Here is a 57671-nt window from a genome sequence, read left to right as displayed (position 1 = left end):
AGAAAAAGTTGTTGAATAAAGCGATAAAATATCCGAATGATTTATCGTTTGAAGAATTTTGTACCATCAACACGTTACGTGATTTTGATGAGGTATATACCGCAAAAGCTCACGGATTTAGAGATGCTTCTGATTATTACGAGAAAAGTAGTTGCTTACAGTTTCTTCCTAATATAAAAACAAAAACACTTATCATTAATGCACTTAACGATTCTTTTTTGTCGCCTGAATGTTATCCTGTAAAGGAGGCAAAACAAAATCCGAATCTGTTTTTAGAAATGCCAAAAAATGGTGGACATGTTGGTTTTATTGATAAACGCAATGTATATTACAATGAAAAACGGGCTTTAGAGTTTGTTTTTAATTCTTAAAAAAAACTTAAAAGCCGAGAGCAAGTATTCTTTTTTGTATTTTTAAAGGAATTGACTTTGGTCAAACAAACAACCTTTAACTTAATACAAATTACAATGCCTGAGTATAAATTACGCATTAACGGTACTTCCTATAGTGTGGATGTAGATAGCGATACCCCGTTACTTTGGGTATTACGAGATGAGTTGAATCTTCTTGGAACGAAATTCGGATGCGGTATTGGCCAATGTGGCGCGTGTACGGTACATTTTCAAGGTGCTGCCGTGCGAAGTTGCTTGATAGAGGTGTCTACCATTGGTATTTCTGAAATTACAACCATTGAAGGTTTGTCTGAAGATGGTGATCATCCGGTGCAAAAGGCGTGGTTAGAACACGATGTACCGCAGTGTGGCTACTGCCAAAGCGGACAAATAATGAATGCTGCTGCGCTGTTAATCGAAAATCCGAAGCCTACAGATAAAGATATTGATAATGCCATGAGCGGAAATATTTGCCGTTGTGGTACCTACGTAAGAATCAAGCAAGCCATTAAAACGGCATCTAATCAATAAAAGCAGAACTGATGACAAAAATACAAACACAATACAATCGTCGTTCATTTTTGAAAATTTCTGCGGCTGCCGGTGGTGGAATGCTTATTGGTTTTAGTTGGTTAACGGGTTGTATTTCCGAAGGGAAAAAAGATGAAACATTAGCGATTCCAAACGAATGGTTCGATATAAATGGTTACATTAAAATAGGTGACACGGGGTTAGTAACCATCTATTCTCCCAATCCTGAAATTGGTCAGAATGTAAGAACTTCAATGCCTATGATTGTTGCCGAAGAGCTCGACGTCGACTGGCAACATGTTGTTGTGGAGCAGGCACCATTAAACACGGGGTTTTATAATAATCAGATAGCCGGCGGAAGTCAGTCCATTCGCAGAGGTTGGCATCCTTTACGTATGGCGGGAGCCACGGCCAGAAGAATGTTGCTTGAGGCTACAGCTAAAGAATGGGGTGTTGAGGTAACAGTCTTAACGGTTGCGAATGGGATTATCAAGGAAATTAACGGCGACCGCACCATGAGTTACGGCGAGATTGCTTCAAAAGCTGTAGGTTTAGATGTTCCGGAAGAAGTGGAATTAAAAGATATTAAAGATTTTAAGCTTATTTCGACAAGTGTTAAAAATGTTGACGGAAAAAAGATTGTAACAGGAAAACCTTTATTCGGATTGGATTTTCAACGTGAAGGCATGCAATTGGCTATGATTCAGCATCCACCAGCCTTTGGAATGAAAGTGAAAGATTTTAATGAAGCTGACATTAAAACCATGCCGGGTATTAGTGATGCTTTTATTGTTGATATCACAATCCCTGAACCAGGGTATTTTGATGAAAAGGGGTTTTTACAATTAATAGCCATTGTTGGAAAAACGACCTGGCAACTAATGAAAGCTAAAAAAGCATTGCAAGTTAATTGGGAACAAATAAGCGAACCAGAAAGCTCCGAAATGCATTTAAAGCGTATGGAAGAAACCTTAGCTTCAGAAATGGGCGAAAGCCGAAAAGACGGCAATCCTGAGGCAGCCTTTAAGAAAGCAACTAAAGTTATAGAACGTAGCTATAGTGCGCCTTTTTTGCCGCACAATACCATGGAACCAATGAATTTCTTCGCAAACGTCACAGAAACGTCAGCCGAGCTTATTGGGCCAACGCAAACGCCTCAGGCTTTAGAAGGGTCGGTGTCTAAATTATTAGGATTACCCATTGAAGATATTACAGTAAATATGACGCGTATGGGTGGCGGTTTTGGAAGGCGTTTATATGTGAATTTCGGGGTTGAAGCAGCGGCAATTTCAAAGAAAATTGGTGGTCCTGTAAAATTAATTTACACCCGTGAAGACGATATGACTCAGGGAACCTATAAACCGGCATATTTAGCAACCTATAAAGCAGGATTAGATGAAAATAACAACTTAATTGCATTTTCAGTAAAAGGAACCGGTTTACCCGAAAGTCCGGTATTTGAAAATCGTTTTCCGGCCGGAACGGTAGAAAATTATATTGCTGAAAAAGCGAGTACAAAAACCAATATTACCACAGGTGCCTGGCGTGCACCGCGTTCGCATTTTATAGCAGGTGCCGAGCAATCATTTTTAGATGAGGTGGCCGAACTGGCTGGAAAAGATCCTATAGATTTTAGATTGGAATTGTTAGATAAGGCTATTTCCAATCCTATTGGAAAAAGAAACGATTACGATGCCAGTCGTTATGCGGGTGTTTTAAAACTGGTTAAAGAAAAATCGAATTGGGGACAGGAAACACCCGGAATTCATCGTGGTGTGGCCGCTTATTTTTGTCATAATAGTTATGTAGCCGAAGTCATTGATATTGCCATGGAAGACAATAAGCCAAAAATTAAAAAAGTCTGGTGCGCAGTAGATTGCGGTATTGTCATTAATCCTGACGCAGCAGTAAATATGATGCAAGGCGGCGTTATAGATGGCATAGGTCACGCTATGTACAGTCAGTTAACGTTTAAAGATGGTTTGCCTCAGCAATCTAATTTCAATCAATACCGGTTAATACGTCATTCGCAGGCGCCAGAAGCTATCGAGGTGTTTTTTGTAGAAAATAATATCGATCCAACAGGACTTGGAGAACCCGGTTTACCACCGGCTATAGGTGCTTTAGCTAATGCGTTGTATCAGGCGACTGGCGAACGATATTATCATCAGCCTTTTATGTCGTATAAACCTGTTATGGGGTAACATAATTAAGAAAACTATTTATGACACACGAATTTAAAACACTTGTTGAAACCGCTATAGCCTGGAAAAAGGATAATTTTAAAGTGGTATTAGCGACGGTTGTAGCTTTAGATGGCTCGTCTTACAGGCGCCCCGGTGTTCGGATGTTGTTGAATAATAGAGGCTTTTGGAAGGGGGCTGTTAGCGGCGGTTGCGTCGAGAAGGAAGTGTATCGCGAATCGGAACGTGTTTTTGAAACTGGTCAACCAAAAATGATGACTTACGACGGGCGTTATCGTTTAGGTTGCGAGGGTGTTTTGTATATTTTGTTAGAACTTTTTAATCCAGGTGAAGCCTTTATTGAAGCATTTTTCAATGGAATTAAAAATCGAAAACCTTTTAAAATTTCTTCCTATTACAAAAAGGAAGAAGGCGAGTTTCAAGGTATGGGTTCTGTGGTCGATTTAAATGCTGCGTTATTTTCAATGAATGCTGATAATTTTCCGAAAGATGAAAGAAATCAGTTAACAGTATTTAAACAGAATATGCAGCCTTGTTTCAAATTACTTATTATTGGCGCAGAACATGATGCTGTTAAATTATCGCAATACGGGTTGTTAACCGGCTGGGAAGTTACCGTGGTTGCTCGAACAAGCGAATTAAAATCGGCTGAACATTTTTCGGGCACGCGTCTTATACAACTTGTTGTTCCGGAAGATATCACGACATTAAACATCGATAATCAAACCGCAATTGTATTAATGACACACAATTTCGCTATAGATTTACGGTATCTGGTGGCTTTAAAGAATTCAAATCCAAATTATATCGGACTTCTAGGTGCAACACGACGTCGCGATGATTTGTTGTCGCAGTTAATTGATTACTGTCCCGATATTTCAGACGATTTTTTAGATGTTATTTACGGTCCGGCAGGCATAGATATCGGTTCAGAAACGCCTGAGGAAATAGCCTTGTCGATTGTTTCCGAAATATTGGCGGTAACCAGAAATAGGGAAACCTATTCACTTCGAAAAAAATCTGGAAAGATTCATTCAAAATTGAAATAAACTCATGCAAAATGCTCCAGAAATAGCATTGGTAATATTGGCTGCCGGCGCTTCAAAACGTATGGGAAATCCTAAACAATTATTGCCCTGGGGTGATTCCACATTAATAGAACACAGTATAAAAACAGCTTTAAAAGTAAATGGAAGTCCTGTTTTTGTAGTTTTAGGAGCAAATTTTGAAATTCTAAGTGAGCAAATTGAAAGCTATCCGATTGAAGTTATTTATAATTGCGATTGGAAACAAGGTTTAGGCACGTCAATTTCAAAAGCGGTTAAGCATATAACTGATTCTAATTTGAAGTTTGACGGTATTTTATTTCTTCTTGCAGATCAGCCGTTTATTACAACAGATTATTTGAAACAAATGATAGCTCATTTTAAGCCGAATAAAGCTCAGATTATTGCAACATCTTATAATGAAGGAGAAAAAGGCGTTCCTGTGTTGTTTGATGCTATTTATTTTAAAGAATTAGAAGCTTTAAATAAAGATATTGGTGCGAAACAGGTTTTAAGTACTCACGAATCGAAGGTTGAAATTTTATTTAGTGGGACTAAAAACATAGATTTGGATACACAAACCGAATATAAAGCTGCTTATAAAGCGCAATTTTTAAAATAATATGAGTTCTTCAGCAAAGGATAAAGCTAAAACACCCGAAACGTTTTCAGAATTAAAAGTGAAAACACCACCAGATAACAGTGCGGGGATACCTGCTTTAATATCTGTGGCCAGTCAGGTTTCAAAGTATATGAATTTCTCTGATGCTTTAAAGGTTTCTCGTAAACTGAATCAGAAAGGCGGGTTTGATTGTCCGGGTTGTGCCTGGCCAGATCCTGATGACGAGCGTTCTGTTCTTGGAGAGTACTGTGAAAACGGCATGAAAGCTATGGCGGAAGAAGTTCAGAATAAAACTATTGGAACTGAATTCTTCTCGCAGTATTCGGTTGATGAATTAGCGAGTTGGACAGATTTTGAAATTGGTAAGTCCGGACGTCTGGCTGAACCTATGTATCTCCCTGAAGGCGCTACACATTATCAACCAATTAGTTGGGATGAGGCTTTTGCTAAAGTTGCTGAACACTTAAATGGGTTAGAGTTTCCTGATGAAGCTGTGTTTTACACGTCGGGTAGAACTACCAATGAAGCTGCTTTTTTATATCAATTATTTGTTCGGGAGTTTGGTACAGCTAATTTACCCGATTGTTCCAATATGTGTCATGAAGCTAGTGGTAAAGCTTTGTCCGAAACTTTAGGTATCGGCAAAGGTTCAGTAACCTTAGACGATTTATACAAGGCGGAATTGGTTATGGTTGTTGGGCAAAATCCAGGGACGAACCACCCCAGAATGTTGTCTGCTTTAGAGAGGTGTAAAAAGAACGGAGGAAAAATTATTTCTATAAATCCATTAGCTGAAGCTGGTTTGGTACGATTTACTAATCCGCAAAATCCTTTGAAGCTATTAACCGGCGGAACAAAGCTAACAGATATTCATGTACCAGTAACTATAAATGGTGATGTGGCCTTTTTTAAAGCTATTTTATTGAAGTTGCTTGAAGCAGAAGAACAAACAGGGAATGTATTTGATAAAGCATTTATAGATGAATTTACATATGGTTATGATAGTTTTATTGATGATTTAAAACAATATAGTTTCGAAAATTGTTTGGAGAAATCAGGTGTTTCAAAAGAGGTTTTTGATGCTGTTTTAGATTTAATCATAAATAGAAATAAGATTATTGTGTGTTGGGCCATGGGGCTAACGCAGCATGAAAATGCGGTTGATAATATTCGGGAACTGGTTAATTTATTACTTCTAAAAGGAAGTATTGGTAAAGAAGGCGCGGGAACTTGTCCGGTTCGTGGTCACTCTAATGTGCAAGGCGATAGAACTGTAGGGATTTGGGAAGCAGCACCCCAAAAATTTTTAGATAAAATTGAAGCAAAATACGGTTTTAAGCCAACTACAAAGCATGGGTATTCGGTTATTGATGCCATTAAAGCCATGTATGAGAAAAAAGCTAAATTATTTTTTGGGCTGGGTGGTAATTTTATTTCGGCTGTACCAGATACCTTATATTCTGCAGAGGCATTGGCTAATTGTAATTTAACAGTTCATGTGAGCACTAAGTTAAACCGTTCACATCTGGTAACCGGAAGAGAGGCGTTAATCTTTCCTTGTTTAGGGCGCGCCGAAAAAGATTATCAAAAATCAGGGCTTCAAGTGCAAAGTGTCGAAAATTCCATGGGTATTGTGTCTTCTACAAAAGGCATTTTAGAACCTTGTTCTAATGCATTACTTAGTGAAGTTGCTGTGGTTTGTGGTGTTGCTCATGCCACTTTAAAAGAGAAATCTAAAATTAATTGGTTAAAGTATCAGGACGATTACAATTTAGTGCGCCAGGATATTGAAGAAGTCGTTGACGGTTTTAATGATTATAATAACAGATTAAAACAACCGTCCGGATTTTATTTGCCTAATGGGGCTCGAATCAGGCAATTTCATACTAAAACCGGAAAAGCAAATTTCTCTATTAATAAATTACCGTCCTGGAAATTAAAGGAGGAGGAGTTGGTTATGATGACGATACGTAGTCATGACCAGTTCAATACGACTATTTATGGTTTAAATGACAGATATCGTGGAGTCTTCAATGAGCGACGTATTATATTTATGAATCGGGAAGATATGAATGCTAGAAGTCTGCAAGAAAAGCAGGTTGTTAATATTCAATCCAACTTTAATGGTGTTTTGCGCGAAGCTTCTAACTTTAAGGTGATTGGATATGATATTCCTAAAGGTTGTTGTGCTACGTATTTTCCTGAAGCTAATATCTTGGTCCCTTTAGATAGTTTTGCGCATACTGCCAAAACGCCGGCATCAAAGAGTATAGTGGTTTCAGTTACGGCTATTTAGAAAACTTTATTCTTTCATTGTTGAATCCTTATTATTTTAATTAATACGTATAAAAATGTGTTTCAATTTGTGAATTTGTCAATAATTGACTGATTTTGAAATTTTCACACATTTAATTAAGTATAATTACGTAGTTTTTACTTATGTTTGTAGTGTAAAATACGTAGTTATGAAAAAAATAATTGTTGTAGGTAACGGAATGGTAGGTTATAAGTTTTGTGAAAAATTTGTAGCTGAAGTTAAAAGTCAGACTTATAAAATTACTGTTTTTGGAGAAGAGCCAAGACCAGCGTACGATAGGGTGCATTTAAGTGAGTATTTTGAAAATCAAGATGCTGAAGCTTTAGAGATGGCGCCAAGATCATGGTATGAAGAGCACGGTATAGAATTGATAACTGGTGAGCGGGTTGCAGATATCCATCGAAGCAAGAAAACCATAACTACGGCTAAGGATCGGGAGTTTGAATACGATTACTTAGTACTTGCAACGGGATCTTCTCCTTTTGTGCCACCTATTAAGGGGGTAGAAAAGAAAGGGGTTTTTGTGTATAGAACCATTGAGGATTTAGAAGGCATGTTGGCTTATGCAGCGGAGTTGAAAGCTAAAAATCCGGATGCTAAAGCTGCTGTTCTAGGTGGTGGTTTATTAGGGTTGGAAGCTGGTAAAGCGGTTTTAGATATGGGTTTAGAACCACATATTGTTGAGTTTGCTCCTAAATTAATGCCGAGACAATTAGATACTAGAAGTAGTCAGGTTTTAAAACTAAAATTAGAATCTATTGGTTTAAATATTCATTTAAGTAAAGCGACCAATCAGATTTTGGGAGGTGAGGCTATCACCGGGATGGAGTTTGGTGAAGATGACGTTTTAGATGTCGATATGTTAATCATTTCTGCTGGTATTCGTCCAAGAGACGAATTAGCAAAAACTTGTGATTTGCAAATGGGCGTTCGTGGAGGTATTGTAGTCGATAATAAAATGCAAACTTCCGATTCTAACATTTACGCTATTGGAGAAGTAGCGCTTTACAACCAGATGATTTACGGTTTAGTGGCGCCAGGATATGATATGGCTGGGGTTGCTGTGAAACAGATTTTAGGAGAATCTGATTTTGTAATGCCTGCAGATATCGATATGTCTACCAAATTGAAATTAATAGGTGTTGATGTGGCGAGTTTTGGCGAACCATTTATGCCGGCAAGTCAGGGACATTCTGTAATTTTTGAAAATAAAACTCAACATTTATATAAGCGTATTAACGTTAGCTTGGATGGGAAATCACTTCTTGGAGGGATTCTTGTAGGCGATGCTTCCGATTACAATATGTTGCATCAGATTTATCTAAACGGCATGAAAATTCCTGAAGATCCTTCGCAATTAATTTTACCTGCAAGTGAAGGCGGATCGGCTTTTGGCAGCGTTCTGGATTTACCAGATACAGCGCAAGTATGTTCATGTGAAAGCGTAAGCAAAGGAGCTATTTGTTGTTCTATTACCGAAAATGGAAGTAATAATTTAGGTGATGTGATAGCTGAAACCAAAGCGACAACAGGTTGTGGCGGTTGCAAACCTATGGTGGTCGATTTGGTAAACGAAACGCTTAAATCTTTAGGTAAAGAGGTTAAAGAGGTTATCTGTGAACACTTTAGTTTTAACCGTCAGGAGTTATACGATTTGGTGAAAGTAAATCAGGTTAAAGATTACGATGAAGCGTTGAATTTATTTGGTGACGGTGATGGTTGTGAGGTTTGCAAACCTGCATTAGCTTCTATTTTCGCTACGATTACCATGGAAACCCCAAATAAGCAATTTGCTATTCAGGATACTAATGACAGATTCCTGGCTAACATTCAACGTAATGGAACATATTCGGTGGTGCCGAGGATTGCTGGAGGAGAAATTACACCTGATAAATTGATTGTTTTAGGTGAAGTTGCTAAGAAATATGATTTATATACTAAAATTACCGGAGGTCAACGTATCGATTTATTTGGAGCGCAAATTCATGAGTTACCATTAATCTGGAAAGAATTAATTGCAGCCGGATTTGAAAGTGGTCATGCTTATGGTAAATCGTTGAGAACGGTTAAGAGTTGTGTGGGGTCTACGTGGTGTCGTTATGGTATGCACGAGAGTGTCACTTTTGCTATTGAGATAGAAAATAGATACAAAGGATTACGTAGTCCGCATAAGTTAAAAGGAGGTGTTTCCGGTTGTATTCGCGAATGTGCCGAAGCCAGAGGTAAAGATTTCGGATTGATAGCTGTAGATGGTGGTTGGAATCTTTATGTGTGCGGAAATGGAGGTGCAACACCTAAGCATGCTATTTTATTCGCCGAACAATTAGATGATGAAACAGCTATTAAATACTTAGATCGTTTCCTGATGTTTTATATTAAAACGGCTGGTCCGTTAGTAAGAACGGCCCCATGGTTAGAAAAATTAGATGGCGGTATTGAATACTTGAAAAAGGTGGTGATTGAAGATTCGTTAGGTATTGCAGACGATTTAGAACAAGAAATGAAAGGTTTGATCAATAAATATGAATGCGAATGGAAACAGGCCATCGAAGATCCGAATATTGCTAAACGTTTTAAACATTTTGTGAATTCTGATGATACCGACGATAACTTGGTTTTCGTACCAATGCGTGAACAAAAAATGCCACAAGCCTGGTAATTATTCAATCTAAAAATATTAAAAATGCAAGATATACTTAGTCAATACAATACAGTAACCGAAGCCGATGTTACAACGTGGTTTGAAGTGGGAACCGTTGCCGATTTTCCCGAGAATAGCGGAGCCTGTATAAAGTACAAAACCAAGCAGATAGCGGTTTATAATTTTGTTAGAAAAAATAAGTGGTATGCCGCACAAAATCTTTGTCCGCATAAAATGGAAATGGTGTTGTCTCTAGGAATGGTGGGAGATAAGGATGGAATCGCAAAAGTAGCCTGCCCGATGCATAAAAAGAATTTTTCGTTGGAAGACGGTTCTAATTTAAACGGTGATGATTTAAAAATTGCGACTTATCCTGTTAAAATTAAAGATGGAAATGTGTATATTGGCTTTTCAGACTAATATATACCAAACCAAATGGAACCAACAAGATTTGAAACGGCAATAGCCTTAATAGATAAAAAGAATTCAGAAGATCCTAATGTGTATCACAGTCATGGTTTAGATTTTCCAAAAGAATTGTTATACTCGCAACGCATGTCTCAAAAACTGTTACAGTTTAAGCCGAATGCATCAAGAGCCTTGCAATTGGCAGCCAGAGCGCAACATATATGCCGATGGAAAATTGCAAGAGACGAGTATCCTATGGATCGCGTAGGGTATTTAAAATGGCGAGAAACTCTAAAAAAAATGCATGCCGAATTAACTGCGGAAATTTTAAAGGAAGTAGGGTATGAAGATGAATTTATTGATCGCGTTTCGTTTTTAATTAATAAAAAATTAATCAAGAAAAATGAAGAAAGTCAGACTATTGAAGATGTCATTTGTCTGGTGTTCTTAGATTATTATTTTGAAGAATTTGCTGCTAAGCATGAAGATGAAAAGGTTATTGATATTCTTCAAAAAACATGGGTTAAAATGTCTGATGAAGGACATGAAGAAGCCTTGAAAATTAAGTTTTCAGATAAAAGTTTAGCCTTGGTAAAACAAGCGATTTCTTAAACAGTATTTAAAAATGACAAATAACGGTAATTCATTAGATCAGCGTACGTTTGATAAGTTAAGCCGTTTGTATATTATTGCCTTAAGCACCATTGCGCTTTCGGTAATTGTTAGCCAGATTCTTATTCGCAAGCATTTAAATGCCCAACAAAGTGACTCGACTGTTATTAATATTGCGGGAAGACAGCGTATGCTTAGTCAGAAGCTTACAAAGGACATTGTTGCACTTTCAGTCGAGCAGGAATTAAATGGGCGTATTCTACTTAAAGATAAAATAAAGGCGACCCTAAAACTTTGGGAAACGTCGCATTATTCACTTCAGGAAGGAAGCGAAAGTTTAGGGCTTCCAGGGAATAATAGTACTGTTATTTCAGATAAGTTTCAAAAGTTAAATCCAATATTCAATACGATAAGTCGTTCGGCTCAAACAATCATAGAAGATATTGAGAATGTCCCGCCGTTACCGAATTCGGCTTTTTCTGAAGATATTAAAAAGGTTAGACAGAATGAAGGTGAGTTTTTGTCTGTTATGGATGAAATTGTAAACCAATACGATTTAGAAGCTAATGAAAAAGTGAGCTGGTTACGTCGTTTAGAGATGTTGCTTACTATTTTAACGCTTATCATTTTACTGGCTGAATTTTTATTCATTTTCTGGCCAACAGCAAAGTCGGTTAGAGCGACTTTGGCAGAATTATTGTCGGCAGAACAACGTGCCAAGCAAATGGCTATTGATGCAGACGAACTGAGTGTAGCCAAAGAGAAATCGATGCGTGAATTACGTGCTTTAAATCACGCCATGGATGAAACTTTATTGTTTGCTCGTATTACTCAAAGTGGAAATGTGGTTCATATAGGTAAACGATTTTCACGATTGTTTAAGTTTTCAGGATTTAATGTGACTACAAGTTTTTCAGAAGTGATTTCTGTACACGAAAAAGAGCAGTTGGTTTTAGAAAGTATCATTTCAAAAAGTAAGAAAACCGGTTGGCAAGGCGAGGTTAAAGCAACTACAAAAGATCATGAAGATATCTGGTTAGAGATGGCTATCATTCCATTTAGTCCAAGCGATGATCGCCCAGAACTTTTAATTATTGCTTCCGATATTACTACCAGAAAAGCAGCACAGTTAGAAATAGAACGCCTAACTAAAGCGAGTTTTGAGGAGAAGATGGATCAGCAGAAAATCATCTCCAGTAAGATTATTGAAAATCAGGAAAAGGAACAAAATCGCATAGCAAAGGATGTTCACGATGGTATTGGACAAATGCTTACCGGATTAAAGTATAATTTGGAAAGTATTGATATTTCAGATATTGATAAGACAGCTAAAAAAATTGAGCATTTAAAGGAGTTAACCACTAATATTATTAAGGGAGTAAGAACGGCAACCTTTAATTTAACGCCACCAGAATTAACCGATCATGGTATTGTTCCAGCAATAAATAAGTTAACGCACGAGTTGGCAAAATTAACAGGGAAAAATATTGTGCTATTTAACAAAACCGACTTTAATAAGCGTCTGGATTCTCTGGTTGAAATTAATATTTACCGAATTGTTCAGGAGGCTATTAATAATGCGATTAAGTATGCCAATTCAACGCATATTTTAGTGTCGTTATCACATAGTGAAAATATACTTAGTATTGTTATAGATGACAACGGAAAGGGGTTTGATCCTTCGAAGGTTAAGAAAGTAAAAGAAGGTGATGGAGGTATGGGGATGACCTTTATGAAAGAACGTATAAAGTACATAGAAGGGCGCTTTTTTATTCATTCTGAAATAGATAAAGGCACGCGGGTAACTTTAAATATTCCTATTAAAGAGTAAGTATTTTCACTTAAATTTTATATTTTTGCTACGTAGGTTCTTTCTGTGTCATTTAGATATTGAGTAGCTTAGCTGAAATAATATTAATAAAGAACTTTCTAAATTTTAAATGTCACTTTAGTGATTAAATTGATAGTATTATGAGTGTTATAAATGTAGTTTTAGCCGATGACCATGTTTTAGTAAGAGATGGAATTAAGGCGCTTTTAGAAGATCAGGATGGTATTAAGGTCATTGATGAAGCTTCAAATGGGCTTGAGGCTCTTGAAGTAATTAAAAAGCAAAATCCACATTTGTTAATTGTCGATATCCGCATGCCAGAAATGAATGGTATTGAGGTTGTTCAAAAAATAAAAGAGCAGCAAATCGATGTTAAAACACTGGTGTTATCAATGCACGATTCTGAAGAATATGTGGTAAAAGCTATTCAGGCAGGTGCCGATGGCTATCTGTTAAAAGGAGCCAGTAAGGAAGAGTTTTTAAAAGCTTTAAATAGTATTGCTGGTGGTGGTAAGTATTTTACCGGAGATGTTTCAGCTATTATCATGAATAATTTTGTAAGCGGTAATGCGGTTAAGGAAACTCCAAAAATTAAGAAAAAAATTAACGATCCATTTAATTTAACGAAACGCGAACGTCAGATTCTTGAACTTGTTTTACAGTTGAAAAACAATAAGGATATTGCTGAAGAACTTGAAATTAGTAAGCGTACTGCAGAAGTTCATCGTTTTAACTTAATGAAAAAATTAGAGGTTAAAAATCTAATGGAGTTAAGTAATAAAGCTAAAGAGTACGATTTAGTTTAACTGTTATTCATCTTAAATTTGTTAATTGTTTCGTATTGGTATTTAATTCTATTCAATTTTTAACATATTCCTAAAAAGTTATTTTATTCTTTAACGAAACTGTATTTATTGTTTTATACGTATTTTTAATTTTTAAAATTAAGTATTTATACTTAATTTTGTAAGTATAAGGATGTTGTTTTCTCTTTTCAATTTTGAAAATTCAATAAAGCATCATCTTTTAGAAATGCAAGTTAGAGTTGCTTGAATTAGTAAATTGAAAAAAGAAAAGGGTTCTTTTTATCGTATTACTAATAATGATTGTATCCTGACTTTGTGTTACTAAAATGTTTTAAATTAGTGTAAAACGCAGTGGTTTATGTTAAAAAATGAAGTAAAAACAACGTGCTCGTATTGCGGCGTAGGATGTGGTATTATCGTTAAAAAGGACAGTAATAATAAAGTCATTGTAGAAGGCGATAAAGACCATCCGGTAAATAAAGGTATGCTGTGTTCAAAAGGAATGAACCTGCATTATGTTGCAAACGACACTTCAGACCGAATTTTATATCCAGAAATGCGTTGGAGCCGTTCACATCCTCGTGAGCGTGTAAGCTGGGATGATGCCTTAGATCGCGCTGCGAGTGTTTTTAAATCTATAATAAAGAAACACGGTCCGGATAGTGTTGGTTTTTATGTTTCAGGACAAAGCTTAACCGAAGAATATTATATTGCCAATAAATTAACCAAAGGATTTTTAGGAACCAATAATATCGATACCAACTCCAGACTTTGTATGAGTTCAGCGGTGGTAGGCTATAAGAAAACTTTTGGAGAGGATAGTGTTCCAATTTCGTATGCAGATATTGAATTGGCTGATTGCTTTTTAATTACAGGAGCTAACCCAGCATGGTGTCATCCTATATTATTCCGCCGCCTGGAAAAACATAAAGAGGAAAATCCGGATGTGAAAATTATTGTGGTAGATCCGCGTAAAACCGATACGGCTAATTTTGCCGATATTCATCTGCAATTGATTCCTGGAACCGATATCATTTTATATAATGCCATTGCAAGAAGCATTTTCGAACGTGGATTAATAAATGAAGAATTCATAAATAATTATACCGAAGGTTTCGATAAATATAAAGAACAGCTTGGTGAAACTACGGTTAAAGAAGCTTCAAGATTATGTGGTGTTCCCGAAAAGGATATTAGAAAAGCGGCCGACGTTATTGGTTTGTCTAAAGGCTTTATTAGCATGTGGGCCATGGGGTTAAACCAAAGTGTTGTGGGGACCGATAAAAATCTCGCTTTATTAAATCTGTCTTTGATTACTGGGCAGGTTGGGAAACCTGGCTCCGGACCATTTTCACTTACAGGTCAGCCCAATGCTATGGGTGGTCGTGAGGTTGGTGGTATGGCTAACTTATTGGCGGTTCATAAAGATTTAATGAACGAAGAACATCGCCGGGAAGTGGCGCAATTCTGGGGAGTTGAAAAGATTTCACCAAACCCGGGATTAACCGCTACACAGATGTTTGATGCTTTAGAATCTGGAAAATTAAAAGCCATTTGGATTGCCTGTACCAACCCGTTAGTGAGTTTACCCAATACACATCGTATTGAAAAGGCCATGAAGAACGCCAAATTCGTTGTTGTTCAGGATATTTCTCATAAATCGGATACTGTAGCTTACGCCGATTTGGTATTGCCGGCTGCTGCATGGTTAGAAAAAGAAGGAACGATGACCAATTCAGAGCGTCGAATTTCGTATTTACCAAAGGAAATTAATGCGCCTGGTGAAGCCAGACCCGATGTTGAAATCTTTTGTGATTTTGCACAGCGCATGGGTTTCAGAGGGTTTAACTATAATAGTGCCGAGGAGATTTACGATGAGTACGCTGCAATGACAAAAGGTACTAATATAGATGTATCCTTTTTAAATTACGACCGATTAAAAAATGAAGGAACCTTTCAATGGCCTGTTTCAGAATACAGACATCCAGGAACGCCAAGGTTATTTCAGGATAAAAAATTCTATACACCATCGCAAAAAGCAATATTTAATGTGCCGGCAGGTATTATAAATACATCGCTTCAACCCAATGATGAGTATCCGTTAATTTTAACAACAGGGCGTGTGCGAGATCAATGGCATACCATGACCAAAACGGGTAAGGTGGCGCGTTTAAAAACGCATTATCCAACACCTGTATTAGAAATTAATCCGGTAGATGCTTATTTATCTAAAATTAAAGATGGCGATATTACCGAAATAAAAAGTGAAAACGGAACCGTACGTGTTAGAGCTAAGGTTACTGAAAATATAGGAAAGGGAGTGGTGTTTTTACCAATGCACTGGGGAAAACAATTGCAGAGTGACCTGAATAGGGCTAATAATTTAACCAACACCCATATCGATCCGCAATCGAAGGAGCCTGATTTTAAATTTACACGTGTATCAGTTTCAAAATATAAAAAACCGGTAGAGAAAATAATTATCGTAGGCGCAGGAGCAGCGGCATTCAGATTTGTTCAAAATTATAGAGAAAATAACCAAGAAGATGAAATTCATGTGTTTTCAAAAGAACCGAATTTGTTTTATAATCGCGTACTTCTTCCTGAGTATATCACTGAAGAGTTGACCTGGGAACAACTTTTGAAAATAAAAAAAACCGAATTAAACAAACTGGAAATTAAAATCCACCCAGAAACTTTAATTGATAAAATAGATTCCGAAAATAAAATTGTGACCGATAGTCACGGTGTACAACACACGTTTGATAAATTGATATTAGCCACAGGAAGTCGGGCATTTATTCCAAAGGATGTTCAAATTAATCTTCCCGGCCGATTTACCATGCGAAATAAAAGTGATGCCGATAGTTTTAAAGCTTATTTAGACGCCACTGGATTGCCACCTGAGGAACAGCATATTGTGATTGTTGGGGGTGGATTGTTAGGGTTGGAGCTGGCAGCTGCCATGAAGCATAAAAAAGTGAAAGTCACTATTATTCAACGTGCTTCAAGGTTAATGGAACGTCAGTTAGATGCGATTTCCAGTAAGTTACTATCGTTAGATGTTCAGGAACGAGGTATTCAGATTTATTTTGATAATGAGGTGAGCACGGTGTTTGATGATGAGGATACCGGCGAATTAAATATCACTTTAAAAAGTGGTAAGTTTATTACTGCTAATGCCATTGTTTATGCTATTGGAACGATTCCAAATGTTGAAATTGCTCGCGAAAATGGCATTGTTTGTGGACGAGGTGTTAAGGTGAATCAGCATTTACAATCGTCGCATCCAGATATTTTTGCTATTGGGGAAATTGCAGAATATAACAATCAGTTATTCGGAATTACATCGGCGGCAGAAGAACAAGCCAATATTCTTTCAAACTACATAGCAGGAGATATTAGTTGTGCCTACAATGGTTCGGTTTTAATGAATATTTTAAAATTCAACGATTTGAATTTATGTAGTATTGGTGAGATTAAAGTTCCTGAGAATGATGATTCTTATGAGGAAGTCATATTTACAGATATTTCGAAGCGGTACTATAAAAAATGCATTGTTAAAGACGATTTATTAATTGGCGCGGTTTTAATGGGCGATAAAAATGAGTTTGCTGAGTTTAAAACCATGATAGAGAGTAAAATTGAAATGGCCGATAAACGGGATACTTTGCTTCGAGGTGCTTCAAACGATGTGCCTGTTCTAGGTAAACTGGTGTGTTCATGCAGTCAGGTAGGCGCCGGAAATATTGAAGAAGCTATTAGTAAAGGGTGTACAGACTTTACCGAACTTTGTAATAAAACGGGAGCTGGTTTAGGTTGCGGAAGTTGTAAAACTGAGGTTAGAGAACTATTAAATGGAACGAAGGTTTTAGCATAAGAACTATGAAAATCAAGACAAAAGAATCATACAGATTAAGAATCAACGGAGGTGTACTTTCTCCGGGCGAGTTAAAATATATTTGTGAAGCCGCAGAAGGTTTGGGTTTAGATGCTATTTCGTTTGGTTCACGTCAGGATATTATTTTTCCGGAGGAAATAGATGAATCTAAGTTTAGTCAGTTTGATAAAATAAAGTTTATTAAACCCAAGCGTGATGGTATGGAAAATATTGTATCGTCATATGTTTCTGCTGATATTTTGCCAAGTACTTCCTGGTTAACAAGTGATAGGTATTTATATGTTTTAGAGCAGTTTAAGCATAAATTAAAACTTCGCGTCAATATTACAGACCCAAAGCAGCGTCTGGTGCCGTTATTCACTGGAAATGTAAACTTTATCGCCTCAGAGCACGAAGATTACTGGTATTTGTATGTAAGACTTCCAGAATGGAAAAAAACAGTGATGTATCCGGCTTTGATTTATAGTTGGGATATGGATAAAATAGAACACGCTATTGAAAAAGTCTTAATTGAAGAACCTGAAAATGTAGAAACCCTTTTTGAGCTGGTTAGTGATGCTGTAGATACCAATAACAGAACAGTAGACAGACCTTTGGAAGTGCCTTTTTATCCGTTTCCATATTATGAAGGGATGAATCGTTTTGGTGATAAATACTGGTTAGGATTGTACTGGAGGAATAACCGCTACGACATCAGGTTTTTAAAGGCGATGTGCGATTTATGTGCCGAAAATAAAATTGGTAAAATTTCAATTACGCCGTGGAAATCCTTTATTGTAAAAGGTATTCCAATGAAATTTAAATTACAATGGGAACGCTTTTTAGGAAGTTATGGTATTAATGTACGTCACTCTATGCTCGAATTAAACTGGCATTTGCCGGTTTTTGATGCAGCTGCTTTAAATCTTAAAAAGTATCTGGTTACCAATTTCGATCAGAATGATATCAGTACCTATGGACTAACTTTTGGCATCTCTAATTACGAGAGTAAAACCTATCATTTTACATCAATTGTTATTGAAAAAAACAAGCAACCAGAGAATTTAGGTGATTTTATAATTAGAGATACCTATAATTTATTGTATGCCAAGAATTTCGATCCGAATACACGAGAATACATCATGCATGTTCAGGATGTCGATAAGGTTGAACTTCCCGGCTTACTTATGGAATTAAGTAAATTATATTTTGAACAACTGGGAATGGAGCGTGAAGAGGAAGTAGAAACTAATGTCATTAAAGACATTAGTGAAGAGGAAGTATATCAGTGTAAAGATTGTTTAACCATATATAATGCAGCTTACGGAGACCTTACACAGGATATTGTTCCTAATACACCTTTTGAAAATTTACCGGAAATGTATGAATGTTCCATTTGCGAAGCACCTAAAAGCAGTTTTGAAAAAAAGGTATTTGTGAAATAATAAAATTTAAAATCCATCCACCGACACTTTTCAGCTATTCGTCTACACTAAAATTGAAATTAACGAAATCAAATGCTATTTGTGCGAATTACTTATACATTTGAGGTTCATTTTGATTGGATTTATTCATGAACAACGTGTTAAACATATTACTTATTGAAGACGATGCCATCGAGGTGATGAAATTGAATAGGGCAATTTCGTCTTTAAATCTAAATCATAATATTATAGAAGCGCATAACGGAGAAGATGCGCTTATTTTTTTAGAACAAAAAAATAATCTTCCAGACATTATTTTGTTAGACTTAAATATGCCGAAAATAAACGGTATTGAGTTTTTAACTATTCTTAAAAATAATGATGTTTTAAGGTATGTTCCTACTATTGTTCTAACCACGTCAAGTAATCAAAAAGATTTGTTAGAATGCTATAAAATTGGCATCGCAGGATATGTTTTAAAGCCGTTAAAGTACGACGAGTATGTTTTAAAAATTGAAAGCTTATTGAAATACTGGAGCATGAATGAGCTTATCAGGGTTTAAGGTAAATTCTTCATTTATAGACCTTATTGTTATTCTGTATAAATTTATAAAGTAAATCTTACGTTTTATCTTTCAATTCTCGTGCAATAATCGTTACTTTACTAATAGAAATAAAACCTCATACCCTAATTTTTAATACCAATATTAATGCGTCAAGATGAGATTGACATATTAAAACAGCAATTAGCTGAAGAAAAGGCTGCGCGTATTTCTGCAGAAACCGAATTGTCTGAAGTTAAAAAACGATTAGATAATACTGAAAATGGCCTGAGGGTTGGGTGTGAAAGTATTATCGATGCTTACCTTATAATGGACTTATCGGGAAACATTCTTAAAATGAATGAAAGCGCCCGAAATATACTAGACTTTAATGGAGACGGAATTGGTTATAACCTGATGTCTATGGTTAATCAGGAAGATCTTGAAAAGGTTAAAACTTCATTTAAACAGCTTTTAAATGAGGGGATAATTACTAATTTCGAATTAAAGATTAAAACCCCGTTACAGCAATATAAAATTGTTCAGATTAATGGCAATATACTTTATGAAAATGGTAGCCCTGTAGCAGCACAAGGTATTATTAGAGAAATTACAAAAAGCAAGGAAGCAGAAGAAAAACTAAGGGAATCTGAAGACCGACTGGCAACGGTAATACTAAATCTTGACAAAGGTATTTTATTAGAAGATGAAAACAGAAGCATTATCGTTACCAATAATAAGTTCTGTGAATTTTTTAAAATTCCATTACAACCAGAAGAACTTGTTGGTGTAGATTGCAGAAACGCTGCCGAAGAGGCAAAGTATTTGTTTAAAGAACCTGAAGCTTTTGTAAATAGAATCAATACTATAATTTATAATAGAGAAGTAGTTACTGGAGAAGAACTTGAGATGGTTGATGGTCGTGTTTTTGAACGCGATTATGTTCCGGTTTTCAGAAATGGTGAGCTGAAGGGGCATTTATGGACGTATAAAGATTTTACGGTAAGGCGTCAGTACAGAGAAACTCTGGATCAGGAACGTTTAAAGTACAGAAACGTCATTACAAAAATGAATCTGGGTTTGGTAGAAGTCGATTTAAAAGATCATATTATTGTTGCCAACGAAAACTTCTTGCGAATGTCAGGGTATTCGGCCGAAGAACTTATAGGTTCAGATGCTAAAAACTTATTTAGATTTGATCAGGAATTCTTTGAAGAAAAACGCGGAAATCGAGATCAGGGTTTAACCGATTCCTATGAAATAAAAATGATTACCAAACGTGGTGAAGAACGCGATTGGTTAGTTAGTGTTGCGCCAAATTTTGATAGTAACGGCAACATGATAGGAACTATCGGTATTCATTTAGATATAACCCATGTAAAAAGTTTAGAGCGCGAAAAGGTAGATCTTCTGGGGGCTTTAGAGCGAAGTAATAACGAATTACAGGAATATGCACATATTGTATCTCACGATTTAAAGTCGCCTTTGCGTAGTATAAATGCTTTGGTGAGTTGGATTAAAGATGATAACAAAGGGAAATTAGATGCGCCCACCGTTCAGAATTTAGGTTTAATAGAAACTACTTTAGAGCGCATGGAGCAATTAATATCCGATGTGCTTGCCTATTCAAGTGTCGGGTTTTATGAAAACGAAAAAGAGCCCGTTAATGTTCAGGAAGTTGTTCAGGATTTAATTGAGATACTATTCATTCCAGAACACATAACAGTTTATATTTTAAAGCCTCTACCTGTAGTTTTCGGACATAAAACTAAAATACAGCAGTTATTTCAGAATTTAATAAGCAACGCTATTAAGTTTATAGATAAAGAAAAAGGGTTTATTTATATTTCTTTTGAAGAGTTAGACGAGGCCTATCAATTTTCAGTTCAGGATAACGGAATGGGTATCGATAAAAAGTTTCATGAGAAAATTTTTAAGGTTTTTCACGCTTTAAAAAAGAGTCATGATTCAACGGGTATTGGATTGTCTATTGTACAAAAAATTGTTGAACTGCACCATGGTAAAATTTGGTTAGAAAGTAAGCCTAATAAAGGCACTACATTTTTCTTTACATTAAAAAAAGGAACTAATGGAACAGCCTAATATGTCATACATTCAAAGTATGTCTGGAGGCGATAAGGCTTTCGAACACAAGATTATAAATATCATTAAACGAGAATTGCCTGAAGAAATAGCAACGTTTCAATATAATTTAAAGTCGGAAGAATACCAGAAAGCAGCAGATAATGTCCATAAACTTAAACATAAAATCCTTATTTTGGGCCTCGAAAAAAATTATCACACAGCGGTTGCATTCGAGGATAATTTGAGAGAAGGTAATGCGAATTTGCATACTGAGTTTGAAGCTATTTTAATGAACCTAACCAATTACCTTAAAACATTATAATCGAGTTTTATGAATTGTATTATTATTGATGATGAAGAAACAGCAAGAGCTATAATTAGCCAATTGTGTTCTAAAACAGAAGATTTAACTGTTCTGGAAGAGTTTCCGAATGCAATTCAGGCTATGAAATATTTAAACCAAAATAAGGTTGATTTGATTTTTCTTGATATCCACATGCCCGATTTTACAGGGTTCGATTTTATTCAAACATTGAAAAATCCACCTAAAATTATTTTAACCACATCGGATTCTAAGTTTGCCATTGATGCCTTTGAATACGATTGTATAGTTGATTATCTTGTAAAACCGGTATTACCTGTACGTTTTGAAAAAGCTGTTTTAAAGGCAAAAAAAACAGAATTAAAACAGGATGCTGCGGTAGAATCAGAATCCAAAGAGCAAACAGCTTCCGATAACGATCTTTATGTGAATATTGACAGACGCTTAATAAAGATTGACATTCCCAGTATTTACCTTATTGAAGCTAAAGGGGATTATATAAATATAAAGACCCAAACCAAAAACTATACGGTACATTCAACCTTAAAAAAGATTGAAGAAAAATTACCGACCGATTTATTTTTAAAAGTGCACCGTTCGTATATTATTAATGTTGATGAAATTGTTGATATTGAGGATAATAGTGTGCTTATAAAGAAAGACGTGGTACCAGTAAGTCGTTCAAACCGTCCTGAGTTGATGAATAGGCTAAATCTGCTATAACTACTTAACATTCGATTACTTCCATTCATCTACACTTTTAATGGCATTCGGCGAAAAAGGTGCAGATATCCTTCTATTCGTATTTATATTTGCTACAGGTAAATAACAATGTTAGGGTTATTTTTAAGTGTTTTAACTTTTCATATTTTTTTAAGTTGTGTTATTTACCGAATAATGTGTTAGCGTATGGTTTGGTAGGCCATACGACAATAAAATAGAGGAACGTTTATGTTTGAATGATTAATAGCAAAACTTCTATTTGAAAAGGCAGAAACTTTCGTTTTTGCCTTTTTTAATTTAGGGGGGTATTTTAAATATATATGTCTATTCTACACTTATAGATTTTTATTCAACTAAACAAAATTACCATTCGTCTATAGTAACAGGAATTCCGGCTAAGATATCCTCGTTTTTAAGTAATAAAAAGACACATTTGTTATATACAAAATCCAGAAGTTTAATGAGAATAGCAATAATAACAAATTACCCGATAGGCAAGGATGCTTTAGGTAATTATGCTTATCATTTAATTAAACGTTTCAGGCAAAACGAATTGATTTCGGAAATTGTATTATTAACCAATAAACGATTTGGAAAGGAAGGGTTGTTTTTTACGGAATCGGGATGTAAAATACAGGTGAAGGAGTGTTGGTTTTTAAATAGTTTGACTAATGTTTTTTCAATAAACAGGGCAATAAAAGAAACTAAACCAGACGCTGTATTGTTCGATTTTAAGAAGTCTATGTTTGGAGACAATAAAATAGCTAATGCTTTAGGAATGTTATTACCCTTTGTATGTAAGCTAAAGAAAATACCAAATGTTGTGGTTTGGCACGAGATTTATAATGAAGATACATTTAAATCTATCACAAAGTTTTTGGTTAGACAATTAAATAGATTCATGCAACTTGCTGATAGGGTGGTGGTCACAAAACAATCTCATGAGAAATTATTAAACGAAAAGTACAGTGTTAAAAATATAATTTTTGTATCTCAAAATATTAATATCCCCGAAGAGCTTAAAGTCTCTCAACTAACTAAACTAAACCAAATTACCAACTTCGGGGATATTATTGAGTACGATGTAACAGAAGAATTGAGTGGGAAAACAGAAGAATCGATTTGGATTAATAAAGTGGTTGATGTTTGTGTAAATATGTTTCATGAATTAGTAGAAAAGAAGGCATATTTATACCAGAAAAAGGTGAAGAAATTCATCATGGAAACAAGTTAGTGTATTGGGGGTTACTCTCTCAACATTTGGTTTAGGTACCAAATTTTAACCCTTTTTCGAGGAAGTCATTTTTGGCTTCCTTGTTTCTTTTTAAAGAAATCTGTACTACCCGCCAATAGTTATCATACTTCGGTTTTTATTGTGGCGTTCTGGTTCCTGGAGTTTTTCTAAAGTATTCATACCGCCACGCACTTTAAATTTTGCTTTTACAGCTTTCTCAATAATTGGCTCTATGGAGTTTCCGGCTCGAAGGTTTCCTAAAATATCAGATTCAGTAGCCGAAAACAAACAATTTTTTAATTGTCCGTTAGCTGTTAAACGCAGTCGGTTGCAAGAATCACAAAACGGATTGGTAACCGAACTAATAATGGCAAAACTACCAGTATATCCTTTTATTCTATAGTTTTTAGAGGTATCGTTAGGAGCGTCCTTTAAACGTTCTACTTGAGTTTCATCAAAAGAATCATAAACAATATTCATAATATCGCTGTAAGATACCATTTTACTCATATCCCATTTATTACCATCAAAAGGCATAAATTCTATAAACCGAACAGTAATAGGTAAGGTCTTCGTGAAATTAATAAAATCGATAACTTCATTGTCGTTAAAGTCTTTCATTAAAACGACATTCAGTTTAACTTTAAAACCTTCTTTAACCAAAAGTAAAATATTATTGTAGACTTTTTCAAAGTTATCTCGACGTGTAATTTCTTTGAATTTATCTCGATTTAAAGAGTCTAAACTAATATTTAAACTTTTTACATTATTAGTCTTTAAAACTTCAATAAACTTATCAATAATAACAGCATTAGATGTTATGGAAAGTTCTACAGGTAACGACGCCAGTTTTTCTAATACTACTGGGAAATCTTTTCTAACCAAAGGTTCTCCACCTGTCAGTCTGATTTTAGAGACTCCATGCTTTACAAAGGTTTTAGCAATCTCGTAGATTTCCTCGTAAGTCATTAAATGGCTTTTAGGAGACAGAGGCACACCTTCTTCCGGCATACAATACGAACAACGTAAATTACAGCGCTCTATTAGTGAAATACGTAAATAGGCGTGGTCTCTACCAAAATTGTCCTGTAATATGTTTTTAGGTGTTGAACTCATTTTAAATCTCCTGCAAATTGGCTTTTAATAAAGTTACGAATAAGCCTTTCAATAGTCAATGCATATCAAATATATAATAGAATTTATAAAGGATGCAGTAATTAAAAGGAAATATTTGATTTAAGCTGAATTTATTGTTTTACACTTAAAAACAACAAAAGCCACAATAAAAATTGTGGCTTTTTAACAAAATGAAAATGACTAACTCAAATTGCTTTCGGTTGCGGAGATTCAATCTTTTCAAATCCCGATTCAACCTATAGTTAGTTTTATTCTAAGAACTTATTTCTCAATTTAGAAATGGCGGTAGAATCCAGTCCTATTTCGGTTTCAAGATAGTTTTGTACAGAGCCATATTCGGCTTTTAAGATATCCATACCTGTTTGTAAATATGAACGTCTAACGCTCATCATTGGTCTTAAAATTCTCTGGTCGATACCGTAGAATTTTGCAGCCTTTTTAATGGTTTCTTCGTTGTTATCATATCTAAAGTAGTTTGATAACGTGTACTCATTATAAATGGTTTCTTCATCAACACCTAAAGCCGTTAAAATTAAAGCTGAGGCATGTCCTGTTCGGTCTTTACCTGCGGTACAGTGGAATAATAACGGTGTTCTGTCGTTATTTAGTAAATCACTGAAAAGGGTTTTAAAGGCGTCTTTACTTTTTAATAAATCTTCTGAAATGTCTTCCATAAGTTTACCGCCGTCAAACGTTTCAGGATTGGCCTCTCTCAGTTTTCCAAACATTTCTTTCATATTGCCATTTCCCATATTTCCAACAGGCACATGAAACCATTGCACACCATTAGGATACATGTCTGGTTTTTCTTCGATTTCTTCGTTGGTTCTAAAATCCAAAATGGATTTAATATCGATAGTGCTCATGTAGGCTAAATCTTCGTTTGTAAGATCTGATAATTCGCCAGAACGATAAATTAAGCCCCATTTTGTGTGTTTGCCATCTTGGGTTGGAATACCTCCTAAATCTCTAAAGTTTACACTGTTTTCTAAATCGATTTCACGTTCGGTTAAGTGTAAAGTATCTTTGCCGTTAACTGCAGCAAAAGCTAAACGTTGGTTAGGAGTGCTGTTTTTAATAGTTATGATTTTGTTTTCGTTAGAAAGTGTTACAGGAGCTTTCCAGTTTATAGTTTCAAAACTGTTACCCGAATATACATTCCAGTTACCTTTGCTTCTTAGAGTTAATTGGTAATCTTTTTCAGGTAATTTATCGACATAAATAACTTCGTTTAAAGTGTATTCTGGTCGTTCTGGTTTTGTATACTCTGCACAAGCCGCAAATACGGCTATACTGGCAACACTAAGCAGGCCTTTTATATGTTTTTTATTTATCATTTGATTTGATACTTATTTTTTGAAAATAGAGTTTTATGACTCTAAATAATTAGTTCTCATTTTATTGACGTCGACATGAATGGTTTCAAGAAAAGTATCAACATTTCCATATTCCTTTTCTATGTTATCTAAAAAGGCATTTATGAAAGCTTCACTTGGACCAAAGTTTTTCTTTAGTTTTTCTAAAGCTTCTTTACCATATTTGGTTGAAATATAATTGTGATATTGTTCGTAAGATTTTGCAAGATAGGTTTTAGTTGCTAAATAATCTTTAACGATGTCGGCTCTATTTACTCCTAACGACCATAAAACTAAAGCGGCTGTCATGCCAGCTCTGTCTTGACCTGCCTGGCAATGCCATAGTGTAGTTTTGCCTGTCTCTAATAAGTTAAATACAGTTTCAAAACCTTTTTTCTTTTGGGTGTCTATTGTACCATAAAATTCAAGCATTTTTTCTTTTGCACTGTATTTTCCGGAAAGCACATCGGCGATAAAAGATTCTGCATTAACTGTTTTTCCAGATGGGTCATTTGCCATTAGAGGATAGAAGTACATTTTAATGTCGGAAGAAATGCGATCTGGTTTTTCTTCAACTTCATGGGCTGTTCTCAAGTCAATGACTTGCTCTAAACCTAATTGTTTAATGGTTTCCTGATCGGCATCGGTTAAAGCTGAAAGTTCTCCTGAACGAAATAGTTTTCGGTATAATACCCGTTTTCCGTCGGCTCCAATAAAACCTCCCATATCTCTAAAGTTGTCTTCACCTTCTAAATTTACGTGAGTTTCGTAGGATTTATTGTTTTCTGAAGTTTGTGCGGTTAAACTAACCGCACAACTTGCTGAAATTAATAGATTGAATATTGTTTGTCTTAACATAAGTACTAAAATATTTGATAGTTGATTCCGAATAAACCTCTTATAGAGTAGTACTCAGTTTGCTCTGGTCTTTCTGAAACGCCTTGGTAGTATCTTAATGGTTCGTTTGTTAAGTTGTTAAGCTCTACGTAAACTTTCATGTTTTTAGTCAGGTTTGCCGATGCTGTAAAATCAACAGTTAGGTTTTTACCGTACCAGCGGTAGTTTTCTGGGTTTCCTTGAACCATAGCTAAAGATGCATCTTTATAGTTTCCAGCTAAACGGAACGATAAAGGTCCTTTTTCGTAAAATAACGAGGCATTAAAGATATGTTTCGACTGAGATGGAATTTTCTCTGTCGTTGTTGAAACTTCAACTTCTCCTGTAGACGCATTGGTTGTATACATTGGTACTTCCATTTCAGAATCAGCAAACGTATAATTCGCTTCAACACCTAATCCTCCTAAGACACCTGGTAAGAAGGTTAATCGTTTAGACAATCCTAATTCGAAACCTGCTAACCATCCTGTTTCAGAGTTTTGTGGTTGTGTAACCTGAAATAAATTGCCATCGATAGTCTGGAAACTTCTTCCTGTATAGATTACATTTTCTAAGGCTTTATAGAAAGCACCTCCACTTAAAATCCCTACATTTTCAAAGAAGTATTCTCCAATTAAATCGAAGTTATTCGAGTAAGTAGGTTCTAATTTAATGTTACCACGACTAATAGTGTTTGGAGTTGTTAGTAAACTAATGGTTTCTGTAGGGTTAAGTTCAGAGAAGTTAGCACGCGCCATCGTTCTGGTATAGGCAAACTTCACGTTTAAATTGTCCTGAGCCTGATATTTTAAGTGAACCATTGGTAAAAGAGAGCCAAAATCGTTGTTGTTCTTTACTTTTTCAATAGTTGTATTGTCATCAGCATCGGTTACAACAGAGTGACCTTTGTACTCTAAGTTTGTGTGTTCGTAACGAACTCCTCCAATAACTTTTAACTTACTTGTTAAATCGTAATCAGCCATAGTATAACCAGCCATGACCTGCTCGTAACCTGAGTAGAATGAACCTGCTGAAGATGGGTTGTTTTCGTCAAATTTGATGTTGTAGAATAACGGGTTCGCATCATATTCATCGGTAAATAAATTATCGATTTGATCTAAGCGAATCGTGTTTTCAACTAATACGTTGTTGTACGGACTTCCAATTTCCGATAAATAACCACCTTTTAAAGGGAATGTTCTGGTTTCAAAATCACTCATCGCAATTGGAGCACCGTAGTAATTTCCTAAATATAAGCTGTAAGTGTAAGGAGTACCACGTTCTAAGTCCATTCTTTTAAACTTACCACCAACTTTAATTCTTAATTTGTCGTTAGCGTTGTATGTTAAATCTAATTTAGCGGTGTAATCGTCTTCTAAACTGAAGGCAGGATAAGCCATTTTGTTGTTTAGTAGTAGTTGATCTGCTGTAACAGGAGCGTCTAAATACGGTTGAATATTATCGTAGTGATCGCCGTTGTATCCAGCCGGTGAATCTATATCTAAGAATTTGTATCCGTCGCTTGTTAAGTTGTTATAAGTAACAGGAGTAGAGAATGTCGCCATTAAATAAGCATCGGTATTGGCATCAGAACCTTTTACTTTTTTGTTACCCATTTCGGCTGAGTAGGTCGATAATTTCCAGTCTAAATCGAACTTTCCGTTATTGAATTTATGGTCACCCCCAAACTCGATACCGTGCATGTTAATATCTACAATACCGTGTCTTACACGAACATCCATATCGCTATCATCAAAGTTAAAGATATGCTCTACTGCAGACTCTTCATCTTTGAAGTTGGTGTAAAGACTTCTTAAGTATAAGGTGTTGTTATCGTTTGGTTTAAACTCTAACCCTGTGTTTAAACCTGTTGTGGTTCTTGCGCCCAAATAATCGCGTAACTGTAGGTTGTTAATCGCCTGGTTATCCTGGTCGTAAACTAACTCGTAGTTATCTGTACCCCAGTTCCTGTTCCAGTAGGTTCCAGATACTAAGAATCCTATTTTTCCGTTTGCTACGCGGTCACCATAAACTAAAGATCCACTCTGGATTGGTTTTTGAGCCTGATTGTTGTAACCGTAACCTAAGTTAACGTTTAAGGTTTTCTTAGAAGGTGCTGTTTTGGTAATGAAGTTAACCGAACCTCCAATCGCATCACCTTCCATATCAGGGGTAATCGCTTTAGAAAGTTGTACATATTTAATCATTTCTGAAGGGAAAATATCTAAAGGCGCCGAGCGTGTTCCTCCGGTATTATCTGATGTTCCTTCGGTTGAAGGCATACGGTCACCATTCATTAACGTCGAGTTCCAAGCGATTGGTGTACCACGCACAATAACGTAACGGCCTTCACCGTGGTCACGTTCAATAGAAACTCCAGAAACACGTTGTACGGCTTCAGCGGCATTTCTGTCTGGTAATTTACCAATAGCATCAGAAGCTAAAACCTCCATAATAGCAATAGAGTTTTTCTTGATGTTTAAGGCTTTTTGTTGATTTGGTAAGTTGTTACCCTGAATAACAATCTGGTCTAATTCATTTCCACTGCTTAATGCAATGTCTCCAATATTTACAGGTTCGTTTTTTCTGGCAACGACTTCAACTTCCTGAGTTTTGTATCCAATATATGACACAACAAGTGTTAATTCTCCTGGGTTTACATTGGTAATGTTAAAATGCCCGTCGAAATCTGTGTTGGTACCATTAGTAGTTCCTTTAACAATAATGTTTGCACCAGGAAGTGCTCCCAGTTCATCTTTTACAGAACCTATAATTTCTGCATTTTGTGCCATAGCACGTCCACTTAAACAAAAGACTAATAGTAGTCCGAAATAGTTTAAAAGTGTTTGTTTTGTTTTCATTTAAAAATTGGTTTTGATTAATTTTTGATGCAAATATTATATCGATACCAATGAAAAAGGTTTGTTGTACTTGAGAAGGACGTTTTAAACGTACGTCTTAAATAATTCGAACTTATTTTTACTATAACTAATTGATTTATAGGTATTTGTGTTTTGTTAAGAAATTTAATGTTCTTCATTAACAAAAAGTTAACTCGCTAAAAAAAGGGTTTGTTTGAACGATTTTGGTGTTTGTCCGGTTACTTTTTTGAAGTAGGTATTGAAGGTAGATTTTGAATTAAACCCACAACTAAAAGCAATATCTATAATATTTTCGTTTTGTTTAGAATTTGACAGTTTTTGAACCACCGCATTCACACGATATTCATTAATAAACTGGTAGAAATTCTTATTGAAGCCTGTATTTAATACCTGAGTAACGTGATGTTTTGGAATGTCTAATCGTTTTGATAATTGCAGAAGTGTAAGTTCAGGATCTAAATAAGGCTTGTTAGATTTGAAATAAGATTCAATTTTGGTTTTATAGTTATTTAAATCAGAATCGCTTAAATTGGAAGTCGAGTATTTCTGTTCTTCTGCTTCATTTGTTATCGCTGTAGCAGAAACGTAATCCGGGTTTTGATAGGTTTTAATTTTAAAAAGAACAACAGTTATAGAGGTTGCTAGGAAAAATACATAGGTTAATCTGGCGTTGATGTATAATCCGAATTGCGATAAAATTATAATGATGAAAAATAAGGAAACCAGTGCTACAAAAATGTAAGATAGTATCTTTAAGAACTTAACACGTTCCTTTTTGATAGCTTCATTATAGCTATTTAGTTTTTTTAGACTTAAAATTGGATAAATCCCTAAAGAGGCAATTTCAGAAAGTATAAAGACTTCGTATATGTCTAAAAATCCGTGGTTATCATAGAAGCTGATTTGAAATAAAATAACAATGAAACTGATTGTTGAAACAACAAACGGACTAAAATGTAATAAAATAGATTTTAGAGTTATTTTTTCTTTTAAAGATGTTGTCGCCAGATAGAGTATAGGGCCGTAGGCAAAACTAAAACTTGTAGGGACATTATAATATACCGGGTTGTTTTTAAGAAATACTAAAAAAGTAAGTTTTGTTGATAAATGCAACGAAATAAAAAACATGAAAAGAGAGATGAGTTTCTCGAAAGTGTCTTTGTTTCTTTGTGATGCTAAAAGGATAAATGAAAATATAGCCTGAAAAACTATAATGCTAATTAGGTAATTCATTAGGAAAAATTTAATCCGTAAAACTACCTTTAAAGAAACCAAAGGCATTTAACCTGAAGTTAATTTTAGTTTACCTTCAGGTTAAATGTAATTGTGTTTAATCGTGCCTGGCACCTCTTAATACCCCGAAGATGTGTAAAACCGAAGGGAAGACAGCGTCCATCGATTCTTTGGCACCGTTGGTTGATCCAGGTAAAGCTAGAACTAAGGTGTTTTTTATTGTTCCGGCAATGCTTCTGGAAAGCATAGAATAGGGCGTTCTTTCCTGACCATAATTGCGTATAGCTTCTTCAATGCCAGGAATCCGTCGGTCTAAAATTGGGATTAAGGCTTCAGGAGTTACATCGCGATTTGAAAGTCCTGTACCACCTGTGTAAATCACTAAATCAATTCCGGCTTCCTGATAAGTTTTTGCTTTATTTTGAATGATGTCCAGTTCATCGGGAATCACGATATAATCTTCAATTTTTACATTACTCGCTTCCAGTTTTTCAATAATAGCTTTTCCTGCTCTGTCTTCTTTTTCTCCGGCCGAAATGGTGTCGGAACACACAATAACAGCGGCTTTAATATCTGTTCTGAAACGGTTTTTAAAATCCGATTTGCCACCTTTTTTGTTTAGTAATTTAATCGCGTGAATTTCGATGCCTTTATCAATTGGCTTCAGCATATCGTACATATTTAAAGCGACCACGCTGGCGCCATGCATGGCTTCAACTTCAACGCCGGTTTTGTAAATGGTTTTTACAGTGAATAACACGGTAATTTCTAATCCGTTTATCTCGTATTCCACGCCTGTGTATTCAATAGGTAATGGGTGGCAATCTGGTAATATGTCTGGTGTACGCTTTACGCCAAGTAATCCGGCGGCTTTGCTCATCGCTAAAACGTTTCCTTTTGGAACCGTATCATTTTTTATAGCTTCAATGGTTTCAGGTTTACTTACTTTTACAATAGCTTGAGCTGAAGCAATACGTAGTGTGGTGTTTTTATGTGTGATGTCGACCATGGTATGTTGAATCGTTATGGGTTTAATTGTTTTTCTTCCACTGATGCGTGTTGTCTTCAAAAATTTCCTTTCCAAAAACAGGAACCTGGGCTTTTATTTTTTCAACAATATATTCTAGAGCTTCAAAAACAACTTTTCGTCTTGGTGAAGAGACAAAAACGAATAAACATATTTCGCCTGCTTTCACTGTGCCTAAACTATGATAAATGTGCATGCAGGTTAAATCGAATTTATCAAAAGCCGATTCGCGAATCTCGTGAAATTTTTCGTTAGCCATATCTTCGTAAGCTGTGTATTCAATGGCAGAAACCGTTTTACCATCGATAACATCGGCACGTACCTGCCCTAAAAATATGTTGTGAGCACCGATGCTGGTTTTGGTTTGATGTTTAGCAATAGAATTTCCTATAAATTCTGATGAAATGGCACCTTGCTGAAATACGTTTTTTATTTTTTTGTCGGTCATTATTTTTGATTTTGTTGTGTTAGGTATTCAATGATGTCTGGAGCACCTTCTTTTAGGCTGAAACAGTTTTTAATATTTAAATCCTGGAGTATGGAAACAGCCTTTTTGCTTCGGATACCAGACTGACAAAAAATATATTTGTCTTTATCTGGTTGAATTTGGTTTAGATGTTGGTTTAATTCACTTAAAGGGATTAACGTAACAGCTAAACCTTCAACTTTTGGTGTTTCGTGGACTTCCCTAATATCGATAAGCTGAATGTTGTTTTGATCTAAAATATCTTCAATAGAAACTGTTTTTGGTTCTATTTCGCAAAAAACTTCGGTCGTTTTTGATGTAAAACTGTCTTTGTTTTTTAGAGTTTTTTCAATCTCATAACTGTTCTTTGAAATGTTTAAAACAATTGTTTGGCTATTAAGTGCATTGTAGCAAAGCAGTTTTCCAGAAAGTGTATTGCCTATTTCTAAAATGATTTTTAACACTTCGTTTGCTTGCATCGTGCCAATAATTCCTGGTAAAACCCCTAAAACACCAATTTCAGAACAATTGGGAACGGTATTTTTTTCGGGAGCTTCAGGGAACAGACATCGGTAAGTTGGTCCGTTTTGGTAATTAAATACCGAAACCTGTCCTTCGAACTTATAAATCGCTCCAAAAACCAGTGGTTTGTTGCTGATAACACAAGCGTCATTTATTAAATAACGAGTTTCAAAGTTGTCGGTACCATCAACAATAATGTCGTATTGTTTGAAAAGTTTTAAGGCATTTTTATGATTTAATCTTTCCTGATAAGCGATAATGGAAATGCTATCGTTTAAATCTTCCAGACGTTGTTTAGCTGCTAATGCTTTGTTTGTTCCAACTGTTGCTGTGCCAAATAATATTTGACGTTGCAGGTTGGTAATATCAACCACATCGAAATCTACAATACCAAGTGTGCCAATACCTGCAGCTGCAAGATATTGCAGGATTGGACAACCTAAACCGCCGGCACCAATAACTAAAACTTTGGCGTTTAGTAGTTTGTTTTGACCGCTTTCACCAATTTCGGAAAGTATGATATGTCTACTATATCTATTCATAATATCTATCCTCCGGCAAACGGAGGTAATATGGCGATGTCTTCGCCGGTTAATAGGGTTTCGTTGGAAACCAATTCTTTATTTTGAGCGACTTTAAAGTCTTTTAATTTTAATTTAGGATATTTTAAAGTGAGTGATTCTATTAATTCGGTAACCGTTGTTTTGGTATGCTCAATCGTTTCTTCATCGATTTGAGTTACTTCAGCGATTTGTCCGAAATACTTGATGTTAATAGTCATTTTTAATTGTTTTAATTCCTCAGGTGTGTTTACGTTCATGACGCTATCGGCTAGTTCAGAAGGTAATGTTATTGTTTTTACTTTACACTGATTTACGGCATGTCGCAATCGACGTTCATCATTGTTTAAAAGATTAATAAACGTTTCAGCACAGGTTGATTTGTAAATGGCAACTAAAGGCATCGTTTTTCCGTGGCTTTCTACTTGAATAATGTCGACGTCATCAGAAATATGATTAATAAGTACTTGCAGGACTTCGGGCTTTATTAAAGGAATATCGCAACTTAAAACCACATTGTAGGGTGTTTTCGATGCTTTTAATCCAGAAGCAATGCCTGCAACGGGACCGGAATCTGTGATAATATCTTCAATTCTACGTTTATTAAAAATATCATAATCTGAATGGTTAGACACTATAATAATTTCAGAAACCAAGGGTTCTAGAGCATCGATAACATGTTTGGTAAATGGTTTTCCGTTAAGCGTAAGTAAGCCTTTGTCTGTTCCCATGCGACTACTTTTTCCGCCGGAAAGAATAATGCCTGTTATGTTGTTTTTTGTTATCATGTTAAGTAAAGAATAATTTAATACAAGCAATAACTAAAACAAAAGCTAAAATATAACGAAGTGCTGTATTGTTGATTTTTTTACTTCCTAAGTAGCCTCCAAGAACCCCTCCAATTAGCGCGATAGCTACTAAAATAAACGATTCCTTTTCTAAGGTAATACCGCTACTTAGTTGTCCGATAAGCCCAGATGCAGAATTAACCCAAATAAACAGGGCTGAAACCGCAGCGGCTTCTTTCATTTTGCCCCAATGCAGTAGCAAAATAATTGGTGTTAATATGATACCGCCACCAATACCAATGAGTCCGGAAAAAAATCCAATTATACCGCCAACAACTAATCCTTGCCAAAGTTTAACGTCTTTTATAGTGTCATTTTCTTTTCCAAAGAAATTCAGCATTTTTAAAATGGCAAATACTAACAAAACAGCTAATATTTTTTTGTAAATAGAGGCATCAATTTCAATGGTACCTCCCAGAAAGGCCAGAGGGATTGAGGTAATGGCAAAGGAAATGAATAGTTTTTTATTGAAAAATCCACCGCGATAGTAATAGTAAAACGATATGCCGGCAACAAACAAATTTAACAATAAGGCAGTGGGTTTCATTGTTTCTGGAGCAAACGAAAACAAAGCCATTAAGGCCAGATAGCCGCTGGCTCCTCCGTGTCCGACACTGGCATATAGGAAGGATATAACGGGTAATAGAAATAGAAAAACATATATATTTTGGTTGTCCAATAGCATATGGTAGAGGTAATGGTTAAAGAGATTTGATTTTTTCTAGCTGCAGATCTAAAAACTCCCAGCAGTTTTTATTAATATCATCAAAAACTTGAATTAATGATTTGCCATATTCGGTTAATTCAGCACCGCCACCACCTTTGCCACCAATACTGTTTATGGTAACGGGTTGCTTTGCTGATTTGTTTACAGAATCGACTAAATCCCAGGCTTTTTTATAAGATATGTTTAATGATTTTGCTGCTTTAGAAAGCGAACCGGTGTCATTAATAGCTTTAAGTAGTTGTACGCGACCTTCACCCAACAATACATTATCTTCATGCTCAATCCAGATGCGACTTTTTATCTTGTAACTCATGATAAATTAGATTTTAGACGGGAAGCAGAATGACTTCAACTAAATCATCTACTTTTATTTTAGATTGTTCACCTGGCATAAAAACCAAAGCGTTACAAATGGCATAGGTTTGCAGCATGGACGAGCTTTGTCCTTCTAATATGGTAACGGCATTACCATTGTAAATAGCTTTTAAAAATTGCGGGCGATCGCCGTGTTTTTTGAATAACGATTCTGACTTTACCTGAATTCGTGGTAATTTATAGAATTCATTATTCATAAGTCGTTGTAAGGCCGTGAAAACATACATGTAAAAACAGGTTAACGATGCGGCGGGGTTGCCAGGCAAAGCAAATATGTAAGTGTCTTCTTTGGTGCCAAAAAACAAAGGTTTTCCTGGTTTTTGGTTTACTTTATAAAAATGTTCTTCCACATGTAAAGCTTTTAATGCTTCTTCAACAAAATCATAATCACCAACCGATATTCCTCCGGAAATAATAACCAAATCATGTCCTTTAATAACCTTGTCAAGTGTGTTCAGAGTTTCGTTATAATCGTCCTTTACTTTGTGAAGTGTTACATCATAGAATTTTAAGCTGTACAATGTACTTAGAAGCATTTTTGAATTGCTTTCGTAAATCTGGCCGTATTCCAAATGTAAACCTGGTTCTATTAATTCATTTCCTGTTGCGATAATAGCAATGGTAGGTTTTTGGTATACATTAACTTCTTTAATACCCAAAGAACTTAAGTATCCTATGGCGGCAGGTGTTAGTTTGGTGTCTTTAGCTAGCGCTAACTGGCTTTTTTTAACTTGTTCGCCAACGGTTCTTATGTTTAGGTTTATGGTAATGGGATCGTCGAGTTTAATTGTGTTTTCGTTTCTGGATACTTTTTCTTGCATAATAACGGTATTTGCAGAATCCGGAACCGGTGCGCCTGTAAAAATTCTAACGGCTTCTCCTTTTTTTAAGATAGGTTGATGATTGTCTCCTGCCTTTATTTCTCCAATAACGGTATAGGTTAATTTATCATGCCAGTTTAAAGCATAGCCGTCCATTGCCGATTGCCTGAAAGGCGGCATGTTAATAGGAGCGTAAATGTTGCTGCTTAATTTGTATCCTCCTGCTTTCTCCAGAGGCTTAGTCGTCTCTTTTAGTAATGGTAAGCACTTGTTTTTTACTATGTCTATGGCTTCGGAAATTGATATCATAATAAGTCGTTATATACTAGCAAATATAACGATAATTTTATAATGATTATAAAAAATACGTAATTTCAATAGTTTATTAAGTATTAATACTTATATTTGTTTCAGGTAGAAATTATTATTTAAGTTTAATTATTAGTTTTTTTGTTGGAAACCACTATTCTGAGACATAAAGTTTCAACCACAACCCGTAAAAATATGCCGTATAATACATCGTGTCATACCTGTGAAAATGTTAATTGCTTAATAAAAAGTAATATGGTGGCTTTGGATGGTGTTGAATTGACAGTTAAAAAGAATAATTTACGATGTAAAAAAGGTCAGCAGTTTATTATAGAGGGTGCGCCTGTTAATGGCTTGTTTTTTGTATTAAAAGGAAAGGTTAAAGTTTTTAGGACAGGTATAAATGGAAGAGAGCAAATTGTTCGTTTTGCTCGTGAAGGTGAAATTATTGGACATCGTGGGTTTGGGACTGAAGAGTATTATTCTATTGGAGCTATTGCATTGGAAGATACCGTACTGTGTTATTTTTCTAAATATATGTTGCAAGAGGCTTTATTGAATAGTCCTAAGTTTGCTTACGATTTTATGCTGTTTTACGCTAACGAGCTAAATAAAAGTGAATCTAAAGTGAAATCTATTTCGCAAATGACGGTTCGTGAACGTGTTATAGATACCTTATTATATATAAATAGAAAATTTGGAGTTAATAAAGGATTTCTTGATGTTACTTTGAGTAGAAAGGAATACGCCGATTACGCCGGAACGACAGAAGAACAGGTAATCAGAGTGTTTTCTGCTTTAAAAAAGGAAAAATTGATTACCGCCAAAGGAAAAAAAATAGGAATTAATGATATAGATATATTGAAAAAGGAGATTAGTGAACATAATTTCTTTTTAGATAGTTAGAAGAGTTTGTTTTAAGTACTTTGCCAGCTTTATTAGTTATTGCCATACGTATTACGTGTGGCTTTTTTTTGTTCTTTACTTAAGCTTAATGGGGGATTTGAAGTAATTATGATTTTTTGCAGGTTTTATTCTGACTAAAAACTGTTGTTGTTGTGTGATATGTCATTGAATAGTAAAGGCACTACGTATATATTTGAAATATGTTTACGTATTAGTACGTATCTATTTTTAAGTAAATTATACTAACCAAATAATAATGAAAATTATGGAGCAGAAAACAATCACTTTAGTTCAGGAGTCTTTTGAAAAGGTAAAGCCTATAGCTGCGACAGCGGCTGAAATATTTTATTCTAAGTTGTTCGAGTTAGATCCGGCTTTAAAACCTTTGTTTCCAAGCGGTGAAGAAGCGATGAAAGTTCAAGGCAATAAATTAATGACTATGCTGGCAGCGGCAGTTGTTGGGTTAAGTAATCTGGAGGCTTTAATTCCCGTTTTGCAGGATTTAGGTAAGCGTCATGTAGGTTATAATGTAACGCCTGAGCACTACAGTACCGTTGGGGCAGCTTTATTAGACACGCTTGCAACTGGTTTGGGTGATGATTTTACACCTGAAGTAAAAGAGGCTTGGGCTTCGGTATATGGAACCATGTCTACGGTCATGATTGAGGCTTCTTATTAATTTAATTAAAAGGGAATTATGAAAACAAAATTATTATATAGTGTTTTAAAAGTATTAACAATTCAGTTAGTAGTATTGAATTTAGTGTCTTGTGGTGGTGTGGCTGAAGAATCAACTGTCGATGCTGGAGAAGAAAACGTGTTTTCTGTAGATGAGGTATTGGAAATGGTTGCGAAAGAAAATGACGTAACCAGAACTTTATATACAAAAGCAATTGTAGGTAAAGGAAAGTTGCAGGGTATGAAGTTCGATGAAGACTGGAGGAAGGATGATGTGGAAGCAGGGCCATTACCAGCTTTGTTTTTGAGAGGTGTAGCAACGAGTATTAGAAAAAGTCCTGTGCCACTAGGGCTTTACTTAGGGTCGGATCACCCGGTTAACAAGGCTAACAAATTTGAAGGTAAGCAAGCTGCATTATTTGAAGAAATTAAGAAAGATCAAAAGCCTCAATATTTTTTTGATGAAGAGCAAAAGCTGCATACCGCAATGTTTGCTGATTTAGCCAGTGCGGGTGCCTGTGTAAGTTGTCATAACGCTCATCCTCAAACCACAAAAAGTGATTGGAAGTTAGGCGATGTTATGGGGGCTACCACCTGGCAGTATCCAAAAGATTCATTGTCATATAAAGAAACAGTGGCTGTGTTAAATTCTTATTCAAAAGGTACGATTGATATTTATATGGAGTATCTCGATGAAATTGCAGCATTTAAGGATAGTGAAAAACCGGTAATTGGAGATAAGTGGCCGGCAGATGGTAATTATTTACCAACGGCTGAAGTCTTTCTTGACAGTGTGAGAAAGTTGGCTTCATATGAAACCATGAATAAGCTGTTAGCAATGAAATAAAAAGCTGGCTTATTTGTAAATTAATAAATACTTCTTGTTGATAATCTGTTTGTAATGAATCTGAAACAAAAACCTACCCTTCTCGGGCTTGTACTTCTCATACTTTTCTTTATTCAGTTTGTTTTTAAACTGGAATGGAAATGGTTACTGGAGCTGCAGACGGGAGAAATGTATAAACGCTGGACAGGTTTGGTTTTGGCGCTGTTTATCACTTTTCAGTGGGTGTTAACTTTAACCAGAGTTATTAAAAGGTTTAGGAAATATTCAGTTAAAATGGCACTAATCCATAAATGGATTGGCGCCTTAAGTCCGCTGTTTTTCTACATCCATAGTATTGCTTCGGGGTATGGGTATTTGGCTTTGCTAACCTATTTGTTTTTTGTAAATGCGTTGTTGGGGTATTTGAATTTAGATGTTATTAAAAACAATAGTGATTGGCTGTTTAAAGGCTGGATGATTTTCCATGTGTTGTTTTCAGTAATTATTACTGTACTTATGGTATTTCATATAGGAGTTGTTTTTTACTATAAATAATAAAACATGAAATTATTAGTAACGGATATCATAAAAGAAACAGATGATGCATTAAGTGTCTGTTTTAAAAATGGTAACATATTTAATAAGTTAAAATATAAACCCGGACAATTTTTAACAATACACGTACCTATAAACGGTCAAATATATAAACGTGCTTATTCTTTTAGTAGTAGTCCATATATAGATAGAGACCTAAAAATAACCATTAAAAGGGTTGATAAAGGTATTGTGTCTAATTTTGTTCATGATAATTTAAAGGTAGGAGACAAGCTGGAGGTTGATAAACCTATGGGGTCCTTTTTTGTTGAGCCTAAAAAGGGGGAGGCAAAAACCTATGTGTTTTTTGCCGGAGGAAGCGGGATAACTCCTATATACTCTATAATTCAGTCGATTCTTGTTAAAGAGGTAGATTCAAAAGTGTTGCTTTTTTATGCGAATCAAACGCAATCGTCTATAATTTTTGCGGAAGAGATAAAGCAATTGTCTAATATATATCCAGATCAATTTAAGGTAGAACATATTGTTTCTAATTTAAATTTAAAGGCGGAAAATTATCACCAGGGTTTTCTTTCTAATACTATTTTAACCAGTGTTTTTTCAAAGCACAAACTTGAGTTTGATGATTATGTTTATATGGTGTGTGGTCCGTTTGGTTATATGGAGAAGGTAAAAGAGCTTCTGAATTTGAATGGAATTACCAGAGAAAAAATTAAGGTGGAGGTGTTTAAGTTGCCAAAGGTGAAAGTTACGGGTAAAGATTTGCTAAGTAATGTTACTATTAAAATAAAAGATCAATCATATGGTATAAAGGTAAGGGGAGATAAGTCTATACTTCAACAAGCGATGTCCGAGAATATTGCTATACCATATTCATGCAGGTCTGGTATGTGTTCTACCTGTAAAGCGACTTGTGTATCCGGTGATATTAAAATGGTTGAAGGGCATATTCTAGAGCAAAGTGAAGTTGATCAAGGGAAAATATTAACCTGTGTGAGTTATCCGGAAAGTGAGTCGGTTGTTATTGAATTTTAATATTTAAAATATGTTTAAAGTAAATCCATTAAGAAAAAGACAAATAATAGGCGGGGTGTTCGGACTTTTGCTGGGTGGATTTATTTTCTTTGTATTAACTCTTGATGCTTCAGAGAAGTATGTATCTATAGGTCCTATGAATACCGGGCATAGCGATATGTCTTGCGTGGTTTGTCACGCAGATGCTAAAGGGAATCTTTGGCAGCAGGTTCAGTCTAATATTTCACATAGTTTTGGTTTTAGAAAAACAGGCGTCGATTTCGGAACAAAAGATGTAACTGTTGATAATTGTTTGCAATGTCATGACCGACCTAATGATAGGCATCCATCATATCGTTTTTCAGAACCTCGATTTAGTGATGCTATAAAGGTTATTGATGCAACAACTTGTATTACGTGTCATTCGGAGCATCACGAAGAAAGGGTTTCAGTTCCAACAGCAGATTATTGTATGAATTGCCATCAGGATCTTGAAGTTGAGAACGATCCTTTAGATATTAGTCATGCCATGCTTATAGCAAAAGAAGAGTGGACAACCTGTATACAATGTCATGATTTTCATGGTAATCATAAATATGAAGTGGCTACCAGATTAAAAGATACTATACCTATGCTAACTATTGAGAAGTATTTTCAAGGAGGGGCAGATCCATATGGTGATGATAAAAAATATATAGGTTTATCGGAGTTGGAATGGTTGGAGCAATTTAAAAATAAAATCAACAAATAAAAGTGATGTTTTAATAAGTGTTTTAGGTCTTAATTTTTCTTTAACCAACACTTTTGTATTAAATCCGCTGATTTTCTAAGTAAAATTAAGCGGATTTTTATTTTTTTACGTATGGTACGTATGTGCATTACGTATTGTTTTTACGTGTTGTATTTAATTTATAATCAGTGTTTTAATTTATTTTTATGGTTTTTAGCAGGTTTGTTTATGTTTAAAAAGATAATATTACATGTGCTATGCCATTGAAGGGTTAAATAACTACGTATATATTTGCTAAGTAAATAAGTACTAATACTTAGTTAAACTAAAAATCCTTCAATATGAAATCAGTATTAAAAAAATCAGCATGGGCATTATCAGTTTCATTACTGCTATTTTCTTGTGGTGGAAAAGATTCTAAAAAGAAAGCGGTTACAGAAGATATCGCAGCGAATGTATCTAAAACAAAAACTTTAGATATAGAGAAACCTCAGTTAACCTTTGGTTTTATAAAATTAACAGATATGGCACCTTTAGCCATTGCTAAAGAAAAAGGCTTCTTTGAAGATGAAGGTTTATTTGTGTCCGTAGAAGCGCAGTCAAACTGGAAAAATGTATTAGATAGAGTAATCGATGGTCAGTTAGACGGATCGCATATGTTGGCTGGGCAGCCAATTGCAGCAGGAGCTGGTTTTGGTAGACAAGCGGAACTGGTAACGGCTTTTTCAATGGACTTAAATGGTAACGGTATTACAGTGTCTAACGATGTGTGGTCTAAAATGAAAGCTAATGTACCAATGGGAGAAGACGGTAAACCAGTTCATCCTATTAAGGCAGATGCCTTAAAACCTGTAATTGCGGACTATAAAAATAGTGGGAAAGCCTTTAAAATGGGAATGGTATTTCCGGTATCTACACACAACTATGAAATTAGATATTGGTTAGCAGCAGCGGGAATTCACCCTGGAATGTATACAGCAGAAAATGTACAAGGACAAATTGATGCAGAAGTATTATTATCTGTAACACCTCCGCCACAAATGCCTGCAACCTTAGAAGCAGGAACAATTTACGGATATTGTGTAGGTGAGCCATGGAATCAACAAGCAGTGTTTAAAGGTATTGGGGTACCGGTAGTTACAAACTATGATATCTGGAAAAACAATCCAGAGAAAGTATTTGTAATGACTAAGAAGTTTGTTGAAGAGAACCCGAATACGGCTATCGCAGTTACTAAAGCATTAATTCGTGCAGGAAAATGGTTAGACGAACCAGGAAACAGAGCGGAAGCAGTAAAAATCTTATCAATGCCTCAATACGTTGGAGCTGACGAAGTGGTATTAGCAAATTCAATGACTGGAACGTTCGAGTTCGAAAAAGGAGATAAACGTGAAATGCCAGACTTTAACGTATTCTACAAGTACAATGCAACCTATCCTTTCTATTCAGATGGTATCTGGTTCTTAACTCAAATGCGTCGTTGGGGACAAATTCCTGAAGCGAAACCAGCTGACTGGTATGCTGAAACGATTAAAGATATATACAGACCTGATATCTGGAAAAAAGCAGCTTCACTTTTAGTTGAAGAAGGATATATTCCAGCTTCAGATATTCCTCAAACCGATGGATATAAACCAGCAACTACAGACTTTATTGACGGAACATCGTACGATGCAAAAGATCCGATTGGGTATATAAACAGTTTCAAAATAGGAAACAAAGACAAATAAGATATTCAATTTAGTAATCATGAGGATGGTCAGAATAGAGAAGTTATTAACCAAAACGATTCTGGCGAATTCCATAAGACCACTTTAATAAGTAAAAATAAACAGATGAAACAGAGCATAACATTAGATAGAGTGACCAAATTTATGGGACTTGGATTTTTAATCACTTTAAAATCCTTGTTTACCGGAGAATTAGATAAAGAAGGGTTTAGAAACTTCTTAAGAAAAGTTGTCGTGCCAATCGCTTCCATATTCTTATTTATTGGCTTATGGCACATGGGGGCTAAATCTTTATACAATATAGAAGCAGATTATAAGATTGAGAAAGCTTTAACTGAACAAGGGCAGGAGGCAGCAGATGCTATGAAAGCATGTATAGCTTCTGGAGATATAAGTTGCCAACCTAACACATTACCGTCTCCTGCGCAAGTTTGGGAATCGTATAAATCGTTATTAAGAGATCATCAAATAATTAGTGCAGATAAAGCAGCTTTTGCAGAGAAAACAGCAGTAATAAATGCAAAACGTATTGCTGAAGGAAAAGATCCAATCGTGTATACGGGGCGTCCGTCGTTTGTAGATCAGATTTTAACCAGCTTAAAAACAGTGTTTGCAGGATTTTTATTAGCCTTGGTTATTGCAGTGCCAATTGGAGTTATCATAGGATTGAGCAAAACACTAAGAAGTTCAGTGAACTGGTTAATCCAGATTTTTAAACCGGTATCTCCTGTAGTGTGGTTGTTATTAGTGTTCATGATTGTGAAAACGATGACTAAAGATTCAAATTCCGATAGTGCATTCATCATCTCATTTATAAGTGTTGGTTTGTGTTCTATGTGGGCGACTTTAGTAAATACTGCTATGGGGGTGGCATCGGTAGATAAAGATTACATCAACGTGGCTAAGGTTTTGAAATTAGGACCGGTACAGAAAGTGTTTAAAGTGATTTTACCTTCTTCATTACCATTAATATTTACAGGTTTGAGAATCACATTATCTGTGGCTTGGATGGTTCTTATTGCCATCGAATTATTAGCGCAGAGTCCAGGTTTAGGGTCGTTTGTATGGGAGGAATTTCAGAATGGAGCTATCGATTCGAATTCGAAAATTATTGTAGCCATGTTTGTAATCGGTGGTATAGGATTCTTATTAGATCGAATCATGTTAACCATTCAGAATACCGTATCATTCAATAAGACCAGCGGAATTTAATAAGTAGCAATTCATATTTAAAAAATTAAGAAAATGGCATACTTAGAACTAAATAACGTATACAAAACCTACGGACAAGGCGATCATGCAACCGAGGTGCTTTCAAATATCAATTTATCGATTGAAGAAGGTGAATTTGTAGCTATCGTTGGGTTTACCGGGAGTGGTAAAACAACTTTAGTAAACTTGATAAATGGCTTATTACAACCAACAAGAGGTGAGGTACTTTTTAAAGGCTTACCGGTTTTAGGAACAAGTCATGAGCGTGGTGTAATTTTTCAAAATTACTCACTGTTGCCATGGTTGACTGTTGGTCAAAATATATACATGGCTGTGAAAGAAGCTTTTCCGAAGAAAAGTAAAAAAGAACTTCATGAGATTGTTGCAGAGTATGTAGCGATGGTGAATTTAACGCCAGCGATAAATAAAAGACCTAAAGAATTGTCTGGGGGGATGCGTCAGCGTGTGGCGGTTGCAAGAGCGTTAGCCATGAAACCCGAAATGATTATTATGGATGAACCACTTGGGGCTTTAGATGCCTTAACTCGAGGAAATCTTCAGGATGAAATTTTAAACATCTGGGGTAAAGAAAAGCGAACTGCTTTATTAATCACCAATGATGTGGATGAAGGGATTTATATGGCAGACCGCATTATTCCATTGCGTCCGGGGCCAAAGGCGACTTTAGGACCAGAGTTTAAAATTGATATTGAACGTCCGCGTGATAAAACCGAGCTTAATGATAATGCAAATTTTAAGGAAACAAGAAATGCTATTATCGAATACTTAATGGATATAGGAAATGAGCGTAAATCTGTAGATCAGGAAGTTTACGAATTACCAGATTTAACACCGAAAAGTTTTGTCGGACACTTTTAAAACTTGGAAAATATGACTATAAATACAGCACATACAGATATAGTAACCGAAAACGGTATTGCATTTCACGAAGATGTAATGTTAGATTTAAAACACCTGAAAAAAGTGTATCCAACTCCAAAAGGAGATTATGTGGTTCTTGAAGATTTAAACCTTCAAATTATGAAGGAAGAATTCGTTACCATTATTGGGCATTCAGGCTGTGGTAAAACTACCATGTTATCTATGATTGCAGGCTTAAATGAAATCTCAGGAGGTAATATTTCGGTATTAGGACATCATATAAAAGGGCCGGGACCAGACCGAGGCGTCATTTTTCAGGCGCCTAGTTTAATGCCTTGGATGACCTCATTGCAAAACGTGATGTTGGGTGTGAATCAGGTATTTCCGCATGCTACAAAATCACAACGTACGGATATTGCTAAATATTATCTTCAAAAAGTTGGCCTGGAAGATGCCTTTCATAAAAAAGCATCAGATTTATCTCAGGGTATGCAGCAACGTGTAGGTATTGCTCGAGCTTTTGCTATTAAACCCAAAGTGTTGCTTTTGGATGAGCCTTTCGGAATGTTAGATTCTTTAACACGTGGCGAACTTCAGGATATTCTTATTGAAATCTGGAATAAAGAAAAAATTACAGCGGTTATGATTACGCATGATGTGGATGAAGCGATTTTTTTAGCAGATCGTGTGGTGATGATGACCAGTGGTCCTAAAGCAAAAATCGGGGATATTTTAAATATAGATTTTGAACGTCCAAGAACCCGAAAAGCAGTTTTAGAGCACGACGATTATTATAAATACAGAAAACATCTTATTGATTTCTTAGAGCATTAAAAACATAAAAAAACAAACCAAATAAAAACAAACTAACCAATTTTTAACTTAAAAACGAACACATGAAAAAACAATATGTAATTCTAGGGCTAATATTAGGATGCTTACAATTCGTACATGCGCAATTTACTTTAGATGGCGAATTCCGTCCAAGAACGGAGTACCGTCACGGCTTTGGGAGTTTAATTGCTGATGATGCCGATGCTGGTTTTGGAATTTCTACCAGAGCACGCTTAAATGCAGGATTCTCTTCTGAAGCTTACACATTTTATCTGAGTCTGCAAGATGTTATGGTGTGGGGTGAAAACAGACAAATTTTGCCTTACGATCAAAATAACTCGTTTGCTGTATTTCAGGCTTGGGCAGAACTTAAATTAGGTTCTGGATGGTCAACAAAATTAGGACGTCAGGTATTGTCTTACGACGATCAAAGGATTTTAGGAGGTCTGGATTGGGCACAGCAGGGACGTAATCACGATGCTGCTTTGTTGAAATATAAAAAGGAAAAATTTGCATTGGATGTAGCTTTTGCTTTCAATCAGGATTATTCAAATCCAGCTGGGTTTGTGAATACCAGTACAGCTTATAATACTACAGGTTTCTTCTCGTATAAAACCATGCAGATGGCGCATTTAAGTCAGGCTTGGGAAAAACTATCAGGAAGCTTATTATTTATGAATAATGGTTTTCAGGAATTTGATGATACCGATGCACCAGACGGAACAAGTAATTTACAAACCTTTGGAGCACATTTAAATTATAAAGCCGGAGGTTTTGGAGTGGCTGCGAATGCATTTCTTCAAACTGGACAAAGACAAGGAGAGGTTGATGTAAAAGGAGCTTATTTAGTAGGACTTGATTTAAGTTTTAAAGCTTCTTCTAAGGTTGGTTTAGGTGCGGGTCTTGAAATCATCAGTGGAAATGATGGAGATGCTGGAGAAACCGGAGCGTTCTTCCCGTTATACGGAACCAATCATAAATTTAACGGGTTTATGGATTATTTCTACGTAGGAAATCATGCGAATTCAGTAGGGTTATTCGATGTGCATATTAGTGCGAATTTCACCTTAAGTGAAACTTCAAGTTTATTGGTTAAAGCTTTAAACTTTAGTGGAGAGCAGGATTTACCAAGCGGAGATAAAGCCTTAGGAACAGAAATAGATTTGGTATTTACTAAGAAATTTAAAGGTTATGCCTTAGTTATGGGGTATTCACAAATGTTTGCAGCAGATGGTATGTATGAGTTAAAAGGTGTGTCTGAGGATGCGGCTGCCGATGGACAAAACTGGGCTTGGGCGATGTTAGTGCTTAAACCTAAATTCTTAAACTAATTAAAAAGTGTCTATATAAATTGAGAGAATAATTTTTATTGACTCTAACGGAATCCCGCTTTTATGCGGGATTTTTTGATTTGTTGTTGATTTAGAGTGGTTTAAAATACTTTTCTTACATTTATAAGGGAAAATTAAGATGTATGCTGAAAAAAGTATTTGGAAGTGCCGTTTTTGGTGTCGAAGCCACAACAATCACTGTAGAGGTTAATGTTGATTCAGGTATTGGCTATCATTTGGTAGGGTTGCCGGATAATGCAATAAAAGAAAGTAATTATCGCATTGCGGCTGCATTGCAGAATAACGGCTATAAAATTCCCGGAAAGAAAATCACCATCAACATGGCGCCTGCCGATTTACGGAAGGAAGGTAGTGCCTACGATTTAACTTTGGCTATTGGTATTTTAGCAGCATCCAAACAAATTAAAGCAGAAAATTTAGAAAAGTATTTAATTATGGGAGAACTTTCATTAGATGGAAGTTTGCAGCCGATAAAAGGAGCTTTGCCTATTGCTGTTAAAGCGCGCGAAGAAGGTTTTAAAGGTTTTATTCTGCCTAGCCAAAATGCTAAAGAAGCTGCCATAGTTGATAATTTGGAAGTGTATGGGGTAGATAATATCAAACAGGTCATTGATTATTTTGATAAAGGTGAGCCTCTTGAGCAAACCATAATCAATACTAGAGATGAGTTTTATAAAAACTTAGAATTCCCGGAATTCGATTTTAGCGATGTTAAAGGACAGGAAGGGATTAAACGCTGTATGGAAATTGCAGCTGCAGGTGGGCATAATATTATTTTAATTGGTCCGCCAGGAGCAGGAAAAACCATGTTAGCGAAACGTTTACCAAGTATTTTGCCACCTATGACATTGCATGAGGCTTTAGAAACTACAAAAATACATTCGGTTGTTGGTCGTGTAAAAGATAGTGGATTGATGGCGCAGCGTCCGTTTCGAAGTCCGCACCACACGATTAGCGATGTTGCGCTGGTTGGTGGTGGAGCTTTTCCGCAACCGGGAGAAATATCGCTGTCGCATAATGGTGTGTTGTTTTTAGATGAATTACCTGAATTTAAACGCAGTGTTTTAGAGGTGTTACGTCAGCCTCTGGAAGATCGGGAAGTTACAATTTCAAGAGCGAAATTTACGGTAACCTATCCGTCATCGTTTATGTTGGTAGCGAGTATGAATCCAAGTCCGGGCGGATATTTTAACGATCCGGATGCGCCAGTAATGTCAAGTCCGGCTGAAATGCAACGGTATTTAAGTAAAATTTCAGGGCCATTGTTAGATCGTATCGATATTCATATAGAAGTCACGCCGGTACCATTTGAAAAGCTTTCAGAAGATCGAAAAAGTGAATCTTCGGTAGATATCAGGAAACGTGTAACCGAGGCCAGAGCGATTCAAACCAGACGATTTTTAGAATCAGATTCGGTTCATTATAATGCTCAGATGAATACGAAACAAATTCGAAAATATTGTGTGTTGGATGAAGCTTCAAAGATGTTACTCAAAACAGCGATGGAGCGATTAAATTTATCGGCCAGAGCTTATGACAGAATTTTAAAGGTGGCTAGAACAATTGCCGATTTGGAAGCTTCTGAAGAGGTGAACGGATCTCATATAAGTGAAGCTATTCAGTATCGTAGTTTGGACCGGGAAGGTTGGTTAGGGTAATTTTTATCTGAAATTTTATTGGTTTTCTCTAGTGTCGTTGAAATGAATATTCAATAGATTTGCTTAGTTTTAATCTTCTTTCTTTATAAAATAAAACTAAGGCTATGGAATTATTTCATGTGGATATTAATGCCGATGTGGGTGAGGGCATAGATAATGAGGCGCAGTTAATGCCATTTTTGTCTTCCTGTAACATTGCTTGTGGTGGACATGCAGGAGATGAAGTAACAATGAGCAAGGTCGTGAAATTAGCAAAAGAGCATCAGGTGAAAGTTGGGGCTCATCCTTCATTTCCCGATAAGGAAAATTTTGGTAGGCAAGCTATGGATATGTCATGTGCGGCATTGTTTGCGTCCATAAAGCATCAAATTGATAGTTTGCTTGTTGTTTTAAAAGAAGAGCAGGTAGACTTGCATCACATAAAACCCCATGGAGCGCTTTATAATATGGCTGCGGCCGATAAAAAGTTAGCTGAGGTAATTATTGAGGTTGTGAAAACTTATGCTATGCCAGTTCAGTTGTATGTTCCGTACGGTTCGGTAATAGCAGATTTAGCTGTGCAGCATAATATCCCGATTGTTTATGAAGTGTTCGCAGATAGAAATTATAATGATGATTTGTCTTTAGTTTCCAGGGCGAAAAAGGAAGCTTTAATTCATGATATAGATGAGATGTTTGAGCATGTTTACAGGATGATTTCTATGCGAGAAGTTAAAACTTTAGATGGTATTAAAGTGCCGATTCGGGTAGATACCATTTGTGTGCATGGCGATAATGTTGAAGCCATAAAACTGGTTGAAAATCTTTGGAAAAAGTTGGAAGAAAAAGGAGTGAAAGTTTATTAGGTTTATGAAGTATAATCTATCGTATAAACTCTATGGTGAACGTGCTGTTCTAATAGAATGGCCACAGGAAATAAGCGAGAATATTTTAAAAGATGTGCTTAGTTTTAAGTTGAAAATTGAAAAATTTAATCTTAAACAAATACTTGAGGTTAAGCAATCATATTGCTCATTATTAGTTATTTATGATTTTTGTGTTGAAAATTTAAAACCTGAAATATCAACTATAAAGAAAATCTATGATAAGAAAAGTGAGGCTGAAGAACTAAGTTTTAGGCAATGGGTAGTTCCTGTGTGTTACGATGATGTTTTAGGGCTGGATTTAGAGGAGTTGTCCGAACAAAAAAAGATGTCTAAATCCGAAATTATTCAGCTGCATTCCGAATCGATTTACACAACTTATTTTATCGGTTTTTTACCTGGATTTTTATATTTAGGAGGCCTGAATGAAAGGCTGAATACGCCTCGAAAATCAACCCCACGATTACAAGTCGAAAAAGGAGCCGTGGCTATTGGAGGAAATCAAACTGGAATTTATCCAATGGCAAGTCCTGGTGGCTGGAATATTATAGGGAACACGCCTGTATCTTTGTTTGATATAGATAAGAAATTACCGTGTTTTGTTAAGCCAGGAGATAAAATAAAATTCAAACCGGTATCTCTTGAAGAGTATAATGGCATAAAGGCATTGGTTGAAGCCGGGTTGTATCAAGTAGAAAGTAAGGAGGTTTATGGTTAAAGTTTTAAAACCTGGTTTTTATAGTAGTATTCAGGACTTTGGAAGATTCAATTGTCAGCAATATGGTGTGCCGTATTCAGGAGTCATGGATCGCTATTCGGCAGGTTTGGCAAATGTGGTTTTAGGAAATGCATCTGACTTAGCGGTTATTGAAATGACCATGACGGGGGTAACGCTTCAGTTTGAATGTAATACGTTTATTTGTGTTGCAGGAGCACATATGAATCCTAAGGTTAATGATAGGCTGGTTGAACAAAATAAACCTATTGAAATACACGAGGGGGATGTGCTTTCTTTTGAGAAATTCGAAAAAGGCATTCGGGGTTATCTTGGTGTTTTAGGTGGATTTCTTTCTAAGGAGGTGCTGGGGAGCCGAAGTATGTATAAAGGGATTACAAAGCAAAATGTTTTATTGAAAAATGATATTATTGAAATTAATGCAAAAACTTCGTTTTCAATGAATAAACACTCCTTAATTAAAGTTAAAGATGATGTTTTTGAAAGTCATTTCATTGAGGTGCTTAAGGGGCCGGAATTTGATTTATTAACCCAGGAACAGCAAGAGTTTTTGACTTCAAATATATTTTCAGTTTCAAAAAATAATAGTCGTATGGCGTATCAGTTAGAAGAGCGCTTAGAGAATGCTTTAAAACCGATTATAACATCTCCTGTATTGCCAGGCACCGTGCAATTGACACCTTCGGGGCAGCTGATTGTTTTAATGCGAGATTGTCAGACTACAGGAGGGTATCCAAGAGTGTTTCAACTAAAAGAATCGTCGATCAATATTTTAGCGCAAAAGTTTACAGGAGATGCGATTCAGTTTCGCTTATTGGAATATTTAAAATAATTACTTTCCAGTAACAATGGTAATGCCTGCCGATGTTCCTATGCGATCGACTCCAAGTTTAATATATTCTATGGCGGTTTTAAAATCTTTTATGCCACCTGAAGCTTTAATTTTTGCACGACCGTTTGCTGTAGATTTCATAAGTTTTACATGTTCAAGTGTTGCGCCATGCGGACCAAATCCTGTAGAGGTTTTTATAAAATCGGCACCTGCTTGAATGGTTAGCTCGCAAGCTTTTATGATTTCATCATCAGTTAAGTAGCAGGTTTCAATAATAACTTTTAAAACCTGATTTGGTAGTCGGTTTTTAACCGAAGCAATATCTCTAACCACACCTGTATAATCTTTGGCTTTTAGTAAACCTAAATTAATGACCATGTCAATTTCATCGGTACCATCTTTTAGGGCTTGTATGGTTTCGTAAATTTTGGCTTCGGTACTCATGGCACCTAATGGAAATCCAACGACAGTACAAACCTTTACATTGCTGTTTTTGGTGTGTTCTTTGGCTAATGAAGTAAAGTAACTATTGGTGCACACCGAGAAAAATCTGAATTTCTTTGCTTCTTCACATAACTTTATAATCTCAGCTTCGGTAGCTGTAGGCTTTAAAAGAGTGTGGTCTATATAACTGCTTAGGTGTGTCATAATAATTGCGGTTATACTTAAAGAGGTGTAAGTAAATAAGTTTAGTAAATATAATACAATTTACGTGTAAAAAAATTAACGCAACAAAGGTATTAATATTTACTAAACTTAAAGGTGATTTTTTATAAGCTAACTTAGACTATAAGATAGGTCTTGCTTTTTTGTTTTTTTTATTAAGAAGTGCGTTAAAGCCAATACGGTGCACACCTACTTCCAGATATTTCATGCTGGTCTCAAGATCTTCAATATCGCCGGACGCCGTTATTTTTGCAGCATCTTTTATGGTTTTCTTAATAATTTTTGTTGCGGTTAATGTGGCGCCACCTTTTGAAAACCCACTGGATGTTTTAATGAAATCGACATTGGCATCTAAACAGATTTCACAAGCCTTAATAATTTCATTTTTATTTAATTCTGAAATCTCTAAAATAACTTTAAGTGTAGTATTTCCAATTGCCATTTTAACGTCGCTGATGTCTTTTAAAACAGAAACGTAATTTTTGCTTTTTAAGAAGCCTAAATTAATAACCATTTCAATTTCTTCAGCACCGTCCTCAATAGCTTTTTTTGCTTCAAAAACTTTAGCTTCGGTAGACATAGCGCCAAATGGGAATCCGACAACCGAACAGACTTTGGTAGGAGAGTTTTCAAGTAGTTGACTTGCTAAAGCTACGTAAGAGCTGTTAATGCAAACGCCGTAAAAATCGTTTTGAATAGCCTCGTAACAAAGGTCGATAATTTCGCGTTCTGTTGTTGTAGGTTTTAAAAGAGTATATTCTATATGCTTAGATATATTCATAGGGATGAGTAGGTTTTAAATGCTATTAATTCTCGTTTTATATACGAGTAGTGTAGTTTTGGGGACTACGTTTGAGGGCAAATTTAACTAATTTTAACTAACGTTTTTTTATTGTTTTAGGCTCATTTTATTAACAGTATAGTTTTTAGATTATTGTAATTGGTGCTATGTTAAATTATAAAATTTTAATTTATAATGAAAGAAAAAACAACTGATTTATTTGTATTTTGTCTTTATGTTACTTGTAATTATTTGATTTAGTGGTGTTTGATGTCTATTTGTGGAGTTGTGGTTTATGTATAAAACAAAAGGTTACCTTTTGGTAACCTTTTGTTTTTAATTAATAAGTTTGGAGTTAGACTTCTTGTGAAACCAAATCACTTTGATTTCTAAATACAAGTTTGTCATCAAAAGCATCCAATAAAATAATACTATCGGTATTTACCGTTCCTGCGAGTATTTCTTTACTTAAAGCATTTAAAACTTCTTTTTGAATAACACGTTTTACAGGTCTGGCGCCATATTCAGGATTGTATCCTTTTTCGGCTAAATAATCAATCGCTTCCTGAGTGGCATCAAAAGTGATGCCTTGTTTGTTAATCATTTTAGTGATGCTCTTTAGTTGTAAGCCTACAATATCCTTAATGTTTTCCTTAGATAGAGGTGTAAACATAATGGTGTCGTCTATACGGTTTAAAAACTCTGGTCTCACACTTTGTTTTAATAAAGCAAGCACGTCAACTTTAGCTGATTCAATTGCAGAATCAAGGTCTTTAGTGGCTTCAAAACGGTCTTGGATTATTTGACTACCAATATTTGATGTCATAATAATAATAGTGTTTTTAAAGTCAGCTACACGTCCTTTGTTATCTGTTAAGTGACCTTCATCCAATACCTGTAATAAGATGTTGAAGGTGTCCGGATGCGCTTTTTCGATTTCATCCAATAACACAACAGAATACGGTTTGCGTCTTACAGCTTCGGTTAACTGACCACCTTCGTCGTAACCAACATATCCTGGAGGCGCACCAACTAAACGGCTTACTGCGTGGCGTTCCTGATATTCGCTCATATCGATACGTGTCATGGCGTTTTCGTCATCAAACAGATATTCAGCCAATGCTTTTGCTAATTCGGTTTTACCAACTCCTGTTGTTCCTAAAAATAAGAAGGTTCCAATTGGCTTTTTAGGATTTTGCAACCCTGCACGACTTCTGCGAACGGCATCACTCACAGCTTCAATGGCTTCTTCTTGTCCAACTACGCGTTTATGTAATTCGTCTTCAAGTTTTAAGAGCTTTTCGCGTTCGCTTTGGAGCATTTTGGTTACAGGAATTCCGGTCCATTTTGCAACAACTTCGGCAATATCATCATAAGTAACTTCTTCTTTAATTAAAGAGTTTTCAGACTGTGCTTTCAATTGTTTTTGGTAGTCTTCTAATTGCTCCTGAGCTTCTTTTATTTTACCATAACGCAATTCGGCTACTTTGCCATAGTCACCGTCACGCTCAGCACGTTCGGCTTCCAGTTTATAGTTTTCAATATCCTGTTTTGTGTTTTGAATATTATCTACAACTTCTTTTTCACTTTTCCACTTCGCGTTAATCTCGTTACGTTGTTCTTTAATATTGGCTAAATCGGCCTGTAAGGCTTTTAATTTAGCTTCGTCTTTTTCGCGTTTAATAGCTTCAATCTCGATTTCCAATTGCATAATCTTTCTGTCTAAAACATCAAGTTCTTCTGGTTTCGAGTTAATTTCCATACGTAATTTTGAAGCCGCCTCATCCATTAAGTCTATAGCTTTGTCTGGTAAGAATCGATTAGTGATGTAGCGTTGAGATAATTCTACAGCACCAATAATGGCTTCGTCTTTAATACGAACTTTATGGTGAGTTTCATATTTTTCTTTAATACCGCGTAAAATCGAGATGGCGCTTTCAGTATCGGGTTCATCAACCATTACTTTTTGGAAACGTCGCTCTAAGGCTTTATCTTTTTCAAAGTATTTTTGATACTCGTCTAACGTAGTGGCACCTATGGCACGCAGTTCACCACGTGCTAAGGCTGGTTTTAAGATGTTTGCGGCATCCATAGCGCCTTGACCACCACCAGCACCAACAAGAGTGTGAATCTCATCGATAAATAATACAATATCACCTTCGCTGGTTGTTACTTCTTTAACAACGGCTTTTAAGCGTTCTTCAAATTCGCCTTTGTATTTGGCGCCTGCTATTAAAGCACCCATATCCAGAGCGAAAATTTGTTTGTCTTTTAGGTTTTCAGGAATGTCGCCGTCCACAATTCTGTGTGCTAAACCTTCGGCAATGGCTGTTTTACCAGTTCCGGGTTCACCTACGAGAATAGGATTGTTTTTGGTTCGGCGTGACAGAATTTGAAGTATTCTACGAATTTCTTCATCACGACCAATAACCGGATCTAGTTTGCCGTCTTTAACTAACTGATTTAGATTTTTTGCATATTTATTCAAGGCGTTATAGGTTTCCTCTTGGCTTTGAGAAGTTACATTTTCGCCTTTACGTAATTCCTGAATACTTGCAGTCAAGGCTTTTTCGGTAACGCCTTGGTCTTTTAGCATTTGGGCTATTTTACTATTCGATTTAAAAATAGCGATGATTAAATGTTCTATTGAAACATATTCATCTTTCATCTTTTTAGCAATAATAGAGGCTTCATTGAGTGTTTTTCCCGCTTCACGAGATAGCATTAATTCACTGCCAGTAACTTTAGAGAAACTTTCAATTTGTTTGTCTAATGCCTGTTCTAAGATGCTAATATTTACATTCAGTTTTTTTAAAATGAATGGGAGTACATTTTCATCAACCTCAAGAATACCTTTAAACAGGTGTTCGTTTTCTATTTGTTGATTGCTGAAGCCTTGCGCTATTTGCTGCGCCTGTTGTATGGCTTCTTGCGATTTAATGGTATAATTATGTAAGTTCATAAGTGTTCTTTTATTTGTGTTTCGCCGGAGCGATTCATTAAAATTTAGTTTCTTTACACATTCAATAAGTCAATAATCTTACCATCTCAAGCAGAGAGACAAAATGTCTTATTTATTTGATTTTTAGATGACGATTAGTCAGTTGTAAGGTTTGGAAATAGATTCGACTTATGCTAAAGAATAGAATAAATATATGGGAATATTTAATAAATTTTTAAAAAGTTCGTCGGAACAAAAAGAGGTTAAGGCTCTACCTTGGATTGATTTAAATTCGTTGGGGCAGCTTGATGATATTGAAAATAAATCATCGGAAAAACCTCAAATTATTTTTAAACACTCTACGCGATGTGGTATCAGTCGTATGGTTAAAAATCAGTTTGAATCGGATTATCGCGTTTCAGAAGATCAGGCCGATTTATATTATCTCGATTTATTGAATTACAGAGAAATATCAAACCAAATCGCTCAAAAATTTGGTGTTTATCACGAATCTCCTCAATTATTAGTTATTAAAAATGGCGAGGTTAAAATACATAATAGCCATGGAGGAATTAACGACTTAGATTTAGAGAAATATATTTAAAAATACGATTTATAAAACATGTATAATACGCGTACAACGTACTTATTTGTTTACGGAACTTTATTGGAAGATAGTAAAAACGACATGTCTGAGTTTTTAGGCAAACATTCAGAATTTGTAGGGAGAGGTTTTTTTTGTGGTAAATTATACGACGTCGAGGAATTTCCGGGAGCTGTTTTAAGCGATACACTGCAGGATAAGGTTTATGGAAAGATTTATGAAATTTCAGAAGCCGAAAAGGTGTTCAGCATATTAGATGATTACGAAGGTATAGAATCTCTTGAAACCGAAAAGGGGCTGTTTAAACGTGTGGTTGTCGAGGCGTTTCTGGAAGCAGGACATACCGTAAAAACCTGGGTGTATTTGTATAATAAGTCTGTTTTAAACTTGCGATTAATTTCTTCAGGAAATTATCTGGACTCATAGAATGTCTTAAGAATTCAATTGAAAAGAGTTAAATCTTTTATCTTTGCAGTGATTTTTACAAGCCGATATGACTCATTTTTCCGATTCCCGATTTCATACTTTAAACTTAAGTAAAACGGTAGCGTTACCTAAAAAATTTACGTTTCCATTTTACTATGAGCCGCATCCGTTATGTATTGAGGCAGCAAAAGATTTACAAACTTATCTGGAGTCGCAAACGGACTTTCTTCATAATTTCGGACTTGATCCAGAAATGGAAGGTTTGGTTATAGGCAAAATGTTTGGTGTTATGGTGGTTAAAAATGAAAAGGGAGATTTAGGCTATCTCGCTGCTTTTTCAGGGAAATTATCAGATAATAATTACCTCGCCGGGTTTGTGCCGCCTATTTATAACACTCTAAATACTGATGGTTTTTATAAGAAAGGTGAAGCTGAATTAAATGCTTTTAATCGACAAATAGAAACCTTGGAAGCAGCTACGGAACTTAAGGAGGCTCAAGATGCTTTAAGTGAAAACAAGAAATTAGCTGAAGCTGAAATTGAAGCGTTTAAAACACTGATGAAAGCTGAAAAAAAGAAACGCAATAAAAGGCGCGATGAAGCTAAACCTGTTTTAAGTGATGACGCTTTTCAGGAATTTTTTAATGAGTTAAAGGAGCAGAGTATAGGTTATCAGTTACGATTGAA

51 protein-coding genes (2 of these 51 cut by a window edge) are annotated in these 57671 nt (G+C 35.7%); 36 read left to right on the top strand and 15 right to left on the bottom strand.

Annotated elements, in window-relative coordinates:
• The 18 genes from R1X58_RS15445 to R1X58_RS15360 all read left to right on the top strand — a co-directional run.
• Positions 1-371: the 3' end of a YheT family hydrolase gene (locus tag R1X58_RS15445; protein ID WP_240573267.1), read on the top strand. The gene continues 586 nt to the left of window position 1, outside the view; the window shows 371 of its 957 coding nt (coding positions 587-957); its start codon lies beyond the left edge, outside the window; its stop codon occupies positions 369-371.
• A gap of 96 nt (positions 372-467) precedes the next feature.
• Complete coding sequence (locus R1X58_RS15440; RefSeq protein ID WP_240573266.1) at positions 468-923, top strand: (2Fe-2S)-binding protein; 456 nt, start codon at positions 468-470, stop codon at positions 921-923.
• An 11-nt stretch (positions 924-934) separates the two neighbouring features.
• Positions 935-3127, top strand: coding sequence for a molybdopterin cofactor-binding domain-containing protein (locus R1X58_RS15435; RefSeq protein WP_240573265.1), 2193 nt, complete (start codon positions 935-937; stop codon positions 3125-3127).
• 20 nt (positions 3128-3147) lie between these two features.
• Entirely contained in the window at positions 3148-4176 is a 1029-nt protein-coding gene (locus R1X58_RS15430) for an XdhC family protein (protein WP_240573264.1), read from the top strand.
• 4 nt (positions 4177-4180) lie between these two features.
• A complete protein-coding gene (locus R1X58_RS15425; protein WP_240573263.1) occupies positions 4181-4795 on the top strand; it encodes a nucleotidyltransferase family protein in 615 nt (204 codons plus the stop codon).
• A gap of 1 nt (position 4796) precedes the next feature.
• Positions 4797-7091 (top strand): FdhF/YdeP family oxidoreductase, encoded by a 2295-nt coding sequence (locus R1X58_RS15420; protein WP_240573262.1) that lies wholly within the window; start codon positions 4797-4799, stop codon positions 7089-7091.
• Positions 7092-7260: 169 nt separating this feature from the next.
• Complete coding sequence (gene nirB / locus R1X58_RS15415) at positions 7261-9771, top strand: nitrite reductase large subunit NirB (RefSeq protein WP_240573261.1); 2511 nt, start codon at positions 7261-7263, stop codon at positions 9769-9771.
• A gap of 24 nt (positions 9772-9795) precedes the next feature.
• The gene (nirD, locus tag R1X58_RS15410) at positions 9796-10173 is read left to right on the top strand and encodes a nitrite reductase small subunit NirD (protein WP_240573260.1); all 378 of its coding nucleotides are present in this window, start codon (positions 9796-9798) and stop codon (positions 10171-10173) included.
• A gap of 15 nt (positions 10174-10188) precedes the next feature.
• Complete coding sequence (locus R1X58_RS15405) at positions 10189-10773, top strand: DUF4202 domain-containing protein (RefSeq protein ID WP_240573259.1); 585 nt, start codon at positions 10189-10191, stop codon at positions 10771-10773.
• Between the two features lie 13 nt (positions 10774-10786).
• A complete protein-coding gene (locus R1X58_RS15400; protein ID WP_240573258.1) occupies positions 10787-12604 on the top strand; it encodes a sensor histidine kinase in 1818 nt (605 codons plus the stop codon).
• A gap of 140 nt (positions 12605-12744) precedes the next feature.
• Positions 12745-13410, top strand: a complete 666-nt coding sequence (locus tag R1X58_RS15395) for a response regulator transcription factor (RefSeq protein ID WP_240573257.1) — start codon at positions 12745-12747, stop codon at positions 13408-13410.
• Between the two features lie 358 nt (positions 13411-13768).
• On the top strand, positions 13769-17290 hold the full coding sequence (locus R1X58_RS15390) for a nitrate reductase (protein ID WP_240573256.1): 3522 nt from the start codon (positions 13769-13771) through the stop codon (positions 17288-17290).
• Positions 17291-17295: 5 nt separating this feature from the next.
• Positions 17296-18735 (top strand): rubredoxin, encoded by a 1440-nt coding sequence (locus R1X58_RS15385; protein ID WP_240573255.1) that lies wholly within the window; start codon positions 17296-17298, stop codon positions 18733-18735.
• A 128-nt stretch (positions 18736-18863) separates the two neighbouring features.
• Entirely contained in the window at positions 18864-19277 is a 414-nt protein-coding gene (locus R1X58_RS15380) for a response regulator (RefSeq protein WP_240573254.1), read from the top strand.
• 147 nt (positions 19278-19424) lie between these two features.
• Positions 19425-21359, top strand: a complete 1935-nt coding sequence (locus R1X58_RS15375; protein ID WP_240573253.1) for a PAS domain-containing sensor histidine kinase — start codon at positions 19425-19427, stop codon at positions 21357-21359.
• Positions 21346-21663 (top strand): Hpt domain-containing protein, encoded by a 318-nt coding sequence (locus R1X58_RS15370; RefSeq protein WP_240573252.1) that lies wholly within the window; start codon positions 21346-21348, stop codon positions 21661-21663. The genes R1X58_RS15375 and R1X58_RS15370 overlap by 14 nt, the downstream gene beginning before the upstream one ends.
• Before the next feature lie 9 nt (positions 21664-21672).
• Positions 21673-22386: a LytR/AlgR family response regulator transcription factor gene (locus tag R1X58_RS15365; protein ID WP_240573251.1), complete on the top strand. Its 714-nt coding sequence runs from the start codon at positions 21673-21675 to the stop codon at positions 22384-22386.
• A gap of 460 nt (positions 22387-22846) precedes the next feature.
• Positions 22847-23620 carry a glycosyltransferase family protein gene (locus R1X58_RS15360; RefSeq protein ID WP_240573250.1) on the top strand — a complete coding sequence of 258 codons (774 nt, stop codon included), beginning with the start codon at positions 22847-22849 and terminating at the stop codon, positions 23618-23620.
• A gap of 105 nt (positions 23621-23725) precedes the next feature.
• Here R1X58_RS15360 and moaA read toward each other — a convergent pair whose 3' ends face one another.
• The 12 genes from moaA to R1X58_RS15300 all read right to left on the bottom strand — a co-directional run bounded on the left by moaA (position 23726) and on the right by R1X58_RS15300 (position 36758).
• Positions 23726-24736, bottom strand: coding sequence for a GTP 3',8-cyclase MoaA (gene moaA, locus R1X58_RS15355; protein ID WP_240573249.1), 1011 nt, complete (start codon positions 24734-24736; stop codon positions 23726-23728).
• 269 nt (positions 24737-25005) lie between these two features.
• The gene (locus R1X58_RS15350) at positions 25006-26094 is read right to left on the bottom strand and encodes a tyrosine-protein phosphatase (RefSeq protein ID WP_240573248.1); all 1089 of its coding nucleotides are present in this window, start codon (positions 26092-26094) and stop codon (positions 25006-25008) included.
• Positions 26095-26127: 33 nt separating this feature from the next.
• Entirely contained in the window at positions 26128-26970 is an 843-nt protein-coding gene (locus tag R1X58_RS15345) for a tyrosine-protein phosphatase (protein ID WP_240573247.1), read from the bottom strand.
• A gap of 5 nt (positions 26971-26975) precedes the next feature.
• Positions 26976-29849, bottom strand: a complete 2874-nt coding sequence (locus R1X58_RS15340; RefSeq protein WP_240573246.1) for a TonB-dependent receptor — start codon at positions 29847-29849, stop codon at positions 26976-26978.
• A gap of 189 nt (positions 29850-30038) precedes the next feature.
• The gene (locus R1X58_RS15335) at positions 30039-31103 is read right to left on the bottom strand and encodes a helix-turn-helix domain-containing protein (protein WP_240573245.1); all 1065 of its coding nucleotides are present in this window, start codon (positions 31101-31103) and stop codon (positions 30039-30041) included.
• 97 nt (positions 31104-31200) lie between these two features.
• A complete protein-coding gene (moaCB, locus tag R1X58_RS15330) occupies positions 31201-32112 on the bottom strand; it encodes a bifunctional molybdenum cofactor biosynthesis protein MoaC/MoaB (RefSeq protein ID WP_240573244.1) in 912 nt (303 codons plus the stop codon).
• Between the two features lie 22 nt (positions 32113-32134).
• Positions 32135-32578, bottom strand: a complete 444-nt coding sequence (locus R1X58_RS15325) for a molybdenum cofactor biosynthesis protein MoaE (RefSeq protein ID WP_240573243.1) — start codon at positions 32576-32578, stop codon at positions 32135-32137.
• The gene (gene moeB, locus R1X58_RS15320) at positions 32578-33660 is read right to left on the bottom strand and encodes a HesA/MoeB/ThiF family protein (RefSeq protein WP_240573242.1); all 1083 of its coding nucleotides are present in this window, start codon (positions 33658-33660) and stop codon (positions 32578-32580) included. The genes R1X58_RS15325 and moeB overlap by 1 nt, the downstream gene beginning before the upstream one ends.
• A gap of 5 nt (positions 33661-33665) precedes the next feature.
• On the bottom strand, positions 33666-34466 hold the full coding sequence (locus R1X58_RS15315) for an NTP transferase domain-containing protein (RefSeq protein ID WP_240573241.1): 801 nt from the start codon (positions 34464-34466) through the stop codon (positions 33666-33668).
• A 1-nt stretch (position 34467) separates the two neighbouring features.
• Positions 34468-35211, bottom strand: coding sequence for a sulfite exporter TauE/SafE family protein (locus tag R1X58_RS15310; RefSeq protein ID WP_240573240.1), 744 nt, complete (start codon positions 35209-35211; stop codon positions 34468-34470).
• A 16-nt stretch (positions 35212-35227) separates the two neighbouring features.
• Complete coding sequence (locus R1X58_RS15305; RefSeq protein ID WP_240573239.1) at positions 35228-35566, bottom strand: winged helix-turn-helix domain-containing protein; 339 nt, start codon at positions 35564-35566, stop codon at positions 35228-35230.
• Between the two features lie 13 nt (positions 35567-35579).
• Positions 35580-36758: a molybdopterin molybdotransferase MoeA gene (locus R1X58_RS15300; RefSeq protein WP_240573238.1), complete on the bottom strand. Its 1179-nt coding sequence runs from the start codon at positions 36756-36758 to the stop codon at positions 35580-35582.
• A gap of 195 nt (positions 36759-36953) precedes the next feature.
• Between R1X58_RS15300 and R1X58_RS15295 the strand changes: the two genes are divergently transcribed.
• The 15 genes from R1X58_RS15295 (at position 36954) to R1X58_RS15225 (ending at position 51566) form a co-directional block, all read left to right on the top strand.
• Positions 36954-37664 carry a Crp/Fnr family transcriptional regulator gene (locus R1X58_RS15295; RefSeq protein WP_240573237.1) on the top strand — a complete coding sequence of 237 codons (711 nt, stop codon included), beginning with the start codon at positions 36954-36956 and terminating at the stop codon, positions 37662-37664.
• A 265-nt stretch (positions 37665-37929) separates the two neighbouring features.
• Positions 37930-38343, top strand: a complete 414-nt coding sequence (locus R1X58_RS15290) for a globin family protein (RefSeq protein ID WP_240573236.1) — start codon at positions 37930-37932, stop codon at positions 38341-38343.
• Positions 38344-38361: 18 nt separating this feature from the next.
• A complete protein-coding gene (locus R1X58_RS15285; protein ID WP_240573235.1) occupies positions 38362-39189 on the top strand; it encodes a c-type heme family protein in 828 nt (275 codons plus the stop codon).
• Positions 39190-39243: 54 nt separating this feature from the next.
• Positions 39244-39723 carry a hypothetical protein gene (locus R1X58_RS15280; protein ID WP_240573234.1) on the top strand — a complete coding sequence of 160 codons (480 nt, stop codon included), beginning with the start codon at positions 39244-39246 and terminating at the stop codon, positions 39721-39723.
• 6 nt (positions 39724-39729) lie between these two features.
• Positions 39730-40758 carry a ferredoxin--NADP reductase gene (locus tag R1X58_RS15275; protein ID WP_240573233.1) on the top strand — a complete coding sequence of 343 codons (1029 nt, stop codon included), beginning with the start codon at positions 39730-39732 and terminating at the stop codon, positions 40756-40758.
• 10 nt (positions 40759-40768) lie between these two features.
• A complete protein-coding gene (locus R1X58_RS15270) occupies positions 40769-41488 on the top strand; it encodes a cytochrome c3 family protein (protein WP_240573232.1) in 720 nt (239 codons plus the stop codon).
• A gap of 320 nt (positions 41489-41808) precedes the next feature.
• The gene (locus tag R1X58_RS15265; RefSeq protein ID WP_240573231.1) at positions 41809-43197 is read left to right on the top strand and encodes a CmpA/NrtA family ABC transporter substrate-binding protein; all 1389 of its coding nucleotides are present in this window, start codon (positions 41809-41811) and stop codon (positions 43195-43197) included.
• A 105-nt stretch (positions 43198-43302) separates the two neighbouring features.
• Entirely contained in the window at positions 43303-44409 is a 1107-nt protein-coding gene (locus R1X58_RS15260) for an ABC transporter permease (protein WP_240573230.1), read from the top strand.
• 33 nt (positions 44410-44442) lie between these two features.
• Entirely contained in the window at positions 44443-45288 is an 846-nt protein-coding gene (locus R1X58_RS15255; RefSeq protein WP_240573229.1) for an ABC transporter ATP-binding protein, read from the top strand.
• Between the two features lie 12 nt (positions 45289-45300).
• A complete protein-coding gene (locus R1X58_RS15250) occupies positions 45301-46125 on the top strand; it encodes an ABC transporter ATP-binding protein (RefSeq protein WP_240573228.1) in 825 nt (274 codons plus the stop codon).
• A gap of 62 nt (positions 46126-46187) precedes the next feature.
• A complete protein-coding gene (locus R1X58_RS15245) occupies positions 46188-47456 on the top strand; it encodes an alginate export family protein (RefSeq protein ID WP_240573227.1) in 1269 nt (422 codons plus the stop codon).
• A 143-nt stretch (positions 47457-47599) separates the two neighbouring features.
• Complete coding sequence (locus R1X58_RS15240) at positions 47600-49135, top strand: YifB family Mg chelatase-like AAA ATPase (RefSeq protein WP_240573226.1); 1536 nt, start codon at positions 47600-47602, stop codon at positions 49133-49135.
• Positions 49136-49239: 104 nt separating this feature from the next.
• Positions 49240-49980 (top strand): 5-oxoprolinase subunit PxpA, encoded by a 741-nt coding sequence (gene pxpA, locus R1X58_RS15235; RefSeq protein WP_240573225.1) that lies wholly within the window; start codon positions 49240-49242, stop codon positions 49978-49980.
• 4 nt (positions 49981-49984) lie between these two features.
• Complete coding sequence (gene pxpB, locus R1X58_RS15230) at positions 49985-50716, top strand: 5-oxoprolinase subunit PxpB (RefSeq protein ID WP_240573224.1); 732 nt, start codon at positions 49985-49987, stop codon at positions 50714-50716.
• On the top strand, positions 50709-51566 hold the full coding sequence (locus R1X58_RS15225) for a 5-oxoprolinase subunit C family protein (RefSeq protein WP_240573223.1): 858 nt from the start codon (positions 50709-50711) through the stop codon (positions 51564-51566). The genes pxpB and R1X58_RS15225 overlap by 8 nt, the downstream gene beginning before the upstream one ends.
• Here the strand turns inward: R1X58_RS15225 and deoC (R1X58_RS15220) are convergent, their stop codons facing one another.
• The 3 genes from deoC (R1X58_RS15220) to clpB all read right to left on the bottom strand — a co-directional run bounded on the left by deoC (R1X58_RS15220) (position 51567) and on the right by clpB (position 55975).
• Positions 51567-52214 carry a deoxyribose-phosphate aldolase gene (gene deoC / locus R1X58_RS15220; protein ID WP_240573222.1) on the bottom strand — a complete coding sequence of 216 codons (648 nt, stop codon included), beginning with the start codon at positions 52212-52214 and terminating at the stop codon, positions 51567-51569. It lies immediately after the preceding gene.
• Positions 52215-52353: 139 nt separating this feature from the next.
• Positions 52354-53013 (bottom strand): deoxyribose-phosphate aldolase, encoded by a 660-nt coding sequence (deoC, locus tag R1X58_RS15215; protein WP_240573221.1) that lies wholly within the window; start codon positions 53011-53013, stop codon positions 52354-52356.
• Between the two features lie 355 nt (positions 53014-53368).
• Entirely contained in the window at positions 53369-55975 is a 2607-nt protein-coding gene (clpB, locus tag R1X58_RS15210; RefSeq protein ID WP_240573220.1) for an ATP-dependent chaperone ClpB, read from the bottom strand.
• Positions 55976-56168: 193 nt separating this feature from the next.
• Here clpB and ytxJ point away from each other — a divergent pair, with 193 nt between their 5' ends.
• From ytxJ to R1X58_RS15195, 3 genes are all read left to right on the top strand, one after another.
• Positions 56169-56558 (top strand): bacillithiol system redox-active protein YtxJ, encoded by a 390-nt coding sequence (ytxJ, locus tag R1X58_RS15205; RefSeq protein ID WP_240573219.1) that lies wholly within the window; start codon positions 56169-56171, stop codon positions 56556-56558.
• Positions 56559-56576: 18 nt separating this feature from the next.
• Positions 56577-56984 carry a gamma-glutamylcyclotransferase family protein gene (locus R1X58_RS15200; RefSeq protein WP_240573218.1) on the top strand — a complete coding sequence of 136 codons (408 nt, stop codon included), beginning with the start codon at positions 56577-56579 and terminating at the stop codon, positions 56982-56984.
• 67 nt (positions 56985-57051) lie between these two features.
• Positions 57052-57671, top strand: the beginning of a protein-coding gene (locus tag R1X58_RS15195) for an RluA family pseudouridine synthase (RefSeq protein ID WP_240573217.1). The gene runs 1066 nt beyond the window's last position; the window shows 620 of its 1686 coding nt (coding positions 1-620); it begins with the start codon at positions 57052-57054; the stop codon falls past the right edge of the window.

The organism is Aestuariibaculum lutulentum (assembly GCF_032926325.1).
Taxonomy (GTDB): domain Bacteria; phylum Bacteroidota; class Bacteroidia; order Flavobacteriales; family Flavobacteriaceae; genus Aestuariibaculum; species Aestuariibaculum lutulentum.
Note: the sequence above shows the minus strand (reverse complement) of the source record. Positions and strands in the feature narration are given on the sequence as shown.

Excerpts from the sequence above, each read along its gene's own strand:
- moaCB (WP_240573244.1), bottom strand. The coding sequence starts at position 32,112 with ATGGTCGACATCACACATAAAAACACCACACTACGTATTGCTTCAGCT.
- R1X58_RS15370 (WP_240573252.1), top strand. The coding sequence starts at position 21,346 with ATGGAACAGCCTAATATGTCATACATTCAAAGTATGTCTGGAGGCGAT.
- R1X58_RS15335 (WP_240573245.1), bottom strand. The coding sequence starts at position 31,103 with ATGAATTACCTAATTAGCATTATAGTTTTTCAGGCTATATTTTCATTT.
- R1X58_RS15255 (WP_240573229.1), top strand. The coding sequence starts at position 44,443 with ATGGCATACTTAGAACTAAATAACGTATACAAAACCTACGGACAAGGC.
- R1X58_RS15270 (WP_240573232.1), top strand. The coding sequence starts at position 40,769 with ATGTTTAAAGTAAATCCATTAAGAAAAAGACAAATAATAGGCGGGGTG.
- R1X58_RS15360 (WP_240573250.1), top strand. The coding sequence starts at position 22,847 with ATGAGAATAGCAATAATAACAAATTACCCGATAGGCAAGGATGCTTTA.
- deoC (WP_240573221.1), bottom strand. The coding sequence starts at position 53,013 with ATGAATATATCTAAGCATATAGAATATACTCTTTTAAAACCTACAACA.
- R1X58_RS15325 (WP_240573243.1), bottom strand. The coding sequence starts at position 32,578 with ATGACCGACAAAAAAATAAAAAACGTATTTCAGCAAGGTGCCATTTCA.
- R1X58_RS15340 (WP_240573246.1), bottom strand. The coding sequence starts at position 29,849 with ATGAAAACAAAACAAACACTTTTAAACTATTTCGGACTACTATTAGTC.
- R1X58_RS15375 (WP_240573253.1), top strand. The coding sequence starts at position 19,425 with ATGCGTCAAGATGAGATTGACATATTAAAACAGCAATTAGCTGAAGAA.
- deoC (WP_240573222.1), bottom strand. The coding sequence starts at position 52,214 with ATGACACACCTAAGCAGTTATATAGACCACACTCTTTTAAAGCCTACA.
- R1X58_RS15275 (WP_240573233.1), top strand. The coding sequence starts at position 39,730 with ATGAAATTATTAGTAACGGATATCATAAAAGAAACAGATGATGCATTA.
- R1X58_RS15425 (WP_240573263.1), top strand. The coding sequence starts at position 4,181 with ATGCAAAATGCTCCAGAAATAGCATTGGTAATATTGGCTGCCGGCGCT.
- nirB (WP_240573261.1), top strand. The coding sequence starts at position 7,261 with ATGAAAAAAATAATTGTTGTAGGTAACGGAATGGTAGGTTATAAGTTT.
- R1X58_RS15405 (WP_240573259.1), top strand. The coding sequence starts at position 10,189 with ATGGAACCAACAAGATTTGAAACGGCAATAGCCTTAATAGATAAAAAG.
- R1X58_RS15240 (WP_240573226.1), top strand. The coding sequence starts at position 47,600 with ATGCTGAAAAAAGTATTTGGAAGTGCCGTTTTTGGTGTCGAAGCCACA.
- R1X58_RS15350 (WP_240573248.1), bottom strand. The coding sequence starts at position 26,094 with ATGATAAATAAAAAACATATAAAAGGCCTGCTTAGTGTTGCCAGTATA.
- R1X58_RS15390 (WP_240573256.1), top strand. The coding sequence starts at position 13,769 with ATGTTAAAAAATGAAGTAAAAACAACGTGCTCGTATTGCGGCGTAGGA.
- R1X58_RS15300 (WP_240573238.1), bottom strand. The coding sequence starts at position 36,758 with ATGATATCAATTTCCGAAGCCATAGACATAGTAAAAAACAAGTGCTTA.
- R1X58_RS15430 (WP_240573264.1), top strand. The coding sequence starts at position 3,148 with ATGACACACGAATTTAAAACACTTGTTGAAACCGCTATAGCCTGGAAA.
- R1X58_RS15400 (WP_240573258.1), top strand. The coding sequence starts at position 10,787 with ATGACAAATAACGGTAATTCATTAGATCAGCGTACGTTTGATAAGTTA.
- pxpB (WP_240573224.1), top strand. The coding sequence starts at position 49,985 with ATGAAGTATAATCTATCGTATAAACTCTATGGTGAACGTGCTGTTCTA.
- R1X58_RS15385 (WP_240573255.1), top strand. The coding sequence starts at position 17,296 with ATGAAAATCAAGACAAAAGAATCATACAGATTAAGAATCAACGGAGGT.
- R1X58_RS15380 (WP_240573254.1), top strand. The coding sequence starts at position 18,864 with ATGAACAACGTGTTAAACATATTACTTATTGAAGACGATGCCATCGAG.
- R1X58_RS15365 (WP_240573251.1), top strand. The coding sequence starts at position 21,673 with ATGAATTGTATTATTATTGATGATGAAGAAACAGCAAGAGCTATAATT.
- R1X58_RS15285 (WP_240573235.1), top strand. The coding sequence starts at position 38,362 with ATGAAAACAAAATTATTATATAGTGTTTTAAAAGTATTAACAATTCAG.
- nirD (WP_240573260.1), top strand. The coding sequence starts at position 9,796 with ATGCAAGATATACTTAGTCAATACAATACAGTAACCGAAGCCGATGTT.
- R1X58_RS15250 (WP_240573228.1), top strand. The coding sequence starts at position 45,301 with ATGACTATAAATACAGCACATACAGATATAGTAACCGAAAACGGTATT.
- R1X58_RS15315 (WP_240573241.1), bottom strand. The coding sequence starts at position 34,466 with ATGATAACAAAAAACAACATAACAGGCATTATTCTTTCCGGCGGAAAA.
- moeB (WP_240573242.1), bottom strand. The coding sequence starts at position 33,660 with ATGAATAGATATAGTAGACATATCATACTTTCCGAAATTGGTGAAAGC.
- ytxJ (WP_240573219.1), top strand. The coding sequence starts at position 56,169 with ATGGGAATATTTAATAAATTTTTAAAAAGTTCGTCGGAACAAAAAGAG.
- R1X58_RS15435 (WP_240573265.1), top strand. The coding sequence starts at position 935 with ATGACAAAAATACAAACACAATACAATCGTCGTTCATTTTTGAAAATT.
- R1X58_RS15420 (WP_240573262.1), top strand. The coding sequence starts at position 4,797 with ATGAGTTCTTCAGCAAAGGATAAAGCTAAAACACCCGAAACGTTTTCA.
- R1X58_RS15245 (WP_240573227.1), top strand. The coding sequence starts at position 46,188 with ATGAAAAAACAATATGTAATTCTAGGGCTAATATTAGGATGCTTACAA.
- R1X58_RS15295 (WP_240573237.1), top strand. The coding sequence starts at position 36,954 with ATGCCGTATAATACATCGTGTCATACCTGTGAAAATGTTAATTGCTTA.
- R1X58_RS15280 (WP_240573234.1), top strand. The coding sequence starts at position 39,244 with ATGAATCTGAAACAAAAACCTACCCTTCTCGGGCTTGTACTTCTCATA.
- moaA (WP_240573249.1), bottom strand. The coding sequence starts at position 24,736 with ATGAGTTCAACACCTAAAAACATATTACAGGACAATTTTGGTAGAGAC.
- clpB (WP_240573220.1), bottom strand. The coding sequence starts at position 55,975 with ATGAACTTACATAATTATACCATTAAATCGCAAGAAGCCATACAACAG.
- R1X58_RS15440 (WP_240573266.1), top strand. The coding sequence starts at position 468 with ATGCCTGAGTATAAATTACGCATTAACGGTACTTCCTATAGTGTGGAT.
- R1X58_RS15290 (WP_240573236.1), top strand. The coding sequence starts at position 37,930 with ATGGAGCAGAAAACAATCACTTTAGTTCAGGAGTCTTTTGAAAAGGTA.
- R1X58_RS15345 (WP_240573247.1), bottom strand. The coding sequence starts at position 26,970 with ATGTTAAGACAAACAATATTCAATCTATTAATTTCAGCAAGTTGTGCG.
- R1X58_RS15310 (WP_240573240.1), bottom strand. The coding sequence starts at position 35,211 with ATGCTATTGGACAACCAAAATATATATGTTTTTCTATTTCTATTACCC.
- R1X58_RS15225 (WP_240573223.1), top strand. The coding sequence starts at position 50,709 with ATGGTTAAAGTTTTAAAACCTGGTTTTTATAGTAGTATTCAGGACTTT.
- R1X58_RS15395 (WP_240573257.1), top strand. The coding sequence starts at position 12,745 with ATGAGTGTTATAAATGTAGTTTTAGCCGATGACCATGTTTTAGTAAGA.
- R1X58_RS15305 (WP_240573239.1), bottom strand. The coding sequence starts at position 35,566 with ATGAGTTACAAGATAAAAAGTCGCATCTGGATTGAGCATGAAGATAAT.
- pxpA (WP_240573225.1), top strand. The coding sequence starts at position 49,240 with ATGGAATTATTTCATGTGGATATTAATGCCGATGTGGGTGAGGGCATA.
- R1X58_RS15265 (WP_240573231.1), top strand. The coding sequence starts at position 41,809 with ATGAAATCAGTATTAAAAAAATCAGCATGGGCATTATCAGTTTCATTA.
- R1X58_RS15260 (WP_240573230.1), top strand. The coding sequence starts at position 43,303 with ATGAAACAGAGCATAACATTAGATAGAGTGACCAAATTTATGGGACTT.
- R1X58_RS15200 (WP_240573218.1), top strand. The coding sequence starts at position 56,577 with ATGTATAATACGCGTACAACGTACTTATTTGTTTACGGAACTTTATTG.